Annotated in this window: 49 protein-coding genes and 5 pseudogenes (2 of these 54 cut by a window edge); 28 read left to right on the forward strand and 26 right to left on the reverse strand. The window is 56.3% G+C overall.

The features are described 5' to 3' along the window. From ggt to CKW35_RS13425, 3 genes are all read right to left on the reverse strand, one after another. Positions 1 to 1,160, reverse strand: the 5' portion of a protein-coding gene (gene ggt / locus CKW35_RS13415; protein WP_016489113.1) for a gamma-glutamyltransferase. The gene continues 508 nt to the left of window position 1, outside the view; 1,160 of the gene's 1,668 nt are visible here — the first part of the coding sequence; the start codon lies at positions 1,158 to 1,160; the stop codon falls past the left edge of the window. Positions 1,161 to 1,277: 117 nt separating this feature from the next. After that, the gene (locus CKW35_RS13420; RefSeq protein WP_016489114.1) at positions 1,278 to 2,174 is read right to left on the reverse strand and encodes a LysR family transcriptional regulator; all 897 of its coding nucleotides are present in this window, start codon (positions 2,172 to 2,174) and stop codon (positions 1,278 to 1,280) included. A gap of 182 nt (positions 2,175 to 2,356) precedes the next feature. After that, complete coding sequence (locus CKW35_RS13425; RefSeq protein ID WP_016489115.1) at positions 2,357 to 2,950, reverse strand: NAD(P)H-dependent oxidoreductase; 594 nt, start codon at positions 2,948 to 2,950, stop codon at positions 2,357 to 2,359. A 163-nt stretch (positions 2,951 to 3,113) separates the two neighbouring features. Here CKW35_RS13425 and CKW35_RS13430 point away from each other — a divergent pair, with 163 nt between their 5' ends. Further along, positions 3,114 to 3,428 carry a putative quinol monooxygenase gene (locus CKW35_RS13430; RefSeq protein ID WP_023046908.1) on the forward strand — a complete coding sequence of 105 codons (315 nt, stop codon included), beginning with the start codon at positions 3,114 to 3,116 and terminating at the stop codon, positions 3,426 to 3,428. Here CKW35_RS13430 and CKW35_RS13435 read toward each other — a convergent pair. Further along, positions 3,418 to 4,182: a sulfite exporter TauE/SafE family protein gene (locus CKW35_RS13435; protein ID WP_095116127.1), complete on the reverse strand. Its 765-nt coding sequence runs from the start codon at positions 4,180 to 4,182 to the stop codon at positions 3,418 to 3,420. The two genes, CKW35_RS13430 and CKW35_RS13435, sit on opposite strands and share 11 nt — an antisense overlap. A 77-nt stretch (positions 4,183 to 4,259) precedes the next feature. Here CKW35_RS13435 and CKW35_RS13440 point away from each other — a divergent pair, with 77 nt between their 5' ends. From CKW35_RS13440 to CKW35_RS13475, 8 genes and pseudogenes are all read left to right on the forward strand, one after another. Beyond that, positions 4,260 to 5,141: a LysR substrate-binding domain-containing protein gene (locus tag CKW35_RS13440; RefSeq protein WP_023046906.1), complete on the forward strand. Its 882-nt coding sequence runs from the start codon at positions 4,260 to 4,262 to the stop codon at positions 5,139 to 5,141. Between the two features lie 83 nt (positions 5,142 to 5,224). Then, positions 5,225 to 5,830, forward strand: coding sequence for a CDP-alcohol phosphatidyltransferase family protein (locus tag CKW35_RS13445; RefSeq protein WP_023046905.1), 606 nt, complete (start codon positions 5,225 to 5,227; stop codon positions 5,828 to 5,830). Between the two features lie 31 nt (positions 5,831 to 5,861). Further along, a complete protein-coding gene (locus CKW35_RS13450; protein WP_016489120.1) occupies positions 5,862 to 7,616 on the forward strand; it encodes a bifunctional alpha/beta hydrolase/class I SAM-dependent methyltransferase in 1,755 nt (584 codons plus the stop codon). Next, a complete protein-coding gene (locus CKW35_RS13455; protein WP_070086422.1) occupies positions 7,617 to 9,068 on the forward strand; it encodes a phosphatase PAP2/dual specificity phosphatase family protein in 1,452 nt (483 codons plus the stop codon). Beyond that, positions 9,065 to 9,496, forward strand: a complete 432-nt coding sequence (locus CKW35_RS13460; RefSeq protein ID WP_023046903.1) for a hypothetical protein — start codon at positions 9,065 to 9,067, stop codon at positions 9,494 to 9,496. The genes CKW35_RS13455 and CKW35_RS13460 overlap by 4 nt, the downstream gene beginning before the upstream one ends. Before the next feature lie 10 nt (positions 9,497 to 9,506). Continuing rightward, positions 9,507 to 10,130 carry a lysophospholipid acyltransferase family protein gene (locus CKW35_RS13465; protein ID WP_016489123.1) on the forward strand — a complete coding sequence of 208 codons (624 nt, stop codon included), beginning with the start codon at positions 9,507 to 9,509 and terminating at the stop codon, positions 10,128 to 10,130. Position 10,131: 1 nt separating this feature from the next. Beyond that, the gene (locus CKW35_RS13470) at positions 10,132 to 11,064 is read left to right on the forward strand and encodes a phosphatidate cytidylyltransferase (protein ID WP_016489124.1); all 933 of its coding nucleotides are present in this window, start codon (positions 10,132 to 10,134) and stop codon (positions 11,062 to 11,064) included. A 119-nt stretch (positions 11,065 to 11,183) separates the two neighbouring features. After that, positions 11,184 to 11,390, forward strand: a pseudogene (locus CKW35_RS13475) (cupin domain-containing protein); the annotation flags it as partial. A gap of 136 nt (positions 11,391 to 11,526) precedes the next feature. Here the strand turns inward: CKW35_RS13475 and gmtX are convergent. Together gmtX and CKW35_RS13485 are read right to left on the reverse strand one after the other, a co-directional pair. Next, on the reverse strand, positions 11,527 to 12,159 hold the full coding sequence (gmtX, locus tag CKW35_RS13480; RefSeq protein WP_049696531.1) for a gamma-mobile-trio protein GmtX: 633 nt from the start codon (positions 12,157 to 12,159) through the stop codon (positions 11,527 to 11,529). Beyond that, positions 12,149 to 15,793, reverse strand: coding sequence for a VPA1269 family protein (locus CKW35_RS13485; protein WP_159971676.1), 3,645 nt, complete (start codon positions 15,791 to 15,793; stop codon positions 12,149 to 12,151). The genes gmtX and CKW35_RS13485 overlap by 11 nt, the downstream gene beginning before the upstream one ends. A 280-nt stretch (positions 15,794 to 16,073) precedes the next feature. Between CKW35_RS13485 and CKW35_RS13490 the strand changes: the two genes are divergently transcribed. Beyond that, positions 16,074 to 16,418 (forward strand): cupin domain-containing protein, encoded by a 345-nt coding sequence (locus tag CKW35_RS13490; protein WP_080992906.1) that lies wholly within the window; start codon positions 16,074 to 16,076, stop codon positions 16,416 to 16,418. A 273-nt stretch (positions 16,419 to 16,691) separates the two neighbouring features. Here CKW35_RS13490 and CKW35_RS28580 read toward each other — a convergent pair whose 3' ends face one another. The 3 genes from CKW35_RS28580 to CKW35_RS13500 form a co-directional block, all read right to left on the reverse strand. Then, positions 16,692 to 16,955 (reverse strand): hypothetical protein, encoded by a 264-nt coding sequence (locus tag CKW35_RS28580; protein ID WP_049696532.1) that lies wholly within the window; start codon positions 16,953 to 16,955, stop codon positions 16,692 to 16,694. 252 nt (positions 16,956 to 17,207) lie between these two features. Next, positions 17,208 to 17,336, reverse strand: coding sequence for a hypothetical protein (locus CKW35_RS28585; protein ID WP_003253468.1), 129 nt, complete (start codon positions 17,334 to 17,336; stop codon positions 17,208 to 17,210). Between the two features lie 122 nt (positions 17,337 to 17,458). Next, on the reverse strand, positions 17,459 to 19,156 hold the full coding sequence (locus CKW35_RS13500) for a phosphoethanolamine transferase (RefSeq protein ID WP_049696533.1): 1,698 nt from the start codon (positions 19,154 to 19,156) through the stop codon (positions 17,459 to 17,461). Positions 19,157 to 19,646: 490 nt separating this feature from the next. On the opposite strand from CKW35_RS13500, the gene CKW35_RS13505 reads away from it, so the two are divergent. The 3 genes from CKW35_RS13505 (at position 19,647) to CKW35_RS13515 (ending at position 21,454) form a co-directional block, all read left to right on the forward strand. Continuing rightward, positions 19,647 to 19,985, forward strand: coding sequence for a zinc ribbon domain-containing protein (locus CKW35_RS13505; RefSeq protein WP_080992907.1), 339 nt, complete (start codon positions 19,647 to 19,649; stop codon positions 19,983 to 19,985). Between the two features lie 54 nt (positions 19,986 to 20,039). After that, the gene (locus tag CKW35_RS13510; RefSeq protein ID WP_049696535.1) at positions 20,040 to 20,945 is read left to right on the forward strand and encodes a cation diffusion facilitator family transporter; all 906 of its coding nucleotides are present in this window, start codon (positions 20,040 to 20,042) and stop codon (positions 20,943 to 20,945) included. A 158-nt stretch (positions 20,946 to 21,103) separates the two neighbouring features. Continuing rightward, on the forward strand, positions 21,104 to 21,454 hold the full coding sequence (locus tag CKW35_RS13515; RefSeq protein WP_049696536.1) for a DUF3147 family protein: 351 nt from the start codon (positions 21,104 to 21,106) through the stop codon (positions 21,452 to 21,454). A gap of 32 nt (positions 21,455 to 21,486) precedes the next feature. On the opposite strand, the gene CKW35_RS13520 is transcribed toward CKW35_RS13515, so the two are convergent. Further along, positions 21,487 to 21,813: a DUF2790 domain-containing protein gene (locus CKW35_RS13520; RefSeq protein ID WP_049696537.1), complete on the reverse strand. Its 327-nt coding sequence runs from the start codon at positions 21,811 to 21,813 to the stop codon at positions 21,487 to 21,489. A gap of 689 nt (positions 21,814 to 22,502) precedes the next feature. Between CKW35_RS13520 and CKW35_RS13525 the strand changes: the two genes are divergently transcribed. Then, the gene (locus CKW35_RS13525) at positions 22,503 to 23,177 is read left to right on the forward strand and encodes a heavy metal response regulator transcription factor (RefSeq protein ID WP_003253457.1); all 675 of its coding nucleotides are present in this window, start codon (positions 22,503 to 22,505) and stop codon (positions 23,175 to 23,177) included. After that, the gene (locus tag CKW35_RS13530) at positions 23,174 to 24,592 is read left to right on the forward strand and encodes a heavy metal sensor histidine kinase (RefSeq protein WP_049696538.1); all 1,419 of its coding nucleotides are present in this window, start codon (positions 23,174 to 23,176) and stop codon (positions 24,590 to 24,592) included. The genes CKW35_RS13525 and CKW35_RS13530 overlap by 4 nt, the downstream gene beginning before the upstream one ends. Positions 24,593 to 24,650: 58 nt before the next feature. Here the strand turns inward: CKW35_RS13530 and CKW35_RS13535 are convergent, their stop codons facing one another. Beyond that, a complete protein-coding gene (locus tag CKW35_RS13535; protein ID WP_049696539.1) occupies positions 24,651 to 25,238 on the reverse strand; it encodes a hypothetical protein in 588 nt (195 codons plus the stop codon). 266 nt (positions 25,239 to 25,504) lie between these two features. On the opposite strand from CKW35_RS13535, the gene CKW35_RS13540 reads away from it, so the two are divergent. Continuing rightward, positions 25,505 to 25,726, forward strand: a complete 222-nt coding sequence (locus tag CKW35_RS13540; protein ID WP_003253450.1) for a hypothetical protein — start codon at positions 25,505 to 25,507, stop codon at positions 25,724 to 25,726. Between the two features lie 82 nt (positions 25,727 to 25,808). Here the strand turns inward: CKW35_RS13540 and CKW35_RS13545 are convergent. Further along, positions 25,809 to 26,615, reverse strand: a pseudogene (locus CKW35_RS13545) (phospholipid carrier-dependent glycosyltransferase); the annotation flags it as partial. 33 nt (positions 26,616 to 26,648) lie between these two features. Here CKW35_RS13545 and CKW35_RS13550 point away from each other — a divergent pair. Continuing rightward, a complete protein-coding gene (locus CKW35_RS13550) occupies positions 26,649 to 28,769 on the forward strand; it encodes an aconitate hydratase (RefSeq protein WP_230382524.1) in 2,121 nt (706 codons plus the stop codon). A 155-nt stretch (positions 28,770 to 28,924) separates the two neighbouring features. Here CKW35_RS13550 and CKW35_RS13555 read toward each other — a convergent pair whose 3' ends face one another. From CKW35_RS13555 to CKW35_RS13575, 5 genes are all read right to left on the reverse strand, one after another. Beyond that, positions 28,925 to 30,922 (reverse strand): heavy metal translocating P-type ATPase, encoded by a 1,998-nt coding sequence (locus tag CKW35_RS13555; RefSeq protein WP_049696540.1) that lies wholly within the window; start codon positions 30,920 to 30,922, stop codon positions 28,925 to 28,927. Between the two features lie 202 nt (positions 30,923 to 31,124). After that, positions 31,125 to 31,448, reverse strand: a complete 324-nt coding sequence (locus tag CKW35_RS13560; RefSeq protein ID WP_049696541.1) for a DUF2790 domain-containing protein — start codon at positions 31,446 to 31,448, stop codon at positions 31,125 to 31,127. 162 nt (positions 31,449 to 31,610) lie between these two features. Next, positions 31,611 to 34,772: a CusA/CzcA family heavy metal efflux RND transporter gene (locus CKW35_RS13565; RefSeq protein ID WP_049696542.1), complete on the reverse strand. Its 3,162-nt coding sequence runs from the start codon at positions 34,770 to 34,772 to the stop codon at positions 31,611 to 31,613. A gap of 24 nt (positions 34,773 to 34,796) precedes the next feature. Next, the gene (locus tag CKW35_RS13570) at positions 34,797 to 36,047 is read right to left on the reverse strand and encodes an efflux RND transporter periplasmic adaptor subunit (RefSeq protein ID WP_049696543.1); all 1,251 of its coding nucleotides are present in this window, start codon (positions 36,045 to 36,047) and stop codon (positions 34,797 to 34,799) included. Positions 36,048 to 36,115: 68 nt separating this feature from the next. Beyond that, complete coding sequence (locus CKW35_RS13575) at positions 36,116 to 37,387, reverse strand: TolC family protein (protein WP_135199299.1); 1,272 nt, start codon at positions 37,385 to 37,387, stop codon at positions 36,116 to 36,118. 404 nt (positions 37,388 to 37,791) lie between these two features. Between CKW35_RS13575 and CKW35_RS13580 the strand changes: the two genes are divergently transcribed. Together CKW35_RS13580 and CKW35_RS13585 are read left to right on the forward strand one after the other, a co-directional pair. After that, complete coding sequence (locus tag CKW35_RS13580; RefSeq protein ID WP_049696545.1) at positions 37,792 to 39,135, forward strand: OprD family porin; 1,344 nt, start codon at positions 37,792 to 37,794, stop codon at positions 39,133 to 39,135. A 488-nt stretch (positions 39,136 to 39,623) separates the two neighbouring features. Continuing rightward, positions 39,624 to 40,298 carry a heavy metal response regulator transcription factor gene (locus CKW35_RS13585; RefSeq protein WP_003253420.1) on the forward strand — a complete coding sequence of 225 codons (675 nt, stop codon included), beginning with the start codon at positions 39,624 to 39,626 and terminating at the stop codon, positions 40,296 to 40,298. A 236-nt stretch (positions 40,299 to 40,534) separates the two neighbouring features. On the opposite strand, the gene CKW35_RS13590 is transcribed toward CKW35_RS13585, so the two are convergent. The 3 genes from CKW35_RS13590 to CKW35_RS13600 all read right to left on the reverse strand — a co-directional run bounded on the left by CKW35_RS13590 (position 40,535) and on the right by CKW35_RS13600 (position 43,144). Further along, entirely contained in the window at positions 40,535 to 41,077 is a 543-nt protein-coding gene (locus tag CKW35_RS13590; protein WP_095116129.1) for a hypothetical protein, read from the reverse strand. A gap of 187 nt (positions 41,078 to 41,264) precedes the next feature. Further along, the gene (locus CKW35_RS13595; RefSeq protein WP_165919289.1) at positions 41,265 to 42,662 is read right to left on the reverse strand and encodes a hypothetical protein; all 1,398 of its coding nucleotides are present in this window, start codon (positions 42,660 to 42,662) and stop codon (positions 41,265 to 41,267) included. Positions 42,663 to 42,742: 80 nt separating this feature from the next. After that, positions 42,743 to 43,144: a hypothetical protein gene (locus CKW35_RS13600; RefSeq protein ID WP_177413055.1), complete on the reverse strand. Its 402-nt coding sequence runs from the start codon at positions 43,142 to 43,144 to the stop codon at positions 42,743 to 42,745. 314 nt (positions 43,145 to 43,458) lie between these two features. Here CKW35_RS13600 and CKW35_RS13605 point away from each other — a divergent pair, with 314 nt between their 5' ends. From CKW35_RS13605 to CKW35_RS13615, 3 genes and pseudogenes are all read left to right on the forward strand, one after another. Continuing rightward, complete coding sequence (locus CKW35_RS13605) at positions 43,459 to 44,502, forward strand: AAA family ATPase (protein WP_049696548.1); 1,044 nt, start codon at positions 43,459 to 43,461, stop codon at positions 44,500 to 44,502. Continuing rightward, a complete protein-coding gene (locus tag CKW35_RS13610) occupies positions 44,466 to 46,940 on the forward strand; it encodes a S8 family peptidase (RefSeq protein WP_095116131.1) in 2,475 nt (824 codons plus the stop codon). Before CKW35_RS13605 ends, CKW35_RS13610 begins: the two co-directional genes overlap by 37 nt. A gap of 170 nt (positions 46,941 to 47,110) precedes the next feature. After that, positions 47,111 to 47,509 (forward strand): annotated as a pseudogene (locus CKW35_RS13615) (transposase); the annotation flags it as partial. 268 nt (positions 47,510 to 47,777) lie between these two features. Here CKW35_RS13615 and CKW35_RS13620 read toward each other — a convergent pair. Beyond that, on the reverse strand, positions 47,778 to 48,230 hold the full coding sequence (locus tag CKW35_RS13620) for a hypothetical protein (protein ID WP_049696550.1): 453 nt from the start codon (positions 48,228 to 48,230) through the stop codon (positions 47,778 to 47,780). 85 nt (positions 48,231 to 48,315) lie between these two features. Between CKW35_RS13620 and CKW35_RS13625 the strand changes: the two genes are divergently transcribed. The 4 genes and pseudogenes from CKW35_RS13625 to CKW35_RS28870 all read left to right on the forward strand — a co-directional run. Further along, positions 48,316 to 48,603: a helix-turn-helix domain-containing protein gene (locus tag CKW35_RS13625; RefSeq protein WP_049696551.1), complete on the forward strand. Its 288-nt coding sequence runs from the start codon at positions 48,316 to 48,318 to the stop codon at positions 48,601 to 48,603. A 321-nt stretch (positions 48,604 to 48,924) separates the two neighbouring features. Next, on the forward strand, positions 48,925 to 49,191 hold the full coding sequence (locus tag CKW35_RS28865) for an antitoxin Xre/MbcA/ParS toxin-binding domain-containing protein (protein ID WP_080992911.1): 267 nt from the start codon (positions 48,925 to 48,927) through the stop codon (positions 49,189 to 49,191). A 58-nt stretch (positions 49,192 to 49,249) separates the two neighbouring features. After that, the gene (locus CKW35_RS13635; RefSeq protein WP_080992912.1) at positions 49,250 to 49,849 is read left to right on the forward strand and encodes a DUF6088 family protein; all 600 of its coding nucleotides are present in this window, start codon (positions 49,250 to 49,252) and stop codon (positions 49,847 to 49,849) included. Beyond that, positions 49,850 to 49,999, forward strand: a pseudogene (locus tag CKW35_RS28870) (IS3 family transposase); the annotation flags it as partial. Between the two features lie 74 nt (positions 50,000 to 50,073). On the opposite strand, the gene gmtY reads toward CKW35_RS28870, so the two are convergent. Further along, entirely contained in the window at positions 50,074 to 51,435 is a 1,362-nt protein-coding gene (gene gmtY / locus CKW35_RS13640; protein ID WP_080992913.1) for a gamma-mobile-trio recombinase GmtY, read from the reverse strand. A gap of 114 nt (positions 51,436 to 51,549) precedes the next feature. On the opposite strand from gmtY, the pseudogene CKW35_RS13645 reads away from it, so the two are divergent. Beyond that, a pseudogene (locus CKW35_RS13645) lies at positions 51,550 to 51,693 on the forward strand (cupin domain-containing protein); the annotation flags it as partial. 232 nt (positions 51,694 to 51,925) lie between these two features. On the opposite strand, the gene mmsB reads toward CKW35_RS13645, so the two are convergent. Together mmsB and CKW35_RS13655 are read right to left on the reverse strand one after the other, a co-directional pair. Continuing rightward, the gene (gene mmsB / locus CKW35_RS13650; protein ID WP_016489125.1) at positions 51,926 to 52,813 is read right to left on the reverse strand and encodes a 3-hydroxyisobutyrate dehydrogenase; all 888 of its coding nucleotides are present in this window, start codon (positions 52,811 to 52,813) and stop codon (positions 51,926 to 51,928) included. A gap of 9 nt (positions 52,814 to 52,822) precedes the next feature. Further along, the gene (locus CKW35_RS13655) at positions 52,823 to 54,349 is read right to left on the reverse strand and encodes a CoA-acylating methylmalonate-semialdehyde dehydrogenase (RefSeq protein ID WP_016489126.1); all 1,527 of its coding nucleotides are present in this window, start codon (positions 54,347 to 54,349) and stop codon (positions 52,823 to 52,825) included. Positions 54,350 to 54,481: 132 nt separating this feature from the next. On the opposite strand from CKW35_RS13655, the gene CKW35_RS13660 reads away from it, so the two are divergent. Next, entirely contained in the window at positions 54,482 to 55,432 is a 951-nt protein-coding gene (locus tag CKW35_RS13660; protein ID WP_023046902.1) for a LysR family transcriptional regulator, read from the forward strand. A 142-nt stretch (positions 55,433 to 55,574) separates the two neighbouring features. Here CKW35_RS13660 and CKW35_RS13665 read toward each other — a convergent pair whose 3' ends face one another. Together CKW35_RS13665 and CKW35_RS13670 are read right to left on the reverse strand one after the other, a co-directional pair. Further along, positions 55,575 to 56,066: an OmpA family protein gene (locus CKW35_RS13665; RefSeq protein WP_016489128.1), complete on the reverse strand. Its 492-nt coding sequence runs from the start codon at positions 56,064 to 56,066 to the stop codon at positions 55,575 to 55,577. Positions 56,067 to 56,070: 4 nt separating this feature from the next. Beyond that, positions 56,071 to 57,223 carry the 3' portion of a diguanylate cyclase domain-containing protein gene (locus CKW35_RS13670; RefSeq protein ID WP_023046901.1) on the reverse strand. The gene runs 119 nt beyond the window's last position, so the window shows 1,153 of its 1,272 coding nt (coding positions 120–1,272); its start codon lies beyond the right edge, outside the window; it ends in the stop codon at positions 56,071 to 56,073.

Raw genomic sequence — 57,223 nt, forward strand, 5'->3', positions numbered from 1 at the left:
CCGTAGTCGAGGTTGAGGGTGTAGGTGTTGCTGACCGCATTGCCCTGCTTGTCCACGATCGAGAAATGCGTGGTCTGGTGCGGCTCAAGGCCCGGTTTGACCTTGTCGGTGTCGGAAATGGCCTTGGGGTTGACCTGCGCGGCGCGCTTGGCCAGGTAGTCCTTGGCCACCAATTGGTCCACCGGCACCTTGGTAAAGGCCGGGTCGCCCAGGTAGTCGGCACGGTCAGCGAAAACGCGCTTCTCGATTTCGGCCAACAGGTGAATGTACTGCGCCGAGTTATGCGCTACGCCCTTGAAGTCCGCCGCGCGGTCTTCCTTGATGCCCAACAGCTGGGCCAGGGCGACACCGCCAGAACTTGGCGGTGGTGCGGTATAGACCACATTGCCACGCCAGCTCACCGCCATCGGCTCACGCCATACGGCTTTGTAATCCTTCAAGTCATCCTTGGTGATCAGGCCCTTGTCAGCCTGCATCTGTGCCACCAGCAGGTCGGCGGTCTTGCCCTGGTAGAACTCGCTCACGCCCTTGTCGGCGATGCGTTCCAAGGTCTGAGCCATTTCTGGCTGCTTGAACAACTCGCCGACCTTCATGTTGCCAAAGTAGTCATTGAAGTTGGTCGCAGTCTTGAACATGCCCTGGGCATCGTTGCGGTACTGGTACTGTTTTTCAGCCACCTTGAAACCGTTTTTCGCATAGCCGATGGCCGGGGTCAGCAGCTCGCTCCAGGGCAGCTTGCCGAACTTCTGGTGCGCCTCCCACAGGCCCATCACCGTGCCTGGCACACCCGCAGCGCGAACCCCGACCAGGCTCAGGTTTTCGATGACCTCACCCTTGTCGTCCAGGTACATGTTGCGTGTAGCGGCCTTTGGCGCGACTTCGCGGTAGTCGAGGAAGTACGGCTTGCCGTCGACGAACAGGGTCATGAACCCACCACCGCCAATGTTACCGGCCTCCGGATAAGTCACCGCCAGGGTGAAGGCAGTGGCCACTGCGGCATCTACCGCGTTACCGCCCTTTTTCAGAATATCGGCGGCGACCTGTGCACCATATTGATCGGGTGCAGCCACCGCGCCGCCCTCCAGCGTGGCGGCATAAACCGAGGAACAGCTCAGGATCGCGGCTGCGAGAGCCAGGTACTGGAACGGGACAATACGCATGACACTTCCTTGGTGTTGTTTTTGTTGAGCACTCAGTAAGACCCAAGCGTTTCGACTGTGCAATCAACCGTAGGAAATTTCGCCGCCTGTGGACAGGATCTGTCGCGTTCAGGCAACTCAGCAGGCGTACATCGCCAGCTTGCGCTGGATGAAATCGAGGAAGCACTGGATACGCAGCGCCAGCTGGGTGTTGCGGTAGTACACCGCGTGGATCGGCTGGCGGTAGCCATTGTTGGCCTCGCTCAGCAGCACCTGCAGGCGCCCGGTGCGGATGTCCTCGTGGGTCATGAAGTGCGACAGGCTGACGATGCCCTCGCCGGCCAACGCCAGCTGGCGCAGGGTTTCACCGCTGGAGGCGATCAGCGCCGGGCGGATGCTGAAGCGGTCACCCTGAGCGTGGCGCAGCGGCCAATGGTTGAGCGATTCGGGCTGGCTGAAACCGAGCAGGCAGTGGCTGGCAAGGTCTTCGACCCGCTGCGGCGTGCCGTGCTGCTCAAGGTAGGCCGGGCTGGCCAGCACCTGTACCGGGCTGCACCCCAGGTTGCGTGCGTGCAGGCTGGAATCGGCCAACTCGCCAATGCGGATCGCCACATCGGTGCTTTGCTCCAGCAGGTCGATGATCAGATCATCGGTGTTCAGTTCAAGCTCGATGCCGGGGTACTGGCGACGAAACTCGCCGATCCACGGCAGGATGGCATGCAGCATGAACGGCGCAGCGGCGTTGATACGCAAGCGCCCGCTGGGTGTCTGGCGGTTCATCGACAGACGCTCTTCCATCTCGTTCATCTGCTCCAGAACCTGCCGCGAGCGCTCAAGGAAGTAACGGCCCTCTTCCGTGAGGTCCATGCGCCGGGTGGTGCGGTTGACCAAGGTGGTACCCAGCTTGCCCTCCAGGCGCGACAAGGTGCGGCTGACGGCGGATGGGGTCTGGCCCATCTGCTCGGCGGCAGCAGAAATCGAGCCGCAGTCGATGACGGCGACGAATACCTGGAGTTCTTCGGATCGGGTTTTCACATCTGGGCCTGTGGTTGGTCTGCGCAAGGATTAGATAGCCGCTTGTCGAGGCCACGTCCAGCAGCGCCTTTACCGGCCTCATCGCGGGGCAAGCCCGCTCCCACAGGTTTTGCACAACCATCAGGAACTGTGGAGAACTTGTGGGAGCGGGCTTGCCCCGCGAAGAGGCCGGAAAAGGCAACCTACTGCTGTGCCCTGCCGAACACCTTGTCCAGATGTGCCTCATAAGCAGCCAACGCCGCCGGCACATCCGGGCGCTTCATCACATCCACCGCCAGGTAAGTCGGCAGGCCAGTCATGCCAAGGAACTGGTTGGCCTTGTGGAACGGGAAGTACACGGCATCCACACCTTTGCCTTCGAAGAAGTCGCTCGGGTCATCGAACGCCTGCTGCGGCGCATTCCAGGTCAGCGACAGCATGTACTGCTTGCCGTGCACCAGCCCACCGCTGCCGTATTTCTGCGAGTGGTCCGAACGGGTACGGCCATCGTTGGCGTAAAGGCTGCCATGGCCCGCGGTAAAGACTTCGTCGATGTACTTTTTCACGGTCCAGGGTGCGCCCATCCACCAGCCCGGCATCTGGTACACGATCACATCGGCCCAGAGAAACTTCTCGACCTCGGCCTGCACGTCGTAGCCGCCGTCGATGAAAGTCTGCTGCACATCGTAACCGGCACGGTCCAGGTGAGCGATGGCCGCTTCGTGCAAGGTCGCGTTGAGGCGGCCTTCGGAATGGGCGAACTGTTTACCACCATTAAGCAGAAGGATCTTTTTCATGCTGGCCTCCCGGGCCGAGTGAAAATTTGATGCCGGCAGGTTAGAGGCTCGCGGGGCTGGGATACAGCAATGACGGGGCAAAATACAATTGAGCAGAAGTCACGAATGGGTAAAGCATTATTGCCTTAGAATCGTTTCACCACCCATCATCGAGTAGTGCCCCATGAGTGAGCAGTTCGCCTTCATCCTCAAAGCCAAGACCCGCCCGGAAATGGCTGATGCGTTCGAAACCCTGTTCCGCCCCTACGTCGAGCCCAGCCGCCAGGAACCGGGCTGCATCGAGTACCACATGCTGCGCGACCAGCAGGACCCAAGCCTGTTCGTGTTCTTTGAAGTGTGGGCCGACCAGGCTGCACTGGACGTGCACTCGGCTTTGCCGCACATGAAGGCGTTTTTTGAAAAGCGCATGGACTACCTGGAGCGCGATTTCGATATCCAGCGGGTCGACATGCTCAGTGCCTCGTCCGCTAGCCGTTGATCAGCAAGTGGCCGCCGAGTGCGGCCAGGCCGATGAAAAAGCAACGCTTGAACAGCAGCGCGCTGATGCGCTGACGCAACCACTGCCCGGCCAGCATGCCGAGCAAGGCGGGCGCCAGCATCAGCAGCGAAGCCCCCAACGCCTGGCCCCCCAGGGCATCCTGCCCGGCCAGGCCAACCGCCAGCGCCACGGTTGAAACCGTGAACGACAGGCCCAGGGCCTGGATCATCTGTTCACGGCTCAGGCCCAGGCTCTGCAGGTAGGGCACAGCAGGTATCACGAACACCCCGGTTGCCGCCGTGATCACCCCCGTCATCAGCCCGCAGACCGGCCCTAGCCAACGCTCGTGCGCCGGCGCCAGGTGCAAGCTTGGGCCGAGCAGGCCGTACAACGCATATGCCAACAAGGCCGCACCCAGTGCGTGCGCGGCCCATGGACCACTGTCGATCCCCAACCAGGCACTGCCCAGCAGGGTGCCAATGAAGATCAGCGCCAGCATCGCCCCCAGCCGCGCCAGCAACGCACGCAGGTGCCCGCCGCTGGCCAGTTGCCAAATGTTGGTGAGGGTCGAAGGCACGATCAGCAATGCTGCAGCCTGCGCCGGTGGCATAGCCAGGCCCAGCAGGCCCATGGCGATGGTCGGCAGGCCCAGGCCGATTACCCCCTTCACCGCACCCGCCAGCAGGAAGGTCAGTACCACCAGCAGCGACAATGCCGGACCAATGTTCTGGTAGAAAGCGAGCGAAGTAGTCATGGGCGGATGATGGCCGGTTCCGGGCTGCGGGAAAATCTGCCATATACTCAGCCAGACTCTTGCAATGACAGAGCCACATGCATTTCGACCTGATCGACCTCAAACTGTTCCAGCACACCCTGGAATGCGGCAACATCACCGCCGGCGCCAGCCGCAGCCACCTGTCGCTGCCGGCCGCCAGCGCGCGCATCCGCGCCATGGAGGCATCGCTGGGTATCCCGTTGCTGGCGCGCAACCGCCGTGGCGTGCAGCCGACCCCGGCTGGCCAGGCACTGCTGCAGCATGCACGTCTGATAGGCCAGCAGGTCGAGCGCCTGCAGTTTGATCTGGGCCAGTACGCGCAAGGGCAGCAGGGCCAGGTGCGCTTGCTGTGCAACACAGCAGCACTTACAGAGTACCTGCCGGAGCTGCTGGCCAGCTATCTGGCTGAAAACCCCGGGGTCAGCGTGGATGTGCAGGCGTTGCCGAGCCTGCGCATCGTGCAGGCGATTACCCAGGGCATGGCGGACCTTGGCATCGTATCGACCGCCGCGCCCAATCAACACCTGCAGACCCGCCCGTTTCGCGATGACCCGCTGGTGCTGGTGACACCCTTGGGCCACCCGTTGGCCAGTGAGGCCGCGCCCCGCTTCATCGACAGCCTGGTCCATGGCCATGTCGGGCTGGGCGCCAGTAGCGCGTTGGCGCAGTATCTGGAGGAGCAGGCACTGCGCGAGGGGCGCCGCATGCAAGTACGGGTGCGGGCCGAGGGTTTCGATGGGGTGATCCGCATGGTTGCTGGCGGGGCCGGCGTCGGGGTGGTGCCGCTGGCAGCCGTGAAGCGCTGGCAGGGCGTGTTGCCAATGCACTGGGTGGCGCTGGAAGAGGCGTGGGCCAACCGCAAGTTGCTGGTGTGCGCGCGGGATTTTGCGGCGTTACCGGGCTATGCCGCAGCATTGGTAACCACCTTCACCCGTTGAAGCGGCAGTTCCTGCACAGGAAGTGCATTTTTTTGGCCGGTCGCACACAATCCTCCCATCGCACCACGAAAAAGGATTTCACAGTGGCATCGATCTACCAGCTCAAACCACGCTTCCAGGCCCTGCTGCGCCCGGCAGTCCAGCGCCTTTACGACCGCGGCGTCACCGCCAACCAGGTCACCGTCGCCGCCGCAGTGGTGTCGATCCTGCTGGGCCTGCTGCTGGCCAGCCTGCCCCACATTACCTGGCTGTTCATCCTGATACCGGTCTGGATGCTGCTGCGCATGGCGCTGAATGCGGTCGACGGTATGCTGGCCAGGGAGTTCGGCCAGCAATCCACCCTCGGCGCCTACCTCAATGAACTCTGCGACGTAATCGCCGACGCCGCCTTGTACCTGCCCTTCGCCCTGCTGGCCGGGGTTTCACCAACGCTGGTGGTGCTGCTGGTGCTGTGTGCCACCTTCAGTGAATACGCCGGTGTCATGGGCCCGCTGGCCGGTGCATCGCGGCGTTATGACGGCCCCATGGGCAAAAGCGACCGGGCCTTTGCCTTCGGCGTGCTGGGCACCGGGGTCGCCTTTGGCCTGCTGAACGGCAGCTGGGTCAATGGCTTGCTGCTGGTCATCCTCGCGCTCTCGCTCTATACCCTCTACAACCGGGTTCGCCAGGGGCTGGCCGAAACCCGCTGAGCCCAAAGCCGCCGCAAAAAGGACGTTGATCATGCGCCAAGCGCAAGCGCTGCACTTCTCCACCCATGACGGTGTCGAGTTGCACTACCGTCATTGGCCTGCCACCCGCAACGAGCACCAGCCACGCCGGGCCGTGGTGATGTTCCACCGCGGCCATGAACACGGTGGGCGCATGGCCCACCTGGCCGATGAACTGGACATGCCGGGCTATGACTTCTTCGCTTGGGATGCCCGCGGCCATGGCCAGTCGCCAGGCGCACGTGGCGACAGCCCGGGGTTTGCCACCAGCGTGCGCGACGTGCAAACCTTCATCGAACATATCCAGGCACATCACGGCATCGCCGAGCACGACATGGTGGTGCTGGCGCAAAGCGTCGGCGCTGTACTGATTGCCACCTGGGCCCACGACTATGCACCCAAGGTGCGCTGCCTGGTACTGGCCTCACCAGCGTTCAAGGTCAAGCTCTACGTGCCGTTCGCCCGCCCGGGCCTGAAGCTGCTCAAGGCCTTGCGCGGCAACTTCTTCGTCAACAGCTACGTCAAGCCCCGCCTGCTCACGCACGACCCCGAGCGGGTCATGTCATACGTGGCCGACCCGCTGATCAGCCGGCCGATTTCGGTGACCATGCTGCTGGGCCTATACGAAGCCGCTGACCGGGTGGTGGCGGATGCCCAGGCCATTCAGGTACCGACCCAGTTGCTGGTATCCGGGGCCGATTTCGTGGTCGAGCGCCAGCCGCAGGAACGCTTTTTCGAACGGCTGGGCAGCACGCGCAAGGAAATGCACCTCCTGCCGGGTTTCTTCCACGATACCCTTGGCGAACGTGACCGGGCCCATGCCCTGAAGCGCATCGAGCGATTTGTGGAGCATTGCTTCGCCAGCCCCGCCGCGCTGCCCTCACTGCTCGATGCCGACAAGACCGGCGCCAGTTGCGCCGAAGCCGAAAGCCTGGCCGCACCATTGCCACGCCACTCGCCGCGTGACCTTTACTGGCGCGCTACCCGCGCTGGGCTAAGCCTGGGCAAGGGACTGTCTGCGGGTGTGAAACTGGGCTTTGACACCGGCTTCGACTCGGGCAGCACGCTCGACTATGTGTACCGCAACCAACCGACCGGCAAGGGCAAGCTGGGCCGCCTGATCGACCAGCACTACCTCGACGCCATCGGCTGGCGCGGTATTCGCCAGCGCAAGCTCCACGTCGAAGAGCTGCTGCGCTTGGCCATCAACCGGCTGCGCGAACAACAACGGCCAGTGCACATTGTCGATATCGCCGCCGGTCATGGCCGCTACATCCTCGAAGCCCTGCAAGACCTTGAGCAGTTGCCTGATTCGATCCTGCTGCGCGACTACAGCGAGCTGAACGTGCAGCAAGGCAGCGCGCTGATCGCCGAAAAGGGCCTGGCTGACATCGCCCGTTTCGTCCAGGGCGATGCCTTCGACCGCCAGAGCCTCGCCACGCTGGAACAGCCACCGACCCTGGCCGTTGTATCGGGGCTCTACGAACTGTTCCCCAGCAACCAACTGGTGGGCAATTCGCTGGCCGGCCTGGCCGATGCCGTGGAAGATGGCGGTTATCTGGTCTACACCGGCCAGCCGTGGCACCCACAACTGGAAATGATCGCCCGCGCGCTCACCAGCCACCGAGGCGGCGAGGCCTGGGTGATGCGACGCCGCAGCCAGGCCGAAATGGACCAGTTGGTAGAAGCAGCCGGCTTCCGCAAGCTGGCCCAGCGCATCGATGAATGGGGTATTTTCAGCGTCAGCCTGGCACAGCGGGTGCGCTGAATGAACCCACCACGCGAGCCTGGGCTGGTACGCCGAGGGGTGTGCTGGCTTCTGCTGCTGGGGCCGTTGTTCTTCCTCAGTTACGGGCTGGCGAACAACCATACCGCCGGCCGCAGTGATGTCGGCAGCCTGGTGTTCGGCTGGGAGCGCAGCATGCCGCTGTGGCCTTGGACGATCATCCCGTACTGGTCGATCGACTTGCTCTACGGGCTGTCCTTTCTGCTGCCGCGTACGCGCCAGGAAATGGACCGGCATGCGCTGGCACTGCTCAGCGCACAAGTGATCAGTGTCACCTGCTTCCTGCTGTGGCCGCTGCGGTTCACCTTCGAACGGCCGGAGCTGGGCGGGCTGTTCGGCTGGCTGTTCGATGTGCTAATGGGGTTCGACAAGCCGTTCAACCAGGCGCCTTCGCTGCACATTGCGCTGCTGGTGATCATCTGGACGATGTTTGCCCGGCATGTGCGGCGTCAGCCCTGGCGATGGCTGATGCATGGCTGGATGGCGTTGATCGGGGTGTCGGTACTGACCACCTGGCAGCACCATTTCATCGATGTACCCACGGGGGCACTGGCGGGGTTTGCCTGCGTCTGGCTGTGGCCGTATCAAGGGCGGCTGCCCTGGCAGCAGGTGCACTTTGCACGGGATGCCAAGCGCTGGTGGGTCGCGTTTTGTTATGCCCTGGGCGCAGTGTTGTGCGCAGTGCCTGCCGTTGAATTGAGCGGTGCCTGGTTGTGGTTGGCTTGGCCGAGTCTATCGCTGGCGCTGGTTGCGCTGAATTATGCCGTGTTCGGTGCAGGCGGGTTTCAGAAAGGCGCCGATGGGCGCTTGTCGAGCGCGGCCATATGGCTGCTGACACCGTACCTGGTCGGAGCGTGGGTCAATTCGCGGCTCTGGACCTGGCACCACCCGCAGGCCGATGAGGTGTGCGATGGCGTGTATCTGGGGAGGGTCCCTGGGCGCAGCACGCCGTTCGCCGCAATTGTCGATTTGTGCGCCGAGCTGCCGTGCGCTGTCAGCCGCCCTGCTGCGCACATTTGTGGGAGCGGCGTTGTGTCGCGAAAGGGCTGCGCAGCGGCCCCGGCGATGTCTGCCGCAAAGCTGAAAAACCGGGGCCGCTTCGCGCCCCTTTCACGACACGAGGCCGCTCCTACAACGGCCGCGCCAGCCTTTGAGTATCAGTGTTTCCCTACCCTGGACCTGATAGCGCCGGACGTTGCCCTTTTACAGCAGGCCGCCGACGCCATCGAACGCCTGCGCGCCCAAGGCCCCGTACTGGTCTGCTGCGCTCTGGGCTATTCACGCAGCGCCAGCGCCGTGGCCGCCTGGCTGCTGCTCTCCGGCCGCTGCAGCGACGCCCAGCAGGCCGAAGCACTGATCCGCAAAGCCCGCCCCGGCATCGTCCTGCACCCGGCACACCGCCGGGCCCTGCAACAGCTTGGAGCACAGCCATGAACCTGCGGGTGGTGGCCTGCCTGCTGGGCCGCGGCAAACAGCTGGAACGCGTGTCCGACGGGTTCACCCTGCTGGCCCTGGCCTACGGCCTTGCGCCGTTGCTGGGTGCGCCCCTTCAAACGCTGGCCAGCTTGCTGTGCGGCGTGCTGCTGGTGCTTGGCGTAGTGCACAAGTACTGGGCCATCCGCGTGGCCATGGATGCCGAACTGTTCACCCACCTCGCCAGCAGCAACCACCTGGCAGCGGACACCCAGGCCCTGGACCGCGCCCTGTTCGAGCTGAAACTGAAACCGCAGGCCACGGACGCCCGCGCCTGGCCTGAACGCAGCCAGGCCGCGTTGGGCCTGTTGCGCCGCCAGGCAGTGTGCCTGGGCCTGCAGTTGTCGCTGGCCTTGGCTACCCTGCTGACACTGCCTTTGAAGGGATGACCACCGATCCATGCTCGCCAACCTGACCGCCTACCTCATCACCTCCGCCGCCCGCCTGATCACGGGCGCCCGCGCCCTGTGGCTGGGTTGCACGCCGCTGCCAGTGCAGCGCCTGTACTTCGCCAACCACAGTAGCCACGGTGACTTCGTATTGCTGTGGGCTTCACTGCCGCAGCCCTTGCGCAAACGCACCCGCCCGGTGGCCGGCGCGGACTACTGGGCCAAGCCGGGCATCCGCGATTTTCTCATTCGCAAGGTGTTCAACGGCGTATTGATCGACCGCCAACGCAGCGAAGGGCAAGGCAGCCCGCTACAGCCGATCCTTGAAGCCGTGGCCCAAGGCGACTCGCTGATCTTCTTCCCGGAAGGCACGCGTAACCTGGGTGACGAGCCACTGATGCCGTTCAGGAGCGGGTTGTACCACCTGGCCGCGGCCCATCCCGATGTCGAGCTGGTACCGGTATGGATCGCCAACCTCAACCGCGTGATGCCCAAGGGCCGTGCCCTGCCCCTGCCGTTGCTGTGCACACTGAGCTTTGGCGAACCACTGCACCTGCACGCTGACGAAAGCAAGCAGGCCTTTCTCGAGCGGGCCAGCCAGGCCCTGCTGAACCTGGCCCCGAAGGATGCCTGAGATGGACGACAACACCCTTTCCCTGTTCGCCGGCATCGGCGCCCTGCTGCTGCTCGCCAGCGTGACCGGCCGCCTGCTCAAGTGGCGCGCCGGCCCGGCGCCACACGCGGTAATCGACAACCTCAACGCCCGCATCAACGCCTGGTGGGTGATGGTGCTGGTAATCGGCATTGCCTTCCTGTTCGGTAAATACGGCGTGATCGTGCTGTTCTATGGTGTGTCGTTCTACGCCCTGCGCGAGTTCATGACCCTCACCCCGACCCGGCGCAGCGACTACCCGGCGCTGGTGGCAGCGTTTTATGTGGCACTGCCGGTGCAGTACGTGCTGATCGCCATGGACTGGTACGGCCTGTTCAGCATCTTCATCCCGGTGTACCTGTTCCTGCTGCTGCCGATTTTGGCCAGCTTCGGCGGCGATACCACGCGCTTTCTCGAACGTGCGTCGAAGGTGCAGTGGGGGCTGATGATCGCGGTGTACTGCGTATCGTCGGTGCCCGCCTTGATGACCCTGGACATCCCCGGCTACGAGGGGCGGAACCTGCTGCTGATCGCCTGGTTGATCCTGGTGGTGCAGATCAGCGACGTGCTGCAGTACGTGTGCGGCAAGCTGTTTGGCAAGCACAAGGTGGCCCCCAACCTGTCACCGTCCAAGACCGTAGAAGGGTTGGCCGGCGGCGTGGCACTGGCCACCCTGATCGGCGCCCTGTTGTGCTGGATCACCCCGTTCACCTTCTGGCAGGCCGCGCTGATGGCGTTGGCGGTCAACGCCATGGGCTTCTTCGGCGGGCTGGTGATGTCGGCGATCAAGCGCGACCGCGGGGTGAAGGACTGGGGCCACATGATCGAAGGCCACGGCGGCATGCTCGATCGCATGGACTCGGTGTGCTTTGCCGCGCCAGTGTTCTTCCACTTTGTGCGGTACTGGTGGGCGTAGCGAATATCAAACGTCTGGCATAGCGCGACCAGACAGCTGGACGTCGAGCCCAGGCAACTGCGGCTCGGCCGATGGCCCTATGGTGACCCGTCATTCAGCCAGTCACCAGGAGTTGCCACATGTCCGATTTCATCACCGTCCTGCGCGAAACCTGCCCGACGCCGGTCGTGGACGCCACCAAGTGGAAGCGCATCGGCGGCGATCCGCACACCGTCAACCTCAATGCCTACCTGTCGGCCGACGGCAGCAAGATCATGGGCACCTGGATCTGCACCCCGGGCAAGTTCGAGGTCAACTACGAGAAGTGGGAGTTCTGCCACTTCCTCGCTTAGTTAAACCAAAAATATCCCAAAACCACCAAAAATACGTTATCAACTTGTTTTTCTTGAGCTTTTTTTGGGAAGAATTCTAGGATACCCAAACGTCCTTTTCCTAAATCGAAGCCACCGGTAAGGCCCTTTGCTACTCTCCCCTCTCCAAGGTCAACACTTTTTCAATCGCATCTCTGAATCCCGGTTTTTGAATGATGCGGCCCTTGGAGTCCGAAACCTCGCCACGAGGCCCGATTATCTGTCCCATCTGACGCAGATTATCCTCATCGATTGCAAACCTCAGCGCCGATATTTCAACCTCCCTCAGCCGAAAGTATGTTTCAGGTGTTTTTCCTTCAACCGCACCTAAAAAAATGGGCGTCATGCCACTAGAAAGCTGTCGACGCATCTTTGATTTTAACGCCTTCAACTCCTTTACCAGCAAAGAAACATTTAACTTCAGCACCGGATCTTCGATACTCAAGACCCAAGATAATGCATCAGAGAATTGATGCGTTGGAGCTGGCATCGATGCTTGTTTCCAAGCATGGATTAGCAATCTGTAATGTTCCCCTGTCGGATTCACAATCGATTTTTCACTGGGTACTGCCAACCCGCGAGCTTGTCCCATAGCCAGCAGAGCTCTGTATGAGAAGTCCTTTACCTCAAGGCTCGCAGCAATCTTACAAGCTTCGTTGATCGCCTCCAGACTTCGACGACGTCGAGAGTCACTTGCTTCGAATATCAACCTTTCAAATACCACTTCTGGAAGCTCACTCGTCATTCTCGTCTCCATGCGCACCAGAGGTAAGCGATACGTAATTCGAAAAAATCGCCTTGATTTCGGATGTTATGGGAGTCAAACCAGCTTGATATTCATCAACATCCAATATCATTAACTTCCCTGAGATCAAATTATCGATTCTTTCCCAAGAATGCAGACGACTCATCAGCAACGAATTTAACTGATTGCATGCAGCAAGCTTTTGCGCATTTGTAAGCTTATACATTGCTGGCCGCAACCCGTTATTAGCTGCCATCCTGTCGATCATTTCTGAAATCAATGGTAAGGCACGAGATGGGTTCGCAGATCTGTAAATAGTTGCATTTTGACAGATTTCGGATAGCAGATGGTAGGTCGACTCTGAGGCCCTGAAGCTCATCTCCTTCAGGTCTTCCGAGACAACTAACTTAAGCTCTGCCTCACTATTTTCTGACTCAGTGTGATCTATTGCTTTTACGCAATCCATTACGTAGCGATTAACAGCCCCATAGTCACGTAACAACACTTCGAGCTTTGCTGCACTTTGTTGCTGTTGAGCGACTGAACGTTTACGGTCCAGCTCCCGATCAAAAGATAGATCTTTGATGCTCGCATCGTACCAGGCGCTTTCCAACTCATCCAGTTCAGCTGTATAAGCTTGATATCTACCGCTTTCATCATGAATTTCAAGAGCCATCTCATTCGCCAATGAAACCAATCCTCCTAAGAATGCTATCCCTGAAACAAAGAAACGGCAACGAGGACAATTTTTCTGTCCTAAATACCCAGCTTCAACTGCGGCATATACATTCTCAATGAGATCACCACCTATATTGCAGGCGGCAGCCGACATCGGGCATATTCCCCAATCAAAAATTACGTTTGCAGATTTTGTCGATGATTTTTCGAAAAAAATTCTATTCCCGTCAGTTGCAATCAAATTCCTAGCTTGCGATTGCAAGCCATTGGCAAGCACGTTTCGCACCAAATCATCACAGGCGGTATATTCAGCACGCTTCTCGGCCTCTTGCATAGGCCTCCGCATTTGGTGTTCCTTAAGACTCACATAGTGAATGGTCATGACGAGCGCTGCATGCCCAACCAGCTTCGACACTATATGTATCGGCGCATCCCCGTCCGCTATATAGGCGGTGATGAGGCTAACCCTCAAGCAGTGAGGAGTGTAGTCACTTAGGTAACGAGGTCCGTACTGACTGTTTTTCCTGGCTAGATCTTCCCCACCCCGTTGAATGAGATAAAGTAGCTTAGGCAATGTGGTCTGGAAGGCCGTTGCCGTTGTAATAGGCTGACCCGTTTTATCTTGTCGAAAAAGAAAGCATTGGCTACCCCGAGATTTCAAAATCTCACTATTGACCTCTGTGTGTGTTTTTATCGAAGTCCATGGCGTTGGGTAATCAAGCGGTGCATATCTTTCCTGCCAGTCCCTCAATACCAACAACCAATACGCCAAATCCTCTGGAATCCATTCGACTTCGTATCCTTTATCACGAGCACCAGTTTTATTGGTTGTGCAATAGAACTTCGGATATCCATTTACTCCTTTTTGAACTGCCGCCTGAGGTGTACTGTTCCTGGTGCCACGCGAAGCAAGATGCCCAGTATTCTTCCTCCACTCAATTGTACCAGTTTCCATGTCAACAACTCCTACCTCTCGGTCAGCCTCTCCGCTATCCAGCCACAGAATCTGTTGCCCCCGTAAGGGAAACCTTAGCAAGGTATAAAGCGCTACAAATCGAACCGGAGACCATACCTGATACACAACTACTCTACGCCGTTTCCCATCAACAACCCGCTCAATTCGCTCAAGCTTTCGCCATACCGTATGAGGATCATCGACATCAATTTTCGAAAATTGGACATCAAGCCAATCTCCGCGGCTATCGAAGAACTCTTGGAGATGCTCTAACTGGCTTAGGGACACGCGTCGTGATAGGGACATCTCATAATCAGGAACGAGGTAGTTTCTAGCTCTCAAAATATACTCGTAACCAAGCGAGGGTTTATTCGTCTGACCTAGTTTAGAATAGCCCAAACCTTTGGCAAATCCGGCTAGGATGCTAGAAAACGGATTTCTGAAGTCGTTTAGTACGACGCTCTCATACCCATCGACATCTGTACATTCTTCGTCGAGAACCCACTGAAAAAATGTCGAAATTGACGTGTGTATCTGCTGCCTCAGCGACTCTGCCTGAGACTCAATCAATGATATATACAGCGCAGCATTAAACTTATTAGCCCTTAATAATAAAAATTTTGGATCATCAGGTAAATTTAATTCGTGGAAATATCCGTTTATCAGCACCCTCAACGCCATGCGACGTATTGCATAATTTGTTTGAAATCTCAAATATTTCTCATATACATCGCACAAGCATGGGTAGCTATCTGAATAATCAGGAGCTATTTCCAGCGAAAGAAAGTCTTGTATACTGATCCAGCCTTTGTGCTTGAAGGCTCGATAGGGAGCACTCGGCAGCCGAGGATCCTGCTTATATCCGTCTCTATACTCGGCATATGACTTAAATCCAAAATTTGCGACAGCTTTTTTTGCTTCTTCATATGTTTTGTAATTCCTGTCGCGCTCAACCCCAAGGAAATTTGGCCATCCTGGCCATGGAAGAAAGTGACTCTTAGGATCGCACGGAAGACGAGTATCCAGTTTATATTTAGCTCTATAGTCAGACGCACTTATTATCCCCAACCGCTTAGCAGCGGCGCTAGCCTCGGCCAAATCACTATAAAAAAGCGGCTTAAAGAAACGAAACAAAAACTTCCAACTGACCCAGCCTTTAGAAGCGTACTCCGACCAAGGCGCACAGGGTAATTTTTTGTCTTCCTTACGCCTAACCAAATACTCTTTTTTACTCGTAATTCCCAATTTATGCACCGCCTGCTCCATCTCTGAATAGGTCGGATAAAATTTAGACTTCTGCCTATCAAAAAAATCATACCAATTAGTCCAGCCGCGGCCAGAATAAGCCTTTTCAGGGCTAGATGGGAGCCGGGGATCTTCGTAATATCTTTTCCGATAATCCGGAACACTCACAATCCCCAGCTTTTTTGTCGCTTGCTTAGCCTCTTCATAGCTCGCGTATATAGCAACCAGCTCATCTGAAAGGAACGCCCCCCACCCTTCCCAACCTGTTTTCGCGTAGACTTCATTTGGATTACACCTCAGTTTTTTATCGGCTAAGTAACGGTTTTTATATTCTTTCCTGTTGTGTACGCCTAGCCTTCTAGCTGCGCTTTTTGCTTCTTCATAGGTTGGATAAGCTTTCTCATAATCGTCCTGGAAGAAATGCCTCCAAGATTTGCATTCATCGTAATACCGTACGGGATCTGAAGGCAGGCGTGAGTCTTCCTTATAACGAGCCACGTATTCTTGCTGAGTTGAAACACCTAGAAACCTCGCTGCAGCCTGAGCTTGCGACAACGATTCGTATAAGTCTGGCTTTGCCTTATTCAGAAACACATACCAACAATCCCATCCTTTCCCCGCAAAGAAAACTGGGGGATTTGATGGCAATCCCGGATGCTCCTTGTATCGACTCCTATATTGACCGGCAGTACATATGTCAAGCGCGGCAATTATTTGACAAGCCTCATCATAGCTACAATAAGATTCTTTTGGCATCTTTACTCTCATGCACTTTAGTTTATTGCGGCGGCGAACGTAAAGCGTAGTTCAATATATCGCCACTTTCCACCACTCTCAGACCATTTGTAAATGGCAGGCTAGAAACATCGACCATCTGAGCTGATAACCAGATAAAAATACAGCTTAATGTTCACCTTCATTTGGATAGCCCCAGACAGAGATTCGCAAACAGGCATATTAATGTCGGGCACAGACATCTCTCATCTGACGTATTTTGTGATGCTACTAAAACATCATCACCACACGAACATATTCTATGAAAGACCTAATCGTTGTACTGCGCGACACCTCCCCTTTACCAGTTCTTGACGCATGCACCTGGGAACGGCTATCAGGCGAACCTCACACTGTCAATCTGAACTCGTACACATCGGAAGATGGATCGAAGATAATGGGCACATGGATATGCACGCCCGGTAAATGGCGCGTGGCCTATACCAAATGGGAGTACTGCGACTTCCAAGAAGGTTATTGCGTGATTACCCCCGATGGTAAGCAGCCACTTCACCTCAAAGCAGGCGACAAATTTATTATTGAGCCTGGCTTTTCCGGAACTTGGGAAGTAGTAGAGACCGTACGCAAATATTTTGTATTCTCTTAAATGTCAAATGGCAGCGCCGCGCCATCGCGTCGGCGCATGACCATGATCGCGGATCTGAAGGACGAACAGACGTCACGCCTTCGAATTCTGCCAAGCGGGACATAGATGCGGAAGACTTTGTGCGGTGCAACCTCACGACTGGCTCAGTGTTGAGTGAAGATGGCCCGGGAGGAACAGGGCGATCTTCTGGAGCTGACTCAAGCCTGAGGAGGCCTGTTGTAAACCACTTTTTTTCACTGTAAACCACAGTGGTTTACAGTGAAAAAAAGTGGTTTACAACGTAGCTACGACACGCGCTCTGGCGACTCCCCAGGCCAACGCGCTCGTCATTGATTCGTTCGGCCGGGTGTCGAACGCTTCCTCATACAGCGCGGTTCCCGACGGCGCGTACACACCGATAAACAGCTGCGTTGCGCCTATCCGCGAAAGCCTTACCTGCACGTCGAGATAAGATCCGTCATTCAGGATCTCTTCGTGGGTCCGGTGATGAAGCGTAGGATCTGCCCAGCTCCAATAAACATCTCCGCGCAAACGCATGCAGCCCCCTGCAACCGATGGATAGCGATGGATAGCGATGGATTCCAAGCTAGCCAAAGCGAGGCGGCAATCAAGCCGATCTAAGCTGTTTGTGAGTCGCGCCCGACAAGTGACCACCTTGGAGTGACTTCGAACAGCCCCAATCGATTACGCAAAGCAGAAGACTCACGACGCGGTCCGATTGATCAGCGAGACGGTCGGGAGGGTTTGCACACAGCCAAAAAAAAGCAGCTCCCGAGAGCTGCTTTTTTCTTACTCCCCCTTTTTGTGCTTGTGGGGTTTCAGGTCCGGATGGTCCTTCTGCTTTTCAGGGGTGACTCGCTGCCTTTTGTCCGGAGTGCCATCTTCATTGGTGCGCTTTGGGCCTGGCTTGATGCTCATGCAAAACTTCCTTTTCCGCTTGGGTTGTTGAATGCAGCTATGTAATTAGTCCAGCTTCTCTCAGCTGTCAAAGCAGGCTGGTGCAGAACCGCCTGGCCGATGATCCGGTCCACATCGAACATTCAGAGGCCAGAATAAGAGCCTCCGACAACGGGCTTGCAAGGGGCTGTGAAATCCAGCGCTGAGCGATACGAAGACGTCTGGACGTTCATCATGCCGAGCACGGTGTGGAACAGGTTGTCGTGGCTCAGCGGTGACGTGGTTTGAGCTTTCAAACAACCCACGTTGACCTTTTCGCTCTTCGCGAGCGAGTCAGACATCCAAAGTACCAACGGCACCTTTGTTTGCTCGTCAGGAGCCATCGCGTAAGGCAGCCCGTGCAGATAGAGCCCACCCTCCCCCAGCGATTCGCCATGGTCCGAAACGTACATCAGCGCAGTGTCGAACTTGGTGTTGGCCGCCAGGATATCGATGAGATTTGCAGTCACATAATCGGTGTAGAGGATTGAGTTGTCGTAGGCATTGACCACCTCCTCCTGCTTACATTTGTCGAGCTCGTTGGTCTCGCACACCGGTGCGAATTTCTTGAATTGCGAGGGGTAGCGCTTGTAGTAGGCCGGGCCGTGACTGCCTTTGTAGTGGAGCACCAGGACAGCATCGCCTTCCTGGCGCTTGATGAAGTCTTGCATCTCCGTGAGCAGCACCCCGTCCTTACACTCCTCGCTGGTGCACAGTTGGGAATCCGCGTGAGAGGCAGCCTTGTGGTTGGGAACCCTGTCGCAGACCCCTTTGCACCCCGAGTTGTTGTCAGTCCACATGACACTGATGCCAGCGCGTTGAAGCACGTCGAGCAGCCCTTCTCGGCTCTTGGCCAAGCCATCTTTGTACTGGGCCTTACCCACGTCCAGGAACATGCATGGCAGCGAGACCGCGGTAGCGGTACCGCAGGAGCTCACGTTCGTGAAGCTAATGACATTTCGCTTTTCTAGTTCCGGATTCGTTTCACGGGAGTAGCCGTTGAGGGAGAAGTTGGCGGAGCGAGCGGTCTCTCCTACTGCCAGTACCAGCAGCCTGGGTTTACGAGCCGCACCCTGTCGATTAACTACCGCATCAGTACCAATGGCCGTCAGCGTTTTAGGTGAGGCCAGCTGACGCTTCAGGTATCCATGGCCAGCCGCAAACAAGTTGGTAGGTACCAGGATCAGCCGGATCTCCCGATTATTGCGCAGCAAGGAGGCATACGACTGGTACTGACTCAACGCGATGCCAGATAAGGTCAACAGAGCGAGCGACAGAGCAATGAACCTGCTGACCAAAGCTTTGGCCCAAGACTTGCGCCGGAGGGGAACCCGGGCGATCAGGTAGACGGGCAACACCCCAACCATTGCGACCCAAAGACCGAGCTTCCAATTCAGCAGCTCGGTTGCCTCAGCGACGTCGGTCTCCACAACGTTGGTGAACATTGTGTAATCGATCACGATGCCGTAGGCATTCATGAAGTAACTCGCGAAAGACGCGCTGATCAGTACCAGACACAGCAAGGGTTTGGCCAGCCGCCCCCATGACAGCAAGCTCAGCACGGAAAACACCCACGCGAACACTATGACTGGGAGGCTAGCCGCTAGCAGCCAGTTCACTTCGTCGGTTTTGAATACCAGCTTCCAGAGCACATTCCAGAGCTCAGCATTCGCGAATAGCAGTAACCAAAAAGTTACCAGGCCGATTAGCAGATTAGTACTGATTCCTTCCTGCCGGGCATTGCGAATAGCAAAGATCCATTTGCTTAACAGGGTGTAAACAATGGATTTTGAATGTGTCATTATCAAACTCTGAGAGGCTGCTTATCCATGGCGTTCGCTATGGAGTTAGCGGGAGCAGCTATGCAAACCATCGACAGATGCTGAGCGATTGCGCAATGTGCGGAGCGCCAGAGGCCTTAGGTCCCTTGGCGTTGGAGACGCTTAGAATGTGTGAGGCATAGGGATAAAAGAGAAATAAATCTTGCTGAGCGCATTATTTCTGGCACTTGATAACGACACGATGACCTCGTGATTACAATGCTGACAGAAATACAATAACTGCTGTTTTGATTGCCATGATTCGCGCTATGATCAAAATTAGGGGAGCACTGCCCATTCAGCGCAGAGCACCGCTCAGCTAGATAAATTTAACTTCACAAACAAAACGGCTTTGTTTTGTCGTAGGCTAATTCTGAACTTTCACTTGAACTTATAAGTCTTTCTTGCGAGCAGAACATTATTTTCAACTTTTGCTCGTTAATATGTCACCCATCAATGAGGGGCGAATACCATGAGCTTTTTCAAAAATTTCCTGGGCGGACACCATGGCCGTGGAAACCACGGCGGAGGCAAGCACCACAGCGGAGGACATGGGGCCGAGCAATATGACCGCCATGGCCGGCAGCAGGGCTGCGACGGCGGCAACCAGGTGTATGACGGCGGGCGCCCTGCCACTCCAGCCCCCATTAAAGATCTGCAGGCCTGCAGACAGTGCCGGACGGCCAACGATGCGTCAGCACGCTTTTGTCTAAACTGCGGAACACCACTATCGAGTGGTTGCACCGCCTGCGGCTCGTTGCTGAGTGCAGGAGCAAGATTTTGCAGCCAGTGTGGCCAAGCGACGCTCTGAGGCTAGGCAGACAGGAAGGCCAACGAGACCACAACCCTGCGCAAGGAGAAATACGTGGGTTCAAATCATGACCATGGCAGCGCTGCAGTACGCGAGGGGCATCAGAAGAAGCTAATCATGGCGCTCGCCTTGACTGGCAGCTTCATGATTGCAGAAGTGATCGGTGCGTGGATTACCGGCAGCCTGGCGCTGCTGTCGGACGCATCTCACATGTTCACAGATACTGCCGCCTTGGCGATATCACTGATTGCACTTCAGATAGCCAAGCGGCCGGCGGATCAAAAAAGAACCTTCGGCTATGCGCGTCTGGAGATTCTGGCTTCGACGTTCAATGCCGTGCTGCTCTTTCTCGTGGCGATGTACATCTTGTACGAGGCCTACCAGCGCTTCTTCATGCCGGCGGAGATCGCTACCGGAGCGATGATGTGGATCGCAATCGCCGGCCTGATCATCAACCTAATCTCGATGCGCCTTCTGGCATCAGCGAGCAACGAAAGCCTCAACGTCAAAGGAGCCTACCTCGAAGTTTGGAGCGACATGCTCGGCTCGCTAGGCGTAATCATCGCGGCGCTCATCATCCGCTTCACCGGCTGGACCTGGGTCGACACGATTGTCGCTGTGGCAATCGGCCTTTGGGTACTGCCGCGGACGTGGCAGCTGCTTCGCGAAAGCCTGGAAATCCTCATGGAGGGTGTGCCGAGGGGGCTCGACGTTACGGCAATCGAGGCCACGATCCTCGGGGTAGATGGCGTCACGGACGTACATGACTTGCACGTCTGGGCCGTCAGCAGTGGCAGCAACGTGATGACGTCGCACGTTGTAATACGGGATTCTGCAGATGGGGATGCTGTGTTGGCGGCCGTCGTGGAAGCTGTCAGCGATGCATTTGAAATCCATCACTGCACCATCCAGATCGAGCGGGCAGCTTTCCACGAGAGCGTTCCCTCGCCTTCGCACTGATCGATCGGTAAACACCATGCAAACACATCACCCTCCTGGCTGAGGGTGATGCTGCAATAGAAATGCGGTGAGGGATGGCGTAAACGGCAGGAGCGCTTCGAGAGGGGTTGGTGAATGGCTTCGCCTGCCCCCTTCCACAACCTCCAGAAGGCTCAGCGATGGCTTGGATCATCACGAAGTACCTACTCACTGCCGGTATAGTGATTCTCGTATCAGAGCTGGCGAAACGCAGTGACAAGCTGGGCGGCCTGGTCGCCGCCCTACCCTTGGTCACGGTGTTGACGCTGGTCTGGCTCTATTTGGAGAACCAGAGCATGGAGAAGATCTCCAACCATGCCTGGTACACGTTCTGGTACGTGCTTCCGACCCTGCCGATGTTTATCGCTTTTCCGTTGCTGCTACCTAAGCTCGGCTTTTGGCCGACACTGATCAGCAGCATCCTCATCACAATGGCCAGCTTCGGGGGCTTCGTCATACTGCTGCGCCGGTTCGGCATTGAGCTTCTATGATCCGGTGGCCGTAGGGATCATCTTGATGAGTCTTAACGGCTATTAACGCACTCGCCCTTCACCAGGTAGCGAACCATGTGCAGTTCGCCTTTCGAGTCTTCGTAGGTCATCATGCTTCTTACATTCCCGCAGTACCGCACGCTGGGTGATACATACACCAACTTACCAACGTCCAGGTCCATGCCGTAGGCGTAGTCTTCTAGTTGAGGCATGGGCTTTTTTACGCGTTGAGCATAATCCGCAGTAGCCTCTCTAGCAGAACGCTCTATGCGTTGATTGATCTCCATACCGCTTTGGGCATTGGCTGTTAGTGATGTTAAGAGCATAAACACGGCGATCGCTGATACAGTAGTGTTCATAAGAAGTCCCTTAATAAAAAAGCGCCCGTAGGGGGGCGCTAAAATTCACCTACCAAAGGAGCGTATGGTTTACAGGTGAATGCACTGGCGCGAACAACTGCTCGATGCTCTTGCCAAGCTGCTTTGAAATGAGACATTTTCCAAAGCAGCGATGCCTCTTCCGCTCCCCTTAAACTAGCAAAGGAGGCTAACACCAAGATGATCGCGCAATTACAATTTGGACATGTAATAGATTGTAAGATAATTATTCGAGAGAATATCGAATCGCCACGTGAACTAATTTGCAGAAAGGCGCTGCGGTTTGCGGCCGTGCATGGGGTCTGCCTGCGTGGCGCCCTCGACCCAAGGCCAGTACCAGTCCTTGTAAGCTAACGACCGAAATGCTGCCTGTCCTGGCCGATCCCACCTGCCAGGCGAATCTGTCATACACCGCCGCAGGCCCCAGAATCCGCTATGCTTAGGGGTGGAGCCTGCATGACTGTCAGAAATCTTGCGGCTACATTACAAATTTGTAGGATTTCGCCGCGGCCAGCTTCTTCGCGTTAAGATTCAAGCGTCTTCAGGTGACCCGGCGTATGGACAGAGGTAGCGACTACCACATGCCATACCCTCAGCCAAACTTTCGAACAGCCTGCAACCATAATCTTGGCGGATTAGGCCAACTCCTTCCTCACACCTTGAGATAAGTTATGCGCGTTCTAGTTGTGGAAGACGAAATTAAAACTGCCGAATATCTTCAGCAGGGCCTATCCGAAAGCGGGTATGTCGTAGATATCGTGCACAACGGTGTAGATGCCCTGCACTTGTTCAACACTAATGTCTATTCGTTGGTCCTCCTGGACGTGAACCTCCCGGGTATCGACGGTTGGGACCTGCTGGAAACCATCAGGAAAACCAGCCGGGTTCGCATCATCATGCTGACCGCCCGCGGTCGCATCAATGACAAGCTCAAGGGCTTGGACGGCGGCGCGGATGACTACCTCGTGAAGCCCTTCGAATTTCCAGAGTTGCTTGCTCGCATCCGCTCGCTGCAGCGCCGTGGCGATGAATTAGTCGAGAAGAGCTCACTTAAAATTGCAGACCTGGAACTCGACTCGGTGCGCCACCGGGTCTTCCGCGGCGGCACTCGCATCGATCTCACTACCAAGGAGTTTGCGCTCCTGCACCTGCTCATGAGCAGAACGGGCGAAGCGCTGACTCGTTCCCAAATCATCTCGTTGGTGTGGGATATGAATTTCGACTGCGACACCAATGTCATCGATGTCGCCATCCGGCGCTTGCGCTCGAAAATCGATGACCCGTTTGAAACCAAGCTCATTCACACGCTTCGTGGCGTTGGGTACGTTTTTGAGGAACGCGCATGAGGCCATTCAGCCTGGCTGCAAAGCTGGGGTTAAAAGTTGGGTTGATGAGCGCAGCATTGCTGCTTCTGTTCGCCACCTTCGGCTATCTGATGGTTGGCAAGGCTCTGGAAAGAAATGCCAGAGCGGATCTGGAAGTAAAGATGGCGGGGATGGCGCACAACCTGTCCACCATCCCGGACATCTCCGGCGTCAACGCGGATGCGCATCAGCTTGTCGATTTGGTCATGGGCCACAACAACCTGTATGTGAGCATATTCGACACCTCACAGAATCAGACTCCCCTGCTCTCGATTGGCTCGAAACAGGTCAATCTGGAGGTGCACAAGTTTCAGCCGGCAGCCCAGCCCAAAGAGCACGAATGGCGGGATACGCAGGACCGTCCTTTGCTAAGTGCTTCTCGGATCATGCGCTTGGGAGATGGAACAGAGGTCAGCGTCTATATGACCATGGACCAGTCATCCAGTGAGGCACTGCTTGATGCGTTGCTGACTTGGGCCTTGATGATGTCTCCCGTCATCCTCGCGCTGATCCTGGCCATTGGCTGGTGGACTGTGCGCAGAGGCCTGCTGCCGCTGACCAAGTTCCTCAAGATCGCGTCGAAGATCTCAACCGAGAGCCTCGACCATCGCCTTCCAACTGATGGGATGCCGGCAGAACTCAAAATGCTCGCCGACGGGATTAACATCATGCTGGCTCGCCTGGATGATGGGGTTCAGCAGCTATCGCAGTTCTCTGACGACCTCGCTCACGAACTACGGGCACCGCTCTCCAACCTGATGGGCAAGGCCCAGGTTGCCTTGACCAGAGAGCGATCACTTTCCGAGTACCGGGAGGTTCTGGAGTCGTGCACAGAAGAGTTGGACCGCATGAGCCGCATGGTTTCCGACATGCTGTTCTTGGCCCAGGTCAGTCACCCAGCATCCATGGTGGAATTCGAACCCGTGTCCCTGGTCGACGAGGTTCAGCGCGTGTGCGACCTCTTCAGCATTTCGGCAGAGGAAGGCGAGATCCAGTTGCAGATCTCTGGTAGTGATGATGTGGTACGCGGGAACCGTCTGATGGTTCAACGGGCCGTCTCGAACCTCGTGTCGAATGCGATCCGCTACTGCCCTCGCGGCCGCACGGTCTACGTGAAGGTACAGCATAGTGCGAGCGGTACGACGTTGAGTGTTGGAAACCCCGGCCGCGGGATCGCCAAGGAACACCATGCGCACTTGTTTGAGCGGTTCTACCGCGTGGACAAGAGCCGAGCACGGAGCGAAGGCGGTACCGGTCTTGGCTTGGCCATCGTGCAGTCGATCATGAGCCTGCACCAAGGGTCGGCGAGCGTGGAGGTGACCGAAGAAAACTTCACCTGGTTCCACCTTCACTTTCCTGCAGCCCAGTTGATGCAGCCGGCAATGAACGCTGCTTAAACCGCGCAGACATGAATAGGCCCGTCCATCGACGGGCCTTTTTGTTTGCCTCAATGCATCAGTGCCGGAGGACCACAGGGTCCATGGGCGACCGCAGAATCACCGACTTGATGATCTTCTGCTCGTCAGGATTGGCATTCTTCCACAGGTGGGAGAAGTACTGAGCATTCACTTTCTCTTGAGCACTTACGCTGCCGGCGGCATCGATCAGGCGCATGGTCGAGTAGACACAGATCAGCGCGAGAATGAAGAACGCCGTGGCGACCACCATCACATAACGCTTGGCCAGCACCGGAGCACGCTTGAGCTCCTGGATAGAGGCATCCGCAGCCTTTGTCGCTGCTGTAAGCTCCGAGATCAGTGGCTGGATGGCGGTGTCGACTCCCCGGCATGCAGCTGAATACGCTGAAGCAGCGGCGCGCAAGGCAACCTCTTCCGCGTTCGACCAAGCCTTCTCCGCCTTTCGCACCTCCTCCTGAATCTGCCGGCCGACAGCGCCCACCTGCTCCACCAGTTCGTTCGACCTCTCCAGAACAGCGCTGGAGGTGCGCGTCTGCGAGGTCAGCTCATCGAGCTGGACAGTGAGTTTTTCAGTGCAGCGGCGAAAGTCACCGATAGCAACTGCCCAGGGCTCTATGTCATTCATGGCTATCTCCTAGGGCGGCCAACAACGCCGCGCTGAATTAACGCGCTAGATATCAAAATTGTAATTTAAGATAAAATTCGAAGTCGCCCTCGACAGTGCCGAGATAGACATGATCCTTCCAGATTTGAGGATTTAACGCATCCTATCTGCAGCCAAAATTACGGAATTGTAATTATTGACTCACCTTGTCGTTAGCTTCGCGTTCCTAAACTACAAACCAACAAAGGCCGCTATTCAGGCAGGCCTAGTATGAACCGAGGTTCACAATGAAATTTGTCAAATCTATCGCTATTGGCAGCCTGCTGCTGGGTCTCATGGGTACCGCTTACGCTGAAGGCGGCTTCGAGCGAGCGAAACAGTTCAACGAGAACTTCCGAACCGAACAGGCTCGCCTATGGAGCGATGACTCTTCGGACCAGAACAAACAACAAGTCGCTCAAGAGCAAAAGAAAGAAAGCAAGGATGGTAAGGAACAAGCCGACAATTAATCGGCGGTTAAATAGGACTTCAAATGACGAAAGTAATCGACAAAAAAGCCAGGGTAAAACCTGGTTTTTTTGTGCATGGAATTTAGCCTTCGTTCTTGCGAGGCGTTCCCACATTGCTTTCTCCAGCCAGACCCTCGGCACCTTGTTCGGTGCGTTTCCAATGGCACAGCAGGAGCTGGCTAGCGTTCGCTTCCGTGATCGCTGTGCAAGCCAGATCAGCAGGCATTCCATCCTTGCTATCTCTCAAGCGCCTGGACAGGTAGAACGAGCCATCCCGCGGCCACTTGGCAGAATCCTTGAGGTTCTCGGACTTCCCGCTGCTGTAAAACTCCGACGAATAAGAGCGGCGGCCAGGATAGATCAAGGGAGCGGAATGAGCAGACTGCACATTGAGCCAAGCTTGAACGACATCTCGCTGATTCTGAGGGCGCTCCTCTAGTACCCCGGCGTAGATGATGCCCGCACCGCTGATTGGCAACACCAATGCGCTCGCAGCGGCAGCCCAGGTGGTCTTCGGGCCAACTTCGCTGACCCGTGCAGACAGCAGCAATGCCCACGCTGGCAGCGCGGGTAGCAGGTAGGTCCACAGAATGTTGCCTGCAAATGTGAAGAAGACTGGTGTCGCCAAGGCCCACAGCCAGAGGTAGGCTTCGAAGCGCTGCATCGATCCACGCTTGCGGATCAACAGTGGTAGAAACAAGGCCCATGGCAGTAGCGACAATCCGAGCTGGATCCAGATGCTGCCGTACGGCTTGGCATGTGCACTACCATAGAGGTCCCCTGCCCAGTTACTGACGACGTAGCGGCTCCAGTGCTCACCAACGAAGAAGTACTCCATGAAGCCGGGCGTTTTCATCTCGGCCGCGACATACCATGGCACGGATATCCCGACACTTTGGTTGGTACTGATAGTCACACCACCATGATCAACGGTATCGGCGTTCTAGGTTGGGGCGTTGGCGGCATCGAGGCCGAGGCCGGCATGCTCGGCCAGCCCGTGTACATGCTGATGCCTGACGTTGTGGGGGTCGAGCTCAAGGGACAGCTGCGCCCTGGCGTAACCGCTACGGATGCGGTGTTGCTGATTACCCAGACGCTGCGCGGCGCAAAGGTAGTCGGTAAGTTGGTTGAGTTCTATGGTGAAGGTGCTTGCTCGCTGAGCGCTACCGACCGTGCAACGATTGCCAACATGGCTCCTGAGTACGGAGCGACTACCGGCTTCTTCCCCGTCGACGAGAAGACGCTCGACTACTACGCCCAGACTGGGCGTAGTGATAAGCAAATCGAGCTCATAGGTAGTTACTTCAAGGCGCAAGGGCTGTTCGGGTCACCAGCGAACGGCTCGATCGACTACTCCCAGGTCATCGTAATTGACCTAGACGGTATTCAACCTTGTGTTTCTGGGCCTAAACGACCGCAGGATCGGATCGATCTTGGCGCGCTTGGCAACCGCTTTGACGAAGTAATGCAGCAGGATGCGAAAAGCGGTGGCTATGCAAAGAGCGCTGATCAGCTTCAGGAGCGTTATTCGGTACGTGCTCATGATGCAGCAGGCATCGCCCACGACTATGAGATCGGGCATGATGACGTATTGGTGGCTGCGATCACTTCCTGCACCAATACCTCCAATCCAGAACTTCTGATCGCCGCGGGCTTACTGGCTCGCAAGGCTGTACGCCGCGGCCTTAAGGCCAAGCCCTGGGTCAAAACGCTCTTCACGCCTGGCTCTCGTGTGGTAACCGCCTACCTCCAGGATGCAGGCTTGATTGAGCCGTTGAGCCAGCTCGGCTTCGACATCGCCGCTTACGGCTGCGGCGCATGCGTTGGAAACATTGGCCCGCTTGACCCAGCACTGGAGAAGGTCGTGGTTGGCCAGGATCTTGTGTGCAGTGCCGTGCTATCCGGAAACCGAAACTTCGAGGCACGGATCCACGGCAACCTACGTGCAAACTTCTTGGCTAGCCCGCCTTTGGTGATCGCCTTTGCATTGGTAGGGAGCACGCGCCGCGACCTGATGAGCGAGCCATTAGGCTTCGATCCAGATGGCATTCCGGTGATGCTTCACGAGCTATGGCCGAGCAACGATGAAATCAAAGCGCTGTCGGTCAAAGCCGCCAATCCGCATCTGTACAAGGAATGGTACGCGGACCTCACTCGCGACCACGACTTGTGGAATGACATCGTCTCCGCCACCGGTGACGTCTATGACTGGCCTACTTCGACCTACGCTGCTGAGCCAGACTTCTTCGATACCCGTCTCGCCGGCACGCCCATCCGCAACGCTCGCGCCTTGGCGATTCTGGGAGACTCCATTACCACGGATCACATCAGTCCGGCCGGATCTATTACTGAGGATTCCAGCGCCGGTCGCTGGCTCGCCGAGCATGGTGTGAAGCCTCAGGACTTCAATACCTACGGCGCCCGACGTGGTCACTTTGAGGTGATGGTGCGCGGCACCTTCGCCAATGTGCGCCTGAAGAATTTGATGCTGTCAGTCAAGGCTGACGGCGGTGCTGATGAGGGTCCATACACATTGCTGCAACCGACTGGCGAGCGGACCACACTGTTCGATGCCTCTCGTCATTACTTGGAACAGGACGTACCAACACTGATTTTCGCCGGCGAGGAATATGGTACCGGCTCCAGTCGCGACTGGGCTGCGAAGGGCACCCGACTGTTGGGCGTACGCGCCGTAATCGCTAAGAGCTTCGAGCGTATTCATCGCAACAACCTGGCAGGCCTAGGAGTGCTGCCGTTGCAATTCCGTGCTGGTGACGACGCCCGCAGCTTGCACTTGGATGGCACGGAGACGTTCGATCTGCTGAAGATTGAGCAAGGTGTTAAGCCGGGACAGGACGTGATTCTGCGCATCACTCGTCGCGATGGCAGCCAACAGAATGTGTCGCTACTGGCTCGCATCGATACAGCCATTGAGGCCGTCTACTTCCAAAATGGCGGCATCCTGCCTTATGTACTCGACAGCCTGACCGGGCTTGCCTCCACTAATTTGTACAAGAGCAGTGCGATCCAACCACCCCAATAACAGCTGGTGGCAGCTTCAAACTAAAGTCCGAGTTCGGCCAAGCTTCTGCCGAGCTCGGTTGGGCACCAACGTCTCCAATGCGTATCAATTCAGGTGTTTCAGCACTGAGCGCTGCTGCAGCTTCCCTGCCACAGACTCATTTCAAAACCCAGTGATCAGGCGACTTTACGGTAGGCCAACAGGCGCAAGGCGTTGAATACGACCAAAAGCGTGGAGCCCTCATGGATGGCAACGGCGGCACCAATGCTCAAACCCATGATGGTTGACGGAACCAAGATGGCCACAATCCCCAAGCTGACGAACAGGTTCTGGCGGATGATCGACCGCGTGTGACGGCTCAGCCCCACCGCAAAGGGGAGTTGCCTGATGTCGTCAGCCATGAGGGCGATATCAGCCGTTTCCAGAGCCACATCGGATCCGGCAGCTCCCATTGCAATGCCCACGCTTGAGTTGGCCATTGCAGGGGCATCATTCACGCCGTCACCCACCATAGCGACACTGGAGCTAAGGCGGAGGTTCTTGATGGCTTTGACCTTGTCCTCCGGCATCAGGTCTCCCCACGCTTCATCCAAGCCAACTTGTCTTGCTACCGCTTCCGCAACCCGGTTGTGGTCACCAGAAATCATGACCATACGGCCGATGCCCATCTCTCTGAGTTTTTGGAGCGCCTCTTTGGCTCCCTCTCGGGGGGTATCCAATAACCCGATAGCGCCCAGATCCTTGTCGGCGCGACGTACCACCATGGTAGTGCGGCCCGACTGACGCAGACGCTCTGCAGCCTCCAAGGCTGCTTTGCTCAGCGCGGGAACACCATCAGTACCGAACATCTCGACCTTGCCAATCCATACGAACTGCCCATCAAGCTCAGCACGCACGCCGCGACCAATCATGTTGCTCATGTTCTTGGCTTGGAATCGGCGCCGTGTGCCAATCATTTCTTCACCGTCACGCACAATTGCCGCAGCCAGCGGGTGGTCGCTCATCGACTCCACAGCGATGGCGACGTTTAGTAAATCCTCAATCTGCGTACCGCCCACGGGTATTACATCGGTGATGCGTGGGCGCCCTTCGGTCAGGGTACCGGTCTTGTCGAATGCCATGGCATTCAAGGAACCAAGCTCTTCAAGCGGCGCACCGCCCTTGATCAATACCCCACCACGGGCTGCCCTGGCGATGCCCGATAGAATGGCGCTTGGTGTTGCGATCGCAAGCGCGCAGGGGCTGGCTGCAACCAGTACGGCCATCGCCCGGTAGAACGAGTCACGGAACGGCTCGTCAAGGAAAATGCCGGCAAACATCAGCCCCACCACCAGCAGCAGAACTAACGGGACGAATACACGTTGGAAGCGGTCCGTGAATCGCTGAGTCGGTGATTTCCTGACTTCAGCTTCACTGACCATCTTGATGACCCGCGCCAGGGTACTTTCCGTGGAGCGCCGTGTTACCTCAACCTCGATGAGCGTTTCGCCATTGATGGTACCGGCGAAGACTTTCGAGGTAGCCTCCACGGCATCTGGTTTGCTGCGGGCGAGTTCGGCATCAGCGACAGGCTGCTTGTCCACGGGGACGCTCTCACCGGTCACTGGCGCCTGGTTGATGCTTGAGGAGCCTACGACTACAAAACCATCGGCCGGCAGGCGATCATTGGGGCGCACGATGACAACGTCACCGGGAACCAGCAGCTCCACGGGTATTTCCGCAGTGCCATTTGCTCTGCGTACGATCGCGGTGGCCGGTGCGAGCTTGGACAGTGCCTCAATCGCTTTCTTGGCCCGCCCCATCGCGTAGCTTTCCAGGGAATGCCCCAGACTGAACAGGAACAGCAGCAGAGCCCCCTCCGCCCAGGCGCCAATGCTTGCAGCACCGGCTGCGGCGAGAAGCATCAGCGAGTCGATCTCGAAGCGTTTCTTGCGGATGTTGTTGATCGCTTCTTTGGTGGTGAACCATCCACCGAACACGTAGGCCGACACATACAGAATCAGGGGCAGACGATCAGTCAGGCCAAGTTTTCCAGCAAGGGCTCCGGCACCCAGGAGAGCACCACAGATCAGCGCGAAAATCAGCTCGGTGTTCATGCCAAAAATGCCGCCATGCTCATGGCTATGACCTTCATGCCCGGCTTGGTCATCAGGGCGTTCAAGCAAACTCTTCATAACTCGTCCCTTCTGGAGTCAAGGCTTCCAATTGCCCTCTGCAGTTGGGAGCCGTCGCTGTTGGTTAGCTAAGATTTATTGCACGGCTTGCCTGGGCCTAGGCGTTAACATTTCGAACCTATGGAGGCATCGGGCGTAATAAAAAATGCCAGGCACTGCCTGGCATTTAGGAATTCTCTAATTGTTCTGTTCAAATCGATTACTACTTGTTGCTGATACATTGCGAATACATTGAGTAACGAACAGTCTTGAGCGTGCCCTGGGAGTCCTCGAAGGTCATCAACCGTGGGTAAACCTGGCAGGTACGGGGGTCCTGCGACTGACGTACGAACTTGGCAACGTCTATCTTCATGCCATATTTGTAATCCTGGATCTCTGGCATTGGCTTGCCATTTTTCTCCGCGTATTTGGCCACTGCGGTCTGGTGTTCCTTAGTGTATTGCAGCTGCTTGCTCTCGGAAAAAGTGTTGGCCTGCGAAGCCACCGAGAAAACAACAAGTGCAGCAGCGATAATTAGCTTTTTCATAAAAACCTCTCAAATTCAAATCTTCTCGGGCGTAACCTTAGCAATGCATAGGCATCACCGGCATGACGAGAAACTTACAATTTTGAAAGGTAAGTGCACCTACTTCACTCTAAACAAAAAAGCCCACAACACGTGTTGTGGGCTTCTCTTTAGCGGAGGCTGTTAGCTAACCACTTCGGCCTCGTCGCCGTCTTCATCTTTGCGGTGTGCCCAGTGATACAGGGCAGGCAATACCAGCAAGGTCAGTGCGGTGGAGGACAGGATCCCGCCAATCACCACCGTTGCCAATGGACGCTGAACTTCTGCACCGGTACCGGTGGCCAAGGCCATCGGGATGAAGCCCAGGGACGCTACCAAGGCTGTCATCAAAACAGGTCGCAGACGGGTCAATGCGCCTTCATCGACTGCCTGCCTGAGCGTTCGTCCCTCCTCCCTTAGCCCACGGATGAAGGCAATCATCACCAGGCCGTTCAGTACTGCAACGCCGGATAGTGCGATGAAGCCAACACCTGCCGAGATCGACAGTGGGATATCCCGCAGCCAGAGCGCCACGACACCACCGGTGAGTGCGAATGGAATACCGGTGAAGACCAGCATGCCGTCCTTCAGGTTGTTGAACATCAGGAACAACAAGGTCATGACCAGCAGCAAGGCGACTGGAACAACGATCTGCAGGCGTTTGGCTGCCGATTGCAGCTGCTCGAACTGGCCACCCCAGGTCGTCCAGTAGCCCGCAGGGATTTGCACCTTCTTATCCAGCGAAGCGGTCGCCTCCTGAACGAAGGACCCCAGGTCGCGGCCTCGAACGTTGGCACTAACGATGACCAGACGTTTGCCGTTTTCGCGGCTGATTTGGTTCGGGCCCAGTTGCAGATCCAGATTAGCGACCTGGGACAGTGGGATGAAACCAATCTGATTGGCACCCTGAGCCGCATTGGCAGGTACCGGGATCAGCAAGCTGGACATTCCCGCTACGTCGGTGCGAACGGTCTCTGGCAGGCGTACTACCATGTCGAACCGACGGTCGCCCTCATACAGCGTGCCGGCCTGGCGGCCACCCACGGCGATAGCGATCGAATTCTGAACATCCGCGATGTTCAGACCGTAGCGTGCTGCTTTTTCGCGGTCGATGTTGATAGTCAGCACCGGCAGGCCGGATGTCTGTTCAACTTTCACTTCCGACGAGCCCGGTACCGCTTTGAGCGCTGCCGCGATCTTGTTGGCGGTGTTGTTAAGCACGTCCATGTCATCGCCGAAGACCTTCACAGCGACGTCACTACGTACGCCCGAAATCAGCTCGTTGAAACGCAACTGGATTGGCTGCGACAACTCATAGTTGCTTCCTGGAACACCCGCAGCGGCCTTCTGCACCTCAGCAATCAGCTCATCGCGTGGCTTCTTGGGGTTAGGCCACTGATCCTGAGGCTTGAGCATGATGTAGGCGTCAGAGGCGTTTGGCGGCATTGGGTCAGACGCAATTTCTGCGGTACCCGAGCGTGCAAACATCCGCTCAACTTCAGGCACCTGCGCTATAACCGCTTTCTCCAGACGCTGCTGCATCTCGACGGACTGAGTGAGGCTCGTTCCAGGCACACGCATGGCCTGAAGCGCAAAGTCGCCCTCACTGAGGCTTGGGATGAACTCGCTACCCATACGACTTGCCAGTACACCGCTGAGCACGACCAAGGCTACTGCGGCCGAGAAAGCGATGTTCCGGTGTCCCAGCACCCATTGAAGAACCGGCTCATAGCGCAGTCGAGCTGTGCGCATGACCACGCCTTCCTCTTCCTTCACCTTGCCAGTGACGAACATGGCAATAGCTGCAGGAACAAAGGTAACGGACAGGATCATTGCACCCAGCAGCGCCATCACGACGGTGAAGGCCATCGGGTGGAACATTTTGCCTTCGACGCCGGTGAGGGCGAAGATCGGCAGGTACACCACCATGATGATCAGCTGGCCGAAGATCAGCGGCCGGCGAGCTTCTCGTGCCGCGGCAAAGACCTCGTGGAAGCGTTCGGTTTTGGTGAGCATGCGGCCATGCTTATGTTGCGCATGAGCCAGTCGACGGATCGCGTTTTCTACAATAACCACGGCACCGTCGACGATGATGCCGAAGTCGAGTGCCCCCAAACTCATTAAGTTGGCACTGACCTTGTTGTTGAACATGCCTGTGAAGGTGAACAGCATGGACAGCGGAATCACCATCGCGGTGATCAGAGCCGCACGAATGTTGCCGAGGAACAGGAACAGAATGGCGATAACCAGGATCGCGCCTTCCACCAGGTTCTTCTTCACCGTCGCGATGGCTTTTTCAACCAGGTTGGTACGGTCGTAAACAGTCACAGCCACCACGCCCTTTGGCAGGGTGCGGTTGATGTCCGCCAATTTGGCGGCGACAGCTTGAGATACGGTGCGGCTGTTTTCACCAATCAGCATGAACACGGTACCGAGCACGACTTCGCGGCCGTTCTCAGTAGCAGCACCTGTACGGAGCTCTTTACCGATGCTGACGTCAGCAACGCTGCTGATGCGAATCGGTGCACCATCCACACTGGTGATCACGATGTTGGCGATGTCTTCGATATTGCCTACCTGACCCGGTGCACGGATGAGCAACTGTTCACCATTACGCTCGATGTAGCCGGCGCCGACGTTGGCGTTGTTACTTTCCAACGCTGCGACCAGGTCATTGAGTGTCAGCTTGTAGGTAGCCAGGCGCTTTGGATCCGGCGCAACCAGGAACTGCTTGGCATAACCGCCGATGGTATTGATCTCGGCCACACCCGGGACGTTACGCAGCTGAGGCTTGATGATCCAGTCCTGGATCACGCGCAGGTCGGTCGGGGTGTACGGCGTACCGTCCTCTTTGACCGCGCCATCTTCGGCTTCAACAGTCCACAGGAAGATCTCGCCGAGGCCGGTAGATACCGGCCCCATGACGGCCTCTACACCTTCTGGCAGCTGTTCCTTCGCAACCTGCAGCCGCTCGTTGATCAACTGGCGGGCAAAGAAGATGTCAGTGCCATCCTTGAAGATCACGGTGACCTGAGACAGGCCAGAGCGAGACAGGGAACGGGTCTGCTGAAGGCCCGGGAGACCGGCCATGGCCGTTTCAACTGGAAACGTGATCCGTTGTTCGGTTTCCAAGGGCGAGTAACCAGGCGCTGCAGTGTTGATCTGCACCTGGACGTTGGTGATATCGGGTACCGCATCGATGGGCAGCTTTTGATAGCTGTAGATACCGATACCCGCCATGATCAGAACAGCGATCATTACTACGATGCGCTGCTCGATGGCGAATCTGATGATACGTTCAAACATGAGAAATCATCCTGTCAGTTCGCATCAGTGACCGTGTTCGGCAGAAGCTTTGCCGAGCTCGGACTTGAGTGTGAAGCTGCCACTGGTTGCTACCTGGGCGCCGGCTTCAATACCGTCGATGATTTCCACGTACCCATTGTCGCGGCGACCCAGTTTTACCGGGCGGGTGTCAAAGCCATCTGGGGTGCGTACGAATACCGAAGGTTTGTCTTCAACGGTCTGCACTGCGTGCTCAGGGACCGCTACGGCAACTCGATCGGTCTGGGAAGTGACCGCAATGTTCACGAACAGGCCTGGACGCCAGGCGCCGTTGGGGTTGGTCAAGGTGACGCGGACAGTAGCTGCACGGTTTTGCTCGCCCAGCAGGCTGCCGACATAACCCACCTTCCCTTCGACCTCGACGTTCATGTCAGGCGAAGAGACTTTCACCGCACGACCAGTCGTGACCTTGCCCAGATCTGTAGGCGGGACGGCGAAGGTTGCCCAAACCTGGTTCAGGTCGGAAAGGATGAAGGCGTTGGTCGCCTCGCTTACGACTTCGCCAACGGTCAGGTGTTTCTCCACTACCACGGCGTCGAAGGGAGCTCGGAGCTCGTATCGATTACCGCCAACGGAGTTAACCGAGGCACCGATCGCGCCGACCTTCTGCTTGGCGTTGGCCAAGGAGATCTCCGCTTCTTGCAACGCTTGGCGTGCTTGGAGGTAGTCTTGCTCTGCAGAGATTTTGTCCTGCCACAGCTCTTTCTCACGCTGGAAGGTCACACGCGCCAGTTCGACGCGACGCTGTGCGGCCTGTTGTTCGCTGCGCAGGTCAGAGATCTGCTGGCTGGCGATTACAGCGAGGACCTGACCCTTTTTGACCGTCTCACCCAGGTCGGCCTGGACAGCCTCAACAACCCCAGGAACACGAGGAACCACGTGGGCAGTACGGTCTTCATCGAAGCGAATTTCGCCCGGGAAGCTCACGACTGTACCCAAGTCACGCGGCGCTGCAGCTTCCAGGGCAACGCCGGCTGCCTTGATCTGTTCGGCGCTGAGCGTCAGCTTGCCTTCTTCTTCACCGCCCTCTTCGCTGTGGCCTTCTTCGCCATGGCCCTCATCACCTTCCTCTTTGGCGGAAGATGCGGCTTTCTTTTCGTCGCCATGGCCATCGTTAGCGCCATGTTCGGCGGTACTGGCGGCCTGCTGTCCTGAACTGTTGTTCCAGGCAAGGCTGCCAAATCCGAGGGCTGCCACAGCGGCTACCGCGAGGGCGATCTTGCGTTTGTTATCCATTGCTACTCCTGCTGATCGTAGGCACCGGCTTGTTCAAGGCTGGGTGCCGAAGAAAATGTTTGGCCCGTTCAGCGAGCGCCGGCAGTTGAGCCGACTTCGCCATAAACCCTTTCCACCTGCGCACGTGCATTGGTTGCCGCTGCCAACGATTCGAGGTATTGGCCACGAGCGACGATCAAGGTGCGCTGGGCATCCAGCACTTCGATGAAGCCGAATTTGCCCATCTCGAAGCCGCGGGTTGCGGTCTCTACGGCTTGTTGGGCTGACGGCAGAATGGTCTTGTCGTATGACTCGACCTCCTGCATGGCGGTGGACCACTGGTTCAACGCGGTTTGGGTTTCGGTACGCAGGCGCAGCTCCACAGCATTGCGCTGGTCTCGGGCCTGATCTGCACGGCGAGAAGCGGAAAGAATGTTGCCCTGGTTACGATCGAACAGCGGCAGCGGCATGGACAGGCCCACAGTGTTGACCCGCTCGCGCACAGAGCGGTCGTACTGGCTACCTACGCTGACAGTAAGGTTCGGGATACGCTGAGCTTTCTCTGAACCGAGCGAGGCATCGCTCTTGTCGATCTGCACCACGGCCTGGCGCATTTCTGCGGTCTGATCCAGCTTTGCCAGCAGCTCTTCAGTCTGCGGAGGAAGTCCCGGGGAGAGGGTTGGCGATTCAAGGCGATCAAAGACGGTCACCGAGCTCCCGGTAATTTGAGCGAGCTGCTGATAAGCGGTTGTCTTTTCCGTTTCGGCACGTCGAACTTGCAGCTTGGCTTCGGCCAGCTGTACCTGGGCGCGGGTCGCCTCTACTGGGGACGACTTACCAGCACGAACACGGCCATCAACGATGCGAAGACCGCGCTCAGTCAGCTCGAGAGATTGCTTCGCCAAGTCGAGGCCAGTCTGGGCACGCAACGCGGCGTAGAAGGCTTGCACGACATCAGCACGCAGACCGTTCACGCGACGGTCCAACTCCAGCTGTGCGGCGGTCTGCCCGTATGTGGCGACGTCAACACGAGCCCCCCGCTTACCACCCAGTTCAAGGGTCTGGCTGAGAGAGACAGTCGTCTGGCTGGTGTTACGGCGGGTGTCTTCCACGTCATACGAGATTGTGGGGTTGGGGATAAGCCCGGCCTGCTTGCGAGCACCATCAGCGATCCCAATCTCTTGCCTGGCTGCGGCCAGGTTGGGGTTGGCATCCATGGCCGTCGAAAGCGCTTGGGGCAAGCTGATGCTTTGGGCAAGGGCTGCAGGTGCCATCAATCCAGAGATGACTGCACAAAGTGCTGCGATCTTCCAGGGCGAGATGGAGGTCTTGGATAAGACATTGCGGTTATACCGGGGCACTTTGATGGTCCTCGTGCACAAACTTCGATAAAGCTTGGCGAGAACGCCGAAACAGCTGCCAAGCCCCACTTGATTAGGTGATGGCACTCTAATGAGCGGTAGCTATCAGAGGGGTGGCTAGAAAATTACAATTTCGTAAGAAAGCCCTGTAATGCCCGTAAATACTGGGAATCCCAAGCCGGCTCTATGATTTCGTTACAAGCAACGGAGATGGCAAACACGCGGTGCGAAGGTGCCGAATAACAGACAGATGACGAAATTGTAATTGTCCTATCACCCTCCCGTTATCTTTGGCCTGCAAATATGAGCTCGCGCTACGCTAGGCGCGCCGCCGGGTCAGAACAACTAACGACACCCGCGCCGGTAAACATAATAAAAACTGCCGTGAATCAAAGGAGCATCGGATGAAAATCAAAGTACCACTGTATTTGGCGGCAGTTTCTGCGCTGTCTGGAAGCTATGCTATTTCGGCACAAGCTGAAGACAAGCCAGAAGGCTTCATTGAAGGCAGCAGCCTTACAGTGCTGAACCGCAACTTCTATTTCAACCGTGATAACCGCGACAGCACCGCTCCCACTTACAACAGTGGCAAGGGCAATACCAACGGCTACTCCGAAGCCTGGGCGCACGCGATCATCAGCAAATTCAACTCTGGGTTTACCCAGGGTACCGTTGGCTTCGGCGTTGACGCCTTCGCCATGATCGGCCTCAAGCTCGACACCGGTGATGGGCGCAACGGCGGCCGTAGCTCCTTCGACGTGCTGCCCGTTGATAACAAGGGTGAAGCTCGCGACGAATACACCAAGGTCGGCGGCGCAGCCAAAGTCCGCTTGTTCGATACCATCGTGAAAGTGGGTGATGTTTTCCCATCGACTCCGGTCGTTGCATCCGGCGACTCACGCCTGCTGCCAGAAAGCTTCCGCGGCGTGACCGTTGAGAACACCAGCATCCAAGGCCTCACCCTTCAGGGTGGTCGACTGCACGCCATGAGCCAACCGGTCTCTAGCAACCTGAACGACAACTTCGTGACCTTCTATGGCGGCCCGGTCAACTCGCCATGGATCGGTTACGGTGGTGGTGACTACTCGATCAACGATAACTGGACTGTGAGCGTCTACGCCAGCCAGCTGAAAGACGTCTGGAATCAGTACTACGCCGGCACCAGCGTTGTTTACCCACTGAACGACGATCTGGCGCTGATCGGTGGCTTCAACTACTACAAAGCTGTAGATGAAGGTAAAAAGCGCCTGGGTGAATTCGACAACAACATCTGGAGTGCCAAGGTCGGCGTGCGTTACGGTGCCCACACCCTGGCCCTGTCGCACCAACGCAACAACGGCGACGACGATTTCGACTACCTGCGTCAGTCGGACTCGATTTTCGTCGACAACTCCATCCAGTACAGCGACTTCAACTCGCCGAAAGAGCGTTCCTGGATGCTGCGCTATGACCTGAACTTCACCAGCTACGGCATTCCAGGCCTGACGTTCATGACCCGCTACGCCAGAGGCTCGGGCGCGGATTACTCGAACGCTAACCAGTTCTACATGCGCACCGACGACAACGGCAACCCGCTCGACAACCAGAAGCGTTGGGAGCGTGACGTCGAAGTCAAATACGTTGTGCAAACCGGTCCGGCAAAAGACTTGTCCTTCCGGTTGCGCCAGGCAACCACGCGTGCCACTGCTTTCGAATCGGATCTGGATGAAACTCGTGTAATCATCGAGTACCCGCTTTCGATTCTGTAATTCGCTAACTGGACCAGTTAATCATTGGCTGGTCCTATTAGTAAAACGAGCATTACGCATTCACCTTGAGTGGCTTAAGTGCTCCTTTGGTAAAAGGTGGATATTTGGCGCCCATTGGGCGCCTTTTTTTTGCCTAGAATTCAAGTAGGCGTTCGATTGTACGCATCGCATGCCGGTGAAGTTCATGACTACACCAATGACCAGTCTCCTCAATGTGAGCGACCTCGCCGTCATCTGAGCGGAACGAAGCCAGCACGAAGAAGAAAATAACCCAATACTTCATAAGGTCAAATCACCTGCTGGAGAGAGGGCCGCAACTGTCAAACCCAAACCGCGACAAGATATACCGCCAGACTATCAACTGTATTACCTAGAAATTACAAATCCGTCATTTGACCCCCGGCACGCTCATTTTGATTTACCATCCCTTTCAATAATGCCGGCGCGCGTGCGCGGTTAATTGCTCAGTGATATCGAGACAAAATCCCATGCGAATTCTGGTAATTGAGGATGAAGTAAAAACTGCGGAGTATGTGCGTCAGGGTCTCACGGAATGTGGCTATGTCGTAGATTGCGTCCACACCGGCTCAGATGGATTATTCTTGGCCAAGCAGCACGAATACGAGCTGATTATTCTTGATATAAACCTGCCAGAGATGGACGGTTGGCAGGTTCTTGAGTTGTTGCGCCGTAAAAATTGCCCTTCCCGCATCATGATGCTGACGGCGAGAAGCCGGCTGGCGGATAAGGTCAGGGGGCTGGAGAACGGCGCAGATGACTACCTGATCAAGCCATTTGAGTTCCCTGAGCTGTTGGCTCGGGTGCGCGCCTTGATGCGTAGGTCAGATCACCCCGCATCCGTAGAGGTCATTCGCGTCGCTGACCTGGAGCTTGATCAGAGCCGGCACAGGGCGTTCAGGGACGGTCAGCGTATTGATTTGACCACCAAAGAATTCGCGTTATTGCACTACTTGATGCGTAACACCGGGGTGGTACTGAGCCGTACGCAGATTATCTCTCAGGTTTGGGATATGAATTTTGACTGCGACACGAACGTTGTTGAGGTGTCGATTCGAAGACTCAGAGCCAAGATAGATGACCCTTTCGAGACCAAGTTGATACATACGCTTCGGGGCGTAGGGTATGTGCTTGAAAAGCGATAATTGCGAAGCTCTCTAATACCGAAAATGGGCTAAATACTCTCGTCGCATGCGCGCTTGGGGTTTCTGTTTGCGATCCGCAGCACTGATTCCTCACCCAACAAATGAGGTAGGCAATCAAGCACGCGGATGCTCGCCTTCTTCATAAAGTCGAAGGCGAGCCTGGCCATTAATGGCTACGTATGCATGGGTAAGAGTTCAGCTGATCGAGCGTCTACTGAGCGCCAGAGGCGGAATAGTCACAGCCTAGTGGTTGAACGCGGTACTGCTGGTGTACGCAGAGCTGGACTCATTGTTTTTTGAATGGCGCATTGCAGCACATAGAAATATAAAATCCCGGAAGAAAATACGATTGCGGACAGGGAAACCATTTCTGAATCTAAAACCCCAGAAATCATATACTGCTTAATCGTGACAGATCCCAGGATGATTCCAGTGCAGTACATGACCCCTGTGAACTGGTTTCCCAAAAAACTCAGGATACCGCTGAAAGCATTATTCGCACTCAGTAGAACTGCTTTCAGAATTGTCCACCCAAGAAGTGGCAGAAAAGCCTTAATCATGAAGGCGAATAACATCGATGATGCGAATAGTTTTATCGGCGTTTCTGCCCACGGCTTGATGGTACCGTCTATTTCAACGCCGGTATACAAGATCACATTCAGAGGAAGTGCCATGACGGTGCATATGCCGAGGCGTATCATTTCCCGCTTTAGTGGGGCCATCATTATCACGGCGTGAATCTTGCGTCCGATGAATCGGTTTAGTCCTTGGGTCGACATTTCTCTTCCTATGCTTTCGAGGATGACACTTTTGTAACGTTGTAAGAAGGTCACTCTTTTACCCGAAGAGAGCTGACGCTTCAACGGTTGTGGATTGCGCAGGGGGCTCATGTCCTTCCCTTACTGGGTAGCTTGCTGAGTAATCCTCATCTACCTGCGTGGCAAAGATGCATCCACCCCGTCGCCGTCAGAGCTCGGGAGGACTGGCTGCTGTCAGTAACTCATCAAGTGACGGAACCTTAGCGTTAGCACTCAGGACGAGTGTCCTGGATCGGAGTATTGATACATCATAGAAAGATTCGCACTCGACTCTTCCATTCACTTCTCTCCAGTGGGTGACTTCTGGTATCAGCTCGTTAGGCACCGGATGTAATGCCATAGGGTTATGGAAGACCTCCACTTCAGCAGACCACGGCTCGTAGCCATACTGCGGCCAGAGCTGACCGTAATCGCTGGACGCTACATCCAACAAAAATGGGATACCTCGTGATGCACCTGGAGAACGGTCGAAAAACTCACCAAACCGCAAGTATCGGTACCCGTCTAGATGAGCTCCACCTGAAATCGGCACTCGGCTGAGCTTTGGGACTGTGCAGGCATTGGTGAAAATGACCGCTGAAAGATGGGCATTTTCCCTTAGCGTAAATAGGCCGTTGGGGCGCCCTGATAGCAGAGATGTCTCTTCCTCCACAGTTATCAGCTGCATTCCACGATGCGCAGATGAGTGAACTGAAAAGCCATAGAGATAGCTGATGAGCGACTCCCTGCTCCACAGCATTGAACTGGGTGCATGGAAATCGGCTAAGGCCAGAATGAGCGGCTTACCCTCCACGTGCGGTAGGGATTCGTAACGCTTGTCCAATTTGTTTTGCATGGTCCTCGCAAACCTTTCTGCAGCCGCTCCAAAGAAGCGCTCATGTCGGTCAGCTGGTGGGGGGACCGGCGAGGCGCCAAAATGCTCATACCGCTCTTCCGGGTTGGCTGTCACTGCTTCAACCCAGGCCTCACCTCCCAGCCTATTCTCGATATGAAAATCGGGTGATTCTTTAGGCTGGGTGACCAAGAGTCCCTGCTCACGAAAAATCGCTAATAGGTGGGCCTCCCAAAGGCGGGTGTGAAAATTCTCAGTCTGGCAATCGGGAACCCAATTTCTGTCTGGAGATGGCAGTGCGAGATACAGTTGATTGAGCGCCCACGCCCCAATACGGCGGCTTGGATCAAATAGTGATTTGAACACCACGCTTGGTGTGCGCTTACCCATTCTGCTTAAAGGAGCACGTCGTCGTTCGCCTGAGGGGAGTGGAAGCGGATGGGCTTGGGTATTGAGAAAATGGCTAATTGAGGCGCGGGCTTCGGACTCGCGAGCGGTGCACTCACCATGGCTGAGGAGCACCCACACGCTATCGACACGACGCCGTAAGGTGACTACTCCGAAGCTGCCGGACTGGATATTTCGGGTTAGAGCGGCACAAGAAAGTCCGTCCTCACTAAGCCATGCCCCTACTGGCGGGCTGTCTCCAAACCCCAACCCTCGTGGAAGCGACAAAGCGATTAGATCGAACATCGGCGCAGCAATTTCTTTCATTCACTGATCTCGGCAGCCGTGAAATGCATTCCTTCAATGCCTCGGAGCGTGCCCGCCGGCGATGGCATCGGTGGAGGTACCTATTGAAGGAGGGGGCTTTGCTCCACCAGGACGTCTCGGTTGGTGAAGATGGTCTCAATGGTTGCAGCCTCGGCAGCCACATGAGTCTTGCGCGTAATCTCTTCGAGGGCCAGTTCGAGCCGGTAGTCTTGGAAATACTCGTACAGCTTTTCAGAGCTCTCGGATATCTCCTCCCCACCATTCTTTGCGAACAAGATGTGGATGATCGCTGCGAGTGGGAGGGAGATGTCGAGATCCTTCTCTTCTGCATCCGACTCCGAGTTCAAACCGTCGAAATACCTCTCCAGATGATTCTGGAGCTCCTCAAGCCAGAACTGAGATAGGTTGCTAGGTAGGGTGCTTTCAGGCCCAGCCAAAAGGACTTCATCTCTGAATCGAGCCAGCAGATTGGGGTTTGCCATGGAGGACCTCACGATTAGATTTGAGAGCAACTGGTCAGCATAGTCCACCTCAAAATGACCACCTCCTTGACGCCTATCCTGGTGCTCCTGATCCTCAGACGAGGTCTGAATGGGGGCGATCCCTCAAACTCAAATCAGGACACCGCTCATAGGAATAGAGTCGTCTCCCTTGACTCTAACTGCTACCATGGTGGCATAACGTAATCCTGCTTTGGCGAGCAGGATGCGAGTCATTGAGTCCCTCCTATCCTGAGCACCGCGTCGTCGCCATAGCCACGGATTGGGCATTTTTTTGCAGAGATCAGGTAACAGAAATGGCCAGCGCCGAACAGCTCAAAGCGCTCGTGAAATCTCACATCGAACGGGATGACAGTCAGTTCTATTCCGTAGCGATGCAGGTTGCCGCACGCGAAGCTAAATCGGGCCATGGCAAGCTCGCGACCGATCTGCGCGACATGATCGATGCTGCTAAAAGCAGCGTGAGTCTTGAAGGTCGACGCAATAGCCCCACACCCCTTGCCAAGCCTCGCGGCGAAATGGCGGGCTTGCTGAGCGTTACCTACCCAAAAGATCGTTTCGTTGAAATGGTTCTCGACGACGCAGCATCAGCTCAGTTGCAACGAGTGCTGAAAGAGCAACGAATGTTTTCTCGTCTACGAGAGCATGGGCTTTCTCCTCGCAGGAAGGTGCTGTTGGTAGGCCCCCCAGGAACGGGTAAATCCATGACTGCATCCGCTCTTGCTGGTGAGCTCGGGGTACCGCTCTTTCTTGTCCGTTTGGACACGCTTATTACCAAGTTTATGGGTGAAACTGCGGCGAAGCTGAGGCAGGTTTTTGATGCCATAGCTGAAGTCCGTGGTGTCTATTTTTTTGATGAGTTCGACGCAATTGGTTCCCAGCGTGGAATGCCAAACGATGTTGGCGAGATACGCCGGGTACTCAATAGCTTTTTGATGATGATCGAAGAAGACCAGTCAAATAGCCTAATCATTGCCGCGACTAATCACCCCGAGATCCTTGACTACGCCTTATTTCGTCGTTTCGATGACGTCATCGAGTATCACTTACCGACTGCTGAACAAGCATCGAGTCTTATTCGTTCGCGGCTTGGACATTTCGCGCCTAAACCTTTTTCAACCAAGGCCATTGGGGAAAAGGCTGCAGGTTTGAGCTATGCCGAAATCCGGCGGGCGGTGGATGACGCTATCAAAGATGCCGTTATGCACGATGAAGAACGCGTCAAAGGACAGACGCTGGGCAAGGCATTGATGGACCGCCAACTGCTCAGCCAGAAATTGGCAAAACAACGTAGCAGCGAGCCATGCCGGACAAAAGAAACGCAAAGCGTGAACACTTAATACTGCCAAAAAATTCTAAGCCGAGAGATTTCACGGCACATGCCTCTAAGGGTGGCGTAAAACCGCAGATCCCAGATTTGCCAAGGCAGCAGCATGGTGCGTCACTTCAGCATCAACTGCACGCATTGAAGCCAATGGCCGAAGCAGCTAAGAACTTTCAACAGGGGATAGATGTTGAAAGCGGCTTGGGCTTGCAAATCCAGTTCGTCGGTCAGCCCGATGTGGAAATGGCTTTCCAAAGCCTTGGTGATGAGCGCAAGAAAATCGAACTCCTCAGCGTACGCCAAGAGGGAGACCAGACCATTGCCAACGTCTTCGTCCCCGATGGCAAGCTTGACCACTTTGAGAGGATCGTTACGGAGTACCTTCAGGAGAAGAAGGACAAGAATGGTAATCCCCGAGACCACCGTAACCTAGTCAACACGATCGAATCGATTCGCAACGCCGAGTTGGAAGCGTTATGGACAGACGATCCAGATTTGCTGCCGGACGACAAATCAAAAGAGTTTTGGTGGGAGGTGTGGCTTCCGGTACGAGGTACGCGCCAGGCCGTTATTAACGATTTCACTAAGATCGTCGAAGGTAGTGGATGCGTAGTCAGCGAAGCACGAGCTGATTTTCCCGAACGAACTGTGGTGCTGATGAAAGGTTCCCAGCGCCAATTCTCGCAATCGGTGATGGGGCTCAACTGTGTCGCTGAGCTTCGTCGAGCCAAAGAAACCGCAGACAGCTTCGATGACTTGGCCAATGAAGAGCAAATCGAATGGCTGGATGAATTGGTTGCGAGAACTGATTTCCCAGCAGTCAATCGTCACGCTCCCAGGATTTGTTTGCTGGATTCTGGTGTCAATCGCGCCCACCCCTTGCTCAGTCGACTGATCGAGGAAGAGGATACTCACACCGTTAACCCTCAGTGGGGTAAGCACGATGAGGAGAACCACGGCACCGGCATGGCAGCCCTCGCAGCCTATGGCGATCTTACCGACTGCCTATCATCACTTGAACGTGTGAGCATTCATCATCGGCTTGAGTCGGTGAAGCTTCTTCCAAGCCATGGGGCGAACGAGGGGAACGCACTGCTTCATGCATCTCTTTTTGCTGAAGGGGTGGCGCGACCAGAAATTAGCCACGCGGATCGATCCAGGGTCTTTAATTCAGCAGTTAGCGCCGAGGACTATCGTGACCGCGGTCGCCCATCCTCCTGGTCTTCAAAGCTGGATAGCCTGGCTGCGGATGCCGATAACGAAGGTGAGTTCCCCAGGCTGTTTATCCAATCGGCCGGGAACATTCGCGACATCAACGCTTGGATGCTTTATCCCGCGAGCTTGAGCACCAACCTGATCCATGATCCGGGGCAGGCTTGGAACGCTCTGACAGTGGGTGCCTGTACCCGTAAAATGGACACGAGACCCACTGCCTATGAACCAATAGCGCAAGAGGGTGGGCTCAGCCCCTTCACCACAACCTCTGCTACGTGGGAAAGTGCCTGGCCATTGAAACCGGACGTGGTTTTTGAGGGGGGCAATGCTGCCAAGGACCGATATGGCGCAGCCGGGATGGCGAGCCTTAATTTGCTCACCGCCAAGAATGAGTTCGAGGCAAGACGATTCTGTACCTTTAACGCTACGAGCGCAGCGTCGGCATTGTGCTCTCGTATGGCGGCCCAAATTCTGGTTCAGTATCCGACCTTGCGTCCAGAGACAGTCCGCGCCCTGATTGTTCACTCAGCGGATTGGTCGGAAGCTATGCGCGACGCTTATCTTCCTGCTCGCCCAGTGAAATCGGACTACGTAAACCTCATTCGACATGCCGGCTGGGGAGAGCCGAGTCTTGAGCGTGCTCTTTGGAGTGCGAGCAACTCTCTGACTTTGGTGGTGGAAGATCAGCTCTATCCTTATAAGAAAGGTAAGGGGAAGATCGATACGAAGGAGATGAACCTCCACAACATCCCGTGGCCAAAGGACGAGCTTGAAGCTCTACAAGGTGCTGAGGTGGAGATGAAGGTCACCCTTTCGTATTTCGTCGAGCCGAATCCCTCTGCTCGCGGCTCCGCGTCCAAATATCACTACCCATCGCACCGCCTACGATTCGATGTTAAGCGGCCTTTGGAAGGTCCTGATGATTTTGTGGGGCGCGTAAATGCGGCTGCTGAGCAAGTGAATGAAGGGATGGCGCCGAAGGATCCCGACTGGCTCCTCGGGGGCCAATACAGGCACAAAGGGTCCATTCACCAAGACATTTGGAAAGGCACTGCTGCTGATCTCGCAAGCCGTGGCTTGCTGGCTGTGTTTCCTGGAATGGGTTGGTGGAGAACCCGGCCTAATCTCAACCGGTACGCGCTCCCCGCTCGTTACAGTCTGATCATCTCTATCAAAACCCCGGAGGCGGAGGTCGATCTGTATACCGCGGTCGAAAACAAGCTAGCAATCCTGGTGTAAAGATCGTTGAAGCGACTCACTGCTCCCGCCTCACAATAGAGATAAGGTCAATTTTTCTGAGAGAGCGGTAGGCGATTATCAGTTATTTTGTGAATTTCGCATGGCCGATTCACAGAGGAAGTGGCAGTTTTTCCCAGTTTACTGAACACCTAATGTCACCTTTTTTGTGAACCTACAGGGCCTACGCTTGGGCCTGGGCCTACAGCACGACACCGTTTTCGGCGCTCAAAGTCGTGGTGTACGACTTCAGCCCAAGCCGTGCCGGTGAACATGCACGCAATTTCCTGGGCGACTGGAACGGCAAGCTGGTTTGCGATGATTTCGCTGGTTACAAAGCTGGTTTTGAGCAAGGCATCGCTGAAACCGGCTGCATGGCTCATGCACGTCGCAAGTTTTTCGATCTGCACGTAGCTAACAAAAGTCAGCTGGCCGAACAAGCGCTGTACTCGATCAGCGACTTGTAAGAGGTCGAGCGCCAAGCGCGTGACATGAGTGATGAGGATCGCGGGCGAATACGTCAGGAAATGGCGACGCCGATCCTCAAAACAATGCATAACTGGATGTTGGCCTAGCGCGACCTGGTGCCCATTGGGTCAGCCACGGCCAAAGCCCATGGGCGATTCACGCAACCAGTTGACTGCTGAGCGAAAACCTCCGTAGCTTAGCGACAGGAGATCAAAGAGTGAGGACGAAAAATACAGAAACTCGTCTCCGTTATGATGATACTGCTTAGAGGTACCATATACTCTTAGCTAGGGGAATGACGCTAAAGCACTCGCTTTGCCTTCAAAGCAGTCGTAAGAATCGTAACGACAAATAAAATGCACGCCCCTTAACTCATCCACCCACGCGCAGATCGCGATCAGCCGAAAAAATAATCTCTGTGACCTTGAGGTTCTCTCGATGAGGCGAGTGATGAATGCTGTAGCAGGCCCCGCCTACTACCTTATAGATATAGCCCTCTTCCGTCCCTGAGGCGTCTTCAGCAATGCTCACTTCCTGAAGCGGTTCCATCACCCAGTCTTTCCCACCTCTCATGTGGCCAGGAGACATCAGATGTGCCTGCGCGATCCATGAGCAGTCATCAAGCTCCGAAAGCATCTGTTTAAGTATCGGTACCGTAGGGATCATCAGCATGCTGCCCACGATGTCATCACCATAATCGCGCACGAGCTCCACGTAAAACCATGGGTAGTGCAGCTCCAGCTCAATAAATTTCCAGCGGCGACTGGAAGGTTCTCCGAAAATGTCGGCTGAGCTGAGTTCAGCGTGCCTGTAGGTCTTGAACATCGAAAAATCCTCAAAATATTAACAATAGTTAATGGATGTCCGACGTTCAAGACGGCTTCATCATTCCTTTTGTAGGAATGAAAAAATGGAACTGAAACAGGCATTTGGGAAAGCAATGAGGCAGCTCAGAAAATCCCGCAACCTTAACCAAGAAGATTTCGGTGGCCACAGCAGCCAAACCTACCTCAGCCAACTGGAAGCCGGAGGAAAAGGCCCTACCCTCGAAATGGTGCATGGGCTCGCCTCTGCCATGAATGTCCATCCTTTGACGATCTTGACCCAGTGCTACCTTTTTATGGACAAGGATGCCACTCTGGATTCAATCATTCAGCGCGTTCGTGAGGAGCTCAGCGTGACGCCATCGGACCGATGAGGATGGGCATCTGCACCCTTCAGCATGGGCTGAGATGTCCTGTCTGATGCAACCAAATTCTGCGCTTCCTGACCCATTGGCTGGGTTGCGCCTGGGCCCTACCTATGAGGGAAAGGAGAGACATTGAAAGGCCGGCGGAAGGTAAAGACTGAGAAGTGGCGTATCAAGTCGGAACAGGAAGGCAGCGCCCAAGAGCTTCTGCGAGGGCGGGCACAGACGCGAGGAAGGTTCCTCGATATAGCCGCACAAGCCGGCAAGAGAATGGAACCCGTTGGCCGACTAGCCGGTTGAGAGATACGCTTTCACATTTGAGGTGTGCAAATGAACGATCCTCAGATACTAGCGCTTTGCCCCAGTTCACCGCTGGGATGCTGGAGCATCGTCCACCGATGCTACAAAGGAAGGTGCGAGCAAATCTTGCACCTGGCGACGCGAGTGCTTGGCAGTCGAGTGCTCGCCGCGCAATGGCTATACAAACCAGCGATCGGGCTAAGTCATCAGGTACCTTGCATCATCCTGATAAGTCGATCGGGCTATCAGCAAGTGGTGACACTTCTAGAACGAATTGAACACGGCGTCTACGCTTAACGCCGCAAGGTTCCATGCCAGAGGACCTGTCCACTACTCGTCTGACATAGGTTTAGCTGTGTCTATCGCAGAGTCTATATCGAACCGAATCAAGCGTATGCCTAAGGGAAGGCCCTTTGTTAGAGCCGTATTCGAGCGAGCCGGCTCTCGCTCCGCGGTAAACAAAGCTCTTTCTCGAATGGTGCTCAGGGGTTCCCTGGAGCGCGTTGCCCGCGGCGTTTACATGCGTCCCAAGCACAGCCAATACACGGGTAAAAGGGTTCGAGCCAACCCGCTTTCTGTATTGGAAGCCGTCGCTAGGGCAAGAGGCGAGACTATCCAGATCCATGGTGCAGAAGCTGTTCGTCGACTGGGGCTGAGTGTTCAGATGCAGGTCCTGCCTACTTACTACACCAGCGGGACGACACGTGAGATCAAGATCGGTAACGCGGTTGTTAGGCTGCGCCATGCGTCTCGCCAACGACTCCAGCAAGCTGGAACGCCAATAGGGACGGCCCTGACCGCTTTTTGGTATCTCGGAGAAAATGGGGTGGATGAGCAGGTCGCGAGCAAGATTGTCAGCTCGCTCAGCGCTGAAGAGTTCAAAAGGCTCATGGAATGCAAAATGCCTAAGTGGATGCGCTCAGCACTGGCCAACTACGCTCGAAATGTGAACTGAAAAATTCTGAACCGGGAGCGAATCCGACGAAAAATCTACGCAACGCATTACGAAGGCCGGAGTTGTATTTTCGATTACATGGAGATACTCATAAACGCCGGTGCGGCATATATTATGCAACTGTTGCCAGTAGAGCACGAGAAACGCTAGATCATGAACTTAGAGAGCACCGAGGAAACCAGTGGCGACTCTAACCTAAATTACTCCAGTAGACTCCGCATACCTTAATCGCCACTATCTGCATCGAGATACTTGTATGCCATTTTCGATTCAAGAGCAGCCAGAGTTGCGCGAACCTGCGTTGATTTTGGCTGAGTATATACTCCACTTGATTCAATAGACGAGTGATGCATAGCTGACTTAATCGTAAGATCCGTGGCTCCGTCTGCGGCAAGTCGCTGCCCATAGGAATGCCTGTGTCCATGAGGGGTAGTACCTAACATTTTCTCACTGATCAACCCAATGCGCTTTACAGCCGCTCTATGTGCTTTCCTGTAGGCGGTATGTGAATACGGCTGCCCAAGCTTGTTAGTGAATGCATAAGGATGCTCTTGACCTAATGCAGGTTTCACTCTGTGCATGCAATGATATTCACTCCACAACTGCGCAAATACTTCTGCCTTGAATGCGGGATGAAAGAAAACTTCAAAACTCATGCGCTGACGATCAGTAAACGCCCTACCCTTCGCACCCAAAAACAAAGAATCCTGCGATTTGACCAGTAGATTTCTAGGAATCAGCCCATACTTGTCACGCAGAAATGCTTGACGCTTCATCCGTTTTTTTCCAGGCGCTAATCCGAGTTGAGGATGATAAATTCGAACGACAACTTCACCTTTCTCAACTGTGACATCATCGCACCACAAGCTCAACGCCTCAGATAACCTTAGCCCGCCATAATGCATGAGCATAGTGATTAAGATATCTCTAATACTGTATACATTTTTCCGAAGCTTGAACCCCTGCGCAAGAAAGGCATCAATCGATTCTTCGGGAAAATCTTTTGCAGGCTCTAGATCAAAGCCTATCATTGAAGTAGACCTGACCTCCCTACTCATTGAAAAATCAGGTGGCTTTATCCAAAGATGCGAAAGAAAAGCATTATTCTTCCGATGGACGTAAGCTGCCCAATTAAGTTTTTCCTCAGCACGATTCGCTTTGCGCCAAGTATTTAAAACCAGTCCAGAATCTTCATTTAGCGCAGCCAGCCAGTCTGAAAATTGAGTAATCGCGGAAATAATCTTGGAGGCATCATCTGGCTGTCTTGGCTCCCACCACAACTCAGACGGATCGCACCCCCGCTCCACGGTACCACTATACAGTGAATTGGAAAACGATCTAAACAGCATTTGGGGAGAATCAAAAAACTGATGATTAGCTTCTACATATTCCAACAACAGCTGCACAGCAAAGGTCGCACTATCTTGCCATGACCTGCTCTTACGCCCATTCAAGTACATATAGTGAGCAAAATCCTTAAGTATCCCTTCGTCTGTAATGATTACAGGCAACACCGGTCGAAAACCAGTTGCATCCAATCTCAGCACTCTGTACTCACGATGGGATCGTTCGAAGAAAACAGGCATTTTGCTGACTCCGGAGATCAATGCAGTTGGCGACTTTCGTTTTCACAGCATAGCTGAGCTCGGTCCAGCAGAGAGGTAGGCCAAATTTTTTTGGGACTATAGCTTGGGTTAACCTTCCTCGATGGCTACTGCATCATCACCCCGGAAGGCGAAGAGCCGAAGCACCTGAAGGCCGGCGACGTGTTCGTGATCGAACCAGGTATGAAAGGCACCTGGGAAGTGGTCGAGACCGTGCGCAAGTATTTTGTCTTCGCCTGATCCCTGAAGCTACACATAGCCCTGTGTAGGAGCAGTCTTGTGCTGCGAAGAGGCCAGTTCAGACACAGCAGTTGTGTTGTCTTGGCTGGCCTCTTCGCAGCACAAGGCTGCTCCTACAACCATCTCTAGCCTGAAATACGGGCAAAAAAAATCGCGGGGCAGGTGCCCTTCCCTCTGGTGCGCAGTTACAGAGGGAAGGCCGCCTGGCCCGCGATGAAGCCCACCTCTTGCGTCAATCTTTCTTGCGATAACCCTCGACGATGGCCGAGAAGTCCTTGCCACCCTCGCCACGCAGGCTCATGGCCTGGTACAGCTGCTGGGCCACAGCACCCAGGATCACCGGTTGGTGAGCCTGGCGTGCCGCTTCAGTGGCCAGCCCCAAATCCTTGAGCATCAGTTCGGCGCCAAAGCCACCGGTATAACCACGCGATGCCGGCGCCGTTTCGATAATGCCCGGCCACGGGTTGTAGGTGTCCGAACTCCAGCAACGCCCGGTCGAACTGTTGATGATGCCGGCCAGCACCTTGGTATCGATGCCCAGCGCGTTGCCCAGGGCCATGGCCTCGGACACACCGACCATCGAGATGCCCAGCAGCAGGTTGTTGCAGATTTTGGCGATCTGCCCGGTGCCGACTTCACCGCAGTGCACGATGTTGCGGCCCATCTGCTCCAGTACCGGCTTGAGCGTGGCGAACAGCTCGGCACTGGCGCCTACCATGAAGGTAAGGGTGCCGGCCGCCGCGCCGCCAGTGCCACCGGACACCGGCGCGTCGCCCATGTCTACGCCTTTGGCCGCTGCCGCCTTGGACACATCACGGGCGGTTTGCGGGTCGATGGTGCTGCAGTCCACGGTAGGCGTACCGGCACGAATACCGGCCAGCACGCCATCTTCGTTCAGGTACACGCTGCGTACATGGGCAGCAGCCGGCAGCATGGTGATCACCAGCTCGCTGTTGGCTGCCGCGTCCTTGGGTGATGGGCTGATCTGCCCACCCAGCTCTGCCAGCTCGGCCAGCACGGCCTTGTTGAGGTCGAACAGGTTCAGTTGATGCCCGGCCTTGATCAGGTTGCGGGCCATGGGCGCACCCATATTGCCCAGACCAATGAATGCAATACGCATGACTTCTCCTTAGCGCAGGCTGATGGTGGTGTTCACACCGTCATTGACGCTGTCGTCATCGAACCAGCGAGCGGTGACGGTCTTGGTCTGAGTGTAGAACTGCACCACTTGCTTGCCGTACGGGCCGAGGTCGCCGAGCTTGGAGCCGCGGGAGCCGGTGAAGCTGAAGAACGGTACCGGTACCGGGATCGGGATGTTGATGCCGACCTGGCCGATATCAATTTCGCTCTGGAACTTGCGCGCTGCCGCGCCGCTCTGGGTGAACAGCCCGGTGCCATTACCGAACGGGTTGGCGTTGACCAGGGCGATGGCCTCGTCGAGGGTATCGACCTCCAGGGTAACCAGTACCGGGCCGAAGATTTCCTGGGTATAGACCTGCATGTCGGTCTTCACGCCCGAGAACAGGGTTGGGCCAACGAAGTTGCCCTGCTCGTAACCGGGCACCGTGACCTCGCGGCCGTCGAGTTCCAGCTTGGCGCCTTCCTTGATGCCGCTTTCGATCAGGCCCAGCACACGCTCCTTGGCGCGTTTGGAAACCACCGGGCCAACGTCGGTGCCCGGTTCGCAGCCGGCATTGACCTTCAGTTTGCTTGCCGCTTCCTTGATGTCGGGCAGCCACTCACGGGCCTTGCCCACCAGCACCGCCACCGAGGTGGCCATGCAGCGTTGGCCCGCCGCGCCGAAGGCGGCACCGACCAGGGCGTTGATGGTTTGCGTGCGGTTGGCATCGGGCAGCACCACTGCGTGGTTCTTGGCACCCATCATCGACTGCACGCGCTTGCCGTGCTGGCTGCCGAGGTTGTACACGTGGGTGCCGACTTCAGTAGAGCCGACGAACGAAATGGCCTTGATATCCGGGTGAGTGCAGATGGCATCCACCACTTGCTTACCGCCATGCACCACGTTGAGCACGCCGGCCGGTACGCCGGCTTCCAGCGCCAGCTCGACCAGCAGCATGGTCGACAGCGGATCTTGCTCGGACGGTTTGAGCACGAAGGTGTTGCCACACACGATGGCCATGGGGAACATCCACAGCGGGATCATGGCCGGGAAGTTGAACGGGGTGATACCGGCGCATACGCCGATTGGCTGGCGCAGGGTGTAGGTATCGACACCGCCGGCGACGTTCTCGGCAAATTCGCCCATTTGCAGGGTGCCAATGGACGCGGCGTGTTCGACCACTTCCAGGCCGCGGAAAATATCGCCTTCAGCGTCGGCCAGGGTTTTGCCCTGCTCGGCGCTGAGCACCTGGGCAATGCGTTTGGTGTGTTCGCGGATCAGCGCCTGCAGCTTGAGCATGATGCGCATGCGCGCGCCGATCGGGGTGTTTCGCCAAGTCTGGAAGGCGCGGTGGGCAGCGGCCACGGCAGCGTCGACTTCCTCGACGGTGGCGAACGGCACCCGCGCCAGCACCTCTTGGGTGGCCGGGTTGACGATGTCGCGCCATTCGGTGGTCTTTGACTCGACCCACTGGCCGTCGATCAGCAGCTTCACCTGCTCTACCTTGGCCTGGTTTGGGGATTGCGGTGCGTTCATCTGCGTTCTCCTTGGAATTATTGTCGGGACGAGATCGCCAGCGCCAAGCAAACGCGAGGTGGCGTCCTGAGGCTTGTTTCGAGTATAGATGTGCAAACATCCAACAAGAACGCACAAAAAAACCGGATCATCATGCAAAAAGACCTCACATCCCTGAGCGCGCTCAACTGGGACGACCTGAAGTTTTTCCTCGAAGTGGCGCGCACCCGCAAGGCCAGCAGCGCTGCCAAACGCCTGAGCGTGGACTACACCACGGTGTCGCGGCGCATCAGCTCGCTGGAGGGGGCGTTGGGCACGCTGTTGTTTGAAAAGTCGCGGACCAACGGCTTTGTCCTTACCGCCGAGGGGCAGCGCTTGCTCGGTTATGCCGAATCGATCGAAAGCACGCTGCACATGGCGTGCGAGCAGGTGTCCGGGTCGGGCGTGGCATTGTCGGGGCATGTACGCATGGGCTGCACCGAAGGCTTCGGCAGCTTTTTCGTTACCCCGCAGCTAAGCCACTTCGTCGATGCCTACCCGGCGATTTCTGTGGATATCCTGCCGCTGCCGCACTTCATCAGCCTGTCCAAGCGTGAGGCGGACATCGTAATTGCCCTGGAGCGACCGGAGCATGGGCCTTATGTGTGCTGCAAGCTGTGCGACTACCGCTTGCGGCTGTATGCGACCCAGGACTACCTGGACAGCCATGCACCGATCCGCCAGGTAGCGGACTTGGCCAAACACCCGTTCATCAGTTACGTGGATGACCTGGCGTTCAGTTCGGAGCTTTTGTACCTGGCCAACCTGATTCCCGGCGCCAGCGCACACTTGCGCAGTACCAGTGTGATTGCGCAGTACACCGCCGCGTTGCAGGGGCGTGGGCTGGCGATACTGCCGTGCTTCCTTGCGGCGCAAGACCCGCGACTGGTGACGGTGCTGCCCGAGGAGATCGAGGTGACGCGGCAGTTCTGGATGTACTGCCGGGAGGATTTGCGCAAATTGAAGCGCATTACCCTGCTGTGGGATTACATCCGTGGGGTGACCGAGGCGAATGCACCGTTGTTGATGGGCGAAACTCGCGAGATGCGCTTTGCCCAGGAGTGATGGTGCTGCGTAGCGCCTTTGTAGGAGCAGCCTTGTGCTGCGAAGGGGCCAGTCATGGCAATACGGCTGCTGTGCCTGGTCTGGCCTCTTCGCAGCACAAGGCTGCTCATACAGAGAAGTGTGATAGCTCAGCGGACAGCGGTCAGTAGGACGCCACCACGATCGACACCCGACGGTTCTCGGTGCGCCCCGCACTGGTACGGTTGTCCGCCACCGGTTGTGTGCTGCCCAGGCCGCGGCTCTGGATGTTCTGCGCCTGCATGCCAACCCCGACCAGCGCCCTGGTCACGCTCTGCGCGCGGCGCTCGGACAGCTGCTGGTTGTACGCCGCTTTGCCCGACGAATCGGCATGGCCATCCACCCGTACGCCCTGGATGCCAACGCCAAGCAACGCCTTGCCAATGCGTTCGACAATCGCCTGGCTCTGGCCGTTGAGGCCGTCCAGATCGCTGCCGAACAGCACCTTGCCAGACAAGTCGTAAGCCCAGCCTTCATCGGTCGGGGTAAACCCTTCGCGCTTGAGTACGGCAATCTGTTCTGGGGTAAGGCCCTTGGGGGGTGCGCTCTGGCAACCGGTCAGCGCCAGCACGGCGAGTAACAAGGTCCAAAGGGAAAAGCGTAAAGCGTGTATCACGTGTTCAACTCCTGTTCTTGATTTCACTGGCGGACCGTTCCGTCTGCGCCACTTGCCAATGGCCACGGCGCTTGCGCTTGGCCTGGTACATCGCCGCATCGGCGGCATTGAGAAGACTGGCGGGGTCAGCGCCGTCATCCGGGTAATAGGCAATACCGACACTCAGTGAGGTGGCGATACTGCGGCCACTGTCCAACTGCACGGGCAGCTGCATGCTGGCAATGATCTTTTCGGCAATGTGCTCGGCGTCCTCGCGCGACTGCAAAGGCGTCAGCAGCACCGCGAACTCATCACCGCCCAAGCGTGCCACCAGGTCGTGTTCGCGCAGCTGGGCCCGCACGCGGTCGGCCACGCTGATCAGCACTTCGTCGCCCACGGCATGGCCGAGCGTGTCGTTGATCTGCTTGAAGTGGTCGCTGTCGAGGAACAGCAGCGCCAGGTGTTCCTGCTGCCGCGCCGCGTTACGCACGCTACGGCTCAGCCGCCCCTCGAAGAAGGCGCGGTTGGGCAGGCCGGTCAGGCTGTCGTGACTGGCCTGGTGCGCCAGGGTCTGGTTTTCGTTCTGCAGGTGGCTGTGCCATACCTCGAGTTCGTCGAGCAAGGCATTGAAGTCGTTGCCCAGTTCGTTGAGTTCTGCAATCCCCGCTTCCGGCACGCGCCGGTCAAAACTGCGCTCGCGGCGGGCGGCGTGGGCGACGCTGGCCAAGCCACGCAGCGGGCGGACGATATCGCTGAGCAGGCGCCGAGACAGGTATTGCGCAGCCAAGGCACTGAGTATTGTGCAGAACAGGATGCCGGCCAAGCCACTCAGCAGGAACAGCAACAGGCTACGGCCCTGGCCAACCAGTTCGATGTGCCCGACCTGCTGCTGCTGGTGCAGGATCGGCAGGTTGATCGGTTCATCCAGCAAGGCGGTGGCAACCTGCACTTCAAGCTTGGCGAGCATGCCCGTATCGCCCCGTTGCCAGTGCGCCAGCAGCTCGCCTTCGTCGTTGAAGACCTTGGCCTCGGCCACCTCCTCTTTGCTGGCGATCAGCACCAGCGATTCATTGGCTGCGGCACTGTCATCGAATACCACCGCCGCTTCCACGGTGTAGCTGATCGAACGGGCGATCAGGTGCAGGTTGTGATTGGCATAGACACGCAAGGCCAGCACG

The organism is Pseudomonas sp. Irchel 3F3, assembly GCF_900187545.1.
GTDB lineage: Bacteria > Pseudomonadota > Gammaproteobacteria > Pseudomonadales > Pseudomonadaceae > Aquipseudomonas > Aquipseudomonas fortuita.

Excerpts from the sequence above, each read along its gene's own strand:
- CKW35_RS13440 (WP_023046906.1), top strand. The coding sequence starts at position 4,260 with ATGCATTTCGACCTGATCGACCTCAAACTGTTCCAGCACACCCTGGAA.
- CKW35_RS13470 (WP_016489124.1), top strand. The coding sequence starts at position 10,132 with ATGGACGACAACACCCTTTCCCTGTTCGCCGGCATCGGCGCCCTGCTG.
- CKW35_RS13465 (WP_016489123.1), top strand. The coding sequence starts at position 9,507 with ATGCTCGCCAACCTGACCGCCTACCTCATCACCTCCGCCGCCCGCCTG.
- CKW35_RS13505 (WP_080992907.1), top strand. The coding sequence starts at position 19,647 with ATGAGCTTTTTCAAAAATTTCCTGGGCGGACACCATGGCCGTGGAAAC.
- CKW35_RS13435 (WP_095116127.1), bottom strand. The coding sequence starts at position 4,182 with ATGACTACTTCGCTCGCTTTCTACCAGAACATTGGTCCGGCATTGTCG.
- CKW35_RS13610 (WP_095116131.1), top strand. The coding sequence starts at position 44,466 with ATGCCGGACAAAAGAAACGCAAAGCGTGAACACTTAATACTGCCAAAA.
- CKW35_RS13600 (WP_177413055.1), bottom strand. The coding sequence starts at position 43,144 with ATGGCAAACCCCAATCTGCTGGCTCGATTCAGAGATGAAGTCCTTTTG.
- CKW35_RS13560 (WP_049696541.1), bottom strand. The coding sequence starts at position 31,448 with ATGAAAAAGCTAATTATCGCTGCTGCACTTGTTGTTTTCTCGGTGGCT.
- CKW35_RS13620 (WP_049696550.1), bottom strand. The coding sequence starts at position 48,230 with ATGTTCAAGACCTACAGGCACGCTGAACTCAGCTCAGCCGACATTTTC.
- CKW35_RS13490 (WP_080992906.1), top strand. The coding sequence starts at position 16,074 with ATGAAAGACCTAATCGTTGTACTGCGCGACACCTCCCCTTTACCAGTT.
- CKW35_RS13655 (WP_016489126.1), bottom strand. The coding sequence starts at position 54,349 with ATGAACGCACCGCAATCCCCAAACCAGGCCAAGGTAGAGCAGGTGAAG.
- CKW35_RS28865 (WP_080992911.1), top strand. The coding sequence starts at position 48,925 with ATGAACGATCCTCAGATACTAGCGCTTTGCCCCAGTTCACCGCTGGGA.
- CKW35_RS13535 (WP_049696539.1), bottom strand. The coding sequence starts at position 25,238 with ATGAATGACATAGAGCCCTGGGCAGTTGCTATCGGTGACTTTCGCCGC.
- CKW35_RS13550 (WP_230382524.1), top strand. The coding sequence starts at position 26,649 with ATGATCAACGGTATCGGCGTTCTAGGTTGGGGCGTTGGCGGCATCGAG.
- CKW35_RS13590 (WP_095116129.1), bottom strand. The coding sequence starts at position 41,077 with ATGTCGACCCAAGGACTAAACCGATTCATCGGACGCAAGATTCACGCC.
- CKW35_RS13460 (WP_023046903.1), top strand. The coding sequence starts at position 9,065 with ATGAACCTGCGGGTGGTGGCCTGCCTGCTGGGCCGCGGCAAACAGCTG.
- CKW35_RS13450 (WP_016489120.1), top strand. The coding sequence starts at position 5,862 with ATGCGCCAAGCGCAAGCGCTGCACTTCTCCACCCATGACGGTGTCGAG.
- CKW35_RS13605 (WP_049696548.1), top strand. The coding sequence starts at position 43,459 with ATGGCCAGCGCCGAACAGCTCAAAGCGCTCGTGAAATCTCACATCGAA.
- gmtX (WP_049696531.1), bottom strand. The coding sequence starts at position 12,159 with ATGACGAGTGAGCTTCCAGAAGTGGTATTTGAAAGGTTGATATTCGAA.
- CKW35_RS13425 (WP_016489115.1), bottom strand. The coding sequence starts at position 2,950 with ATGAAAAAGATCCTTCTGCTTAATGGTGGTAAACAGTTCGCCCATTCC.
- CKW35_RS13660 (WP_023046902.1), top strand. The coding sequence starts at position 54,482 with ATGCAAAAAGACCTCACATCCCTGAGCGCGCTCAACTGGGACGACCTG.
- CKW35_RS28585 (WP_003253468.1), bottom strand. The coding sequence starts at position 17,336 with ATGAGCATCAAGCCAGGCCCAAAGCGCACCAATGAAGATGGCACTCCG.
- CKW35_RS13595 (WP_165919289.1), bottom strand. The coding sequence starts at position 42,662 with ATGAAAGAAATTGCTGCGCCGATGTTCGATCTAATCGCTTTGTCGCTT.
- CKW35_RS13565 (WP_049696542.1), bottom strand. The coding sequence starts at position 34,772 with ATGTTTGAACGTATCATCAGATTCGCCATCGAGCAGCGCATCGTAGTA.
- mmsB (WP_016489125.1), bottom strand. The coding sequence starts at position 52,813 with ATGCGTATTGCATTCATTGGTCTGGGCAATATGGGTGCGCCCATGGCC.
- CKW35_RS13515 (WP_049696536.1), top strand. The coding sequence starts at position 21,104 with ATGGCTTGGATCATCACGAAGTACCTACTCACTGCCGGTATAGTGATT.
- CKW35_RS13455 (WP_070086422.1), top strand. The coding sequence starts at position 7,617 with ATGAACCCACCACGCGAGCCTGGGCTGGTACGCCGAGGGGTGTGCTGG.
- CKW35_RS28580 (WP_049696532.1), bottom strand. The coding sequence starts at position 16,955 with ATGCGTTTGCGCGGAGATGTTTATTGGAGCTGGGCAGATCCTACGCTT.
- CKW35_RS13530 (WP_049696538.1), top strand. The coding sequence starts at position 23,174 with ATGAGGCCATTCAGCCTGGCTGCAAAGCTGGGGTTAAAAGTTGGGTTG.
- CKW35_RS13585 (WP_003253420.1), top strand. The coding sequence starts at position 39,624 with ATGCGAATTCTGGTAATTGAGGATGAAGTAAAAACTGCGGAGTATGTG.
- CKW35_RS13555 (WP_049696540.1), bottom strand. The coding sequence starts at position 30,922 with ATGAAGAGTTTGCTTGAACGCCCTGATGACCAAGCCGGGCATGAAGGT.
- gmtY (WP_080992913.1), bottom strand. The coding sequence starts at position 51,435 with ATGCCTGTTTTCTTCGAACGATCCCATCGTGAGTACAGAGTGCTGAGA.
- CKW35_RS13500 (WP_049696533.1), bottom strand. The coding sequence starts at position 19,156 with ATGACACATTCAAAATCCATTGTTTACACCCTGTTAAGCAAATGGATC.
- CKW35_RS13570 (WP_049696543.1), bottom strand. The coding sequence starts at position 36,047 with ATGGATAACAAACGCAAGATCGCCCTCGCGGTAGCCGCTGTGGCAGCC.
- CKW35_RS13520 (WP_049696537.1), bottom strand. The coding sequence starts at position 21,813 with ATGAACACTACTGTATCAGCGATCGCCGTGTTTATGCTCTTAACATCA.
- CKW35_RS13580 (WP_049696545.1), top strand. The coding sequence starts at position 37,792 with ATGAAAATCAAAGTACCACTGTATTTGGCGGCAGTTTCTGCGCTGTCT.
- CKW35_RS13430 (WP_023046908.1), top strand. The coding sequence starts at position 3,114 with ATGAGTGAGCAGTTCGCCTTCATCCTCAAAGCCAAGACCCGCCCGGAA.
- CKW35_RS13540 (WP_003253450.1), top strand. The coding sequence starts at position 25,505 with ATGAAATTTGTCAAATCTATCGCTATTGGCAGCCTGCTGCTGGGTCTC.
- CKW35_RS13485 (WP_159971676.1), bottom strand. The coding sequence starts at position 15,793 with ATGCCAAAAGAATCTTATTGTAGCTATGATGAGGCTTGTCAAATAATT.
- CKW35_RS13625 (WP_049696551.1), top strand. The coding sequence starts at position 48,316 with ATGGAACTGAAACAGGCATTTGGGAAAGCAATGAGGCAGCTCAGAAAA.
- CKW35_RS13525 (WP_003253457.1), top strand. The coding sequence starts at position 22,503 with ATGCGCGTTCTAGTTGTGGAAGACGAAATTAAAACTGCCGAATATCTT.